This window comes from Aureimonas ureilytica, assembly GCF_001475935.1.
Lineage (GTDB): Bacteria > Pseudomonadota > Alphaproteobacteria > Rhizobiales > Rhizobiaceae > Aureimonas > Aureimonas ureilytica_A.
This window is the reverse complement of record NZ_LDQA01000070.1, coordinates 1-54,916: the sequence shown is the minus strand read 5'-3', so window position 1 is coordinate 54,916 and position 54,916 is coordinate 1. Positions and strand designations below refer to the sequence as shown.

Sequence of the window (54,916 nt, the reverse complement as noted above, 5' to 3'; positions counted from 1 at the left end):
CGCCAGTTGCGCATCGTGAAACGAAGAACGGTGCGGATCGCGTCGCCGCGATCGCGTTCGGAAGAAAGAGTCATGGCGTTCCGGCGCGCAAAGCGTCGCCGTCTCCTCGGGTGGCCGCGTCAGGGCGCGACGGAAATCGGGGAAAGCGTCAGGTCCGCAGGGGACACAACACGGATGGACAGCCTGTGGCGGGGATCAGACCCGGGACGAAGCTGAAGCCGGGCGAAGCGTCGAAGGATGGCGACGGGCCCCGGCGGGGGAAACGAACATATCACAGATCATGAACTCTCCCCTTTCCAGTGTTGAAAGCTTGGCAAGCGTAGCGAGACGAATCGTCACCGTCCAGTCGGATTCGTCGAAGCGCGCCCGGTGTGGCAGGCAGGACACAACCTGATGGCCTGCCGATGCAAGCTGGAAACGAAACCGGGTCTCGCTCAGCCTGCCTGATCTCGCCGATTTGATGCCGGAAGGGATCATCCGGCGATGCGTTCGAGCGTAAACAGCCGGAAAACAAGATTTGGGGGGTCCAGTTGGCGGCTCTTTCGGTTGTCGCCGCAACAAGCCTCCCGTATTGATTGAGGGACGAGCCGGTCCCATGTCCGGCAAAAGCATCAATGCGGGTTTCGCCATGTCTGAGCGTTTTGCCGAAGTTCTCGTGATCGGCTCCGGACCGGCCGGCTATACGGCCGCCATCTACGCCGCGCGTGCCATGATGAAGCCGCTGCTCGTCGCCGGCCTGCAGGAAGGCGGGCAGCTCACCATCACCTCCGATGTCGAGAACTATCCCGGCTTCCGCGATCCGATCGGCGGCCCGTTCCTGATGGAAGAGATGAAGGCTCAGGCGCTGAATGTCGGCGCGGAGATGGCGTCCGATCTCATCGTGGAAGCCGATCTTTCGGTTCGCCCCTTCCGCTTCAAGGGCGACAGCGGCACGATCTATACGGCCAATGCCGTGATCATCGCGACGGGTGCGCAGGCGCGCTGGCTGGGTCTCGACTCCGAGGCTGCTTTCCAGGGCTTCGGCGTTTCGGCCTGCGCCACCTGCGACGGCTTCTTCTATCGCGGCAAGGATGTCGTGGTGGTCGGCGGCGGCAACACGGCGGTGGAGGAAGCGCTCTATCTCTCCCATATCGCCCGTTCCGTGACGGTGGTTCATCGCCGCTCCGAGTTCCGGGCCGAGCGCATCATGCAGAACCGGCTCTTCGCCAAGGAGAACGTGCGGGTCATCTGGAACAGCGAGGTCGATGAGATCCTCGGACAGAGCCAGCCGATGAAGTCGGTCACCGGCGTTCGTCTGCGCAACCGCGAAACGGGCGAGTTCCAGGAGATCGCGACGCACGGCGTGTTCGTCGCGATCGGCCATGCGCCCGCCACCGAGGTCTTCGGTGGCCAGCTGCGCCAGAAGGATGGCGGCTATCTCTGGGTCGAGCCCGGCACCACGAAGACGTCGGTCGAGGGCGTCTTCGCGGCCGGCGACGTGGCGGACGACGTCTATCGTCAGGCGGTCACGGCGGCGGGTCTCGGCTGCATGGCTGCGCTCGAAGCCGAGCGCTGGCTTGCGGCTCAGGCTCTGGACGCTGACGCCGCGCGGCAAGCGGCCGAATAAGACCGGAACGGAACAGGGAGCGAGGGGCGGACCATGGCGCTCGACTGGGACAAGCTGCGCATTTTCCACGCAGCGGCCGAAGCCGGGTCCTTCACCCATGCGGCCAATGCGCTGAATCTCAGCCAGTCCGCGATTTCGCGGCAGGTGGCGGCGCTGGAGCAGGAGATCGGCTCCCCCCTCTTCCACCGCCATGCGCGCGGCCTCGTTCTGTCAGAGCCGGGGGAGCTTCTCTATCAAACGGCCAGCGACGTTCTCAAACGGCTCGAGAACGTTCGGATGCAGCTCACCGAAACGCGCGAGAAGCCGACCGGCAAGCTGCGCGTGACGACCACGGTCGGCCTCGGCTCCGGCTGGCTGACCCAGCGCGCGCAGGAATTTCTCGAACTTTATCCCGATGTCGAGCTTCAACTCGTGTTCGACAACGAGGAAATCGACCTGACCATGCGCAAGGCCGACGCCGCGATCCGCCTGCGTCAACCGCAGCAGCCGGACCTCATCCAGCGCCGCCTCTTCACCGTGCATCTGCATGTCTATGCCGCGCCCGCCTATCTCTCCCGATACGGCACGCCCGAGACAGTGGACGATCTCGACCGTCACCGCATCATCACCTTCGGCGAACCCGCGCCCAACTACCTGCGCAATCTCAACGCGCTGGAAACGGCCGGCCTGCCCGAAGGCCAGATTCGGCCGGCTATTCTCCAGATCAACAATCTGATGGCGATGAAATCGGCCATCGAGCGTGGCATCGGCCTTGCCCTGCTGCCGGACTATATGATCGACAAGGACACCAAGCTCGTGCAGGTTCTGCCCGATCTCGATCTCGCCTCCTTCGATACGTATTTCTGCTATCCCGAACAGCTTCGCGATGCCGCCAAGCTGAAGGTTTTTCGCGACTTCCTGATCGGCAAGGCCAGAACCTGGTCCTATTGAAGGCTGGATCGCTTGCGGCAGACCGCCGCACAGTGCTATGCAGCGCCGAAGACTGCTTGGAAACGCGGCGCTACGCGACGAGATTCGAACCAGATTGCATCGTCGCTAGGCAACTCCGTCCAGCAAGGCATGGCAAGCTGATCAGAAGCTGAGAAGTTTCATGCATTGCCTGCATAGCAGGCATGTGCCTTTGCGTCTGGTGATACCCACAAAATCGATTTAATTTGAGTCTCAGTCGGACGGAAGAGAGCTTACCTCCTCCCGAGCTTTCTTCTCCGGCCGTTTCCTCCCAGGGATGCTCCAGGCATTCCAACTTCAGGCCGGGCTTTCGAGCTCGGCTTTTCTTTTAGGTACAATGGCCCACAGGCTGCGCGAAACCGACGAGCCGACTTGTCATCGGTTTGTCTTGCTGGTCTCCTAAACCGCAGCATGGTCGCGCTTCCCTCCGTCTCGCCCACCGCCGCAAAGCCAGCGGGAGCCCTCTGCGTCTTTCTTGTTTTGGGTCTCACCTCGTTTGGCGGCCCGATCGCGCATCTCGGCTACTTCCGGCAGGCCTTCGTCGAGCGGCGCAAGTGGATGGACGAAGCGAGCTATGCCGATCTCGTGGCGCTCTGCCAGTTCCTGCCCGGCCCGGCCTCCAGTCAGGTGGGCTTCGCCATCGGGTTTCAGCGTGCGGGCCTGCGCGGTGCGCTTGCCGCCTGGGCTGGCTTCACCCTGCCCTCCGCCCTTCTCATGTACGTCGTCGCGCTCGGTGCCGGACGCTTCGACACTGGCGCCGGCAGCGATCTCGTTCGATCGCTGAAGATCCTCGCCGTCGCTGTCGTGGCGCAGGCGGTCTGGGGCATGAGCCGGACGCTGACACCCGATCGCAAACGCGCCGCCATCGCACTCGTGGCGCTGACGCTGGTCGCCCTCGGCCCGACCGCGCTGGCGCAGGGTTTGTCGATCGCGGTCGGTGCGCTTCTGGGTCTCTTTTTCTGCCGCGGGCCAAGGGAACCGGTGTCCTCTCCGCTCCATGACACCCCGCCGGCGCGCCGGCGTCTCGCCTTTGCGGCCCTCGCGCTTTTTGCGGCATTGGTCTTCATTCTGCCCCTCCTCGCCCCGCTCGTGCCCTCGCCTGCGCTGCATCTCTTCGATGGGTTCCTACGCTCGGGAGCCTTCGTCTTCGGCGGCGGCCATGTGGTGCTGCCGCTCCTCGAAGCTGAGACGGTTCGGCCGGGCTTCGTCGGGGCCGATGCCTTCCTCGCGGGCTATGGCGCGGCTCAGCTGGTGCCTGGCCCGCTTTTCACCTTCGCCACCTATCTCGGCGCGCTCTCCCCCGCGCCGGGCGGCCTCGTCGGCGCGGCTCTGGCAACGCTCGCAATCTTCATGCCGGGCCTGCTCCTGGTGCTGGCGGCCCTGCCCTTCTGGGACGAGTTGCGGCAGCGCCCATCCGCGCGCGCCGCCCTGCGCGGAGCCAACGCTGCCGTGGTCGGCGTGCTCGCCGCCGCGCTCTACGATCCCGTCTGGACCCATGCCGTGACGAGCCCGCGCGACATGCTGCTCGCCGTCACCGGCTTCCTGCTGCTGGTCCTCTGGTCGCGCCCGCCCTGGCAGGTCGCCCTCGCGCTCATCGCGGCGGGCTTCATCGTATGAGCACGAAAAAGGCGGCTGGTTGCCCAGCCGCCTCGATCGATCCGCGCTTGGCCCGGATCAGCGCTTGAGCGAACCGCAGAAGCGCTGGATGCGGGTGCAGGCTTCCTCCAGCAGGGCGTCCGAGGTCGCGTAGCTCAGGCGGAAGTTGGGGCCAAGGCCGAAGGCTGTGCCGTGGACGACCGCGACGCCTTCCTGCTCCAGCAGAGCCGTGACGAAATCCTCGTCCGTCTCGATGCGCTTGCCCGCTTCGGTGGTGGAGCCGATCAGGCTGCGCACCGAAGGGTAGACATAGAACGCGCCCTCGGGCGACGGGCATTCGATGCCGCTCGCTTGGTTGAGCATGGACACCACGAGATCGCGGCGGCGCTCGAACATGGCGCGGTTCTTCGGGATGAAGTCCTGCGTGCCGTTCAACGCCTCGACGGCGGCCCATTGCGCGATCGAGCAGGCGCCCGAGGTCTGCTGACCCTGGATCATGTCCATCGCCTTGATGAGCTTCAGCGGGCCGCCGGCATAGCCGATGCGCCAGCCGGTCATGGCATAGGCCTTGGACACGCCGTTGATCGTGATCGTGCGCTCATAGAGCGCCGGCTCGACCTGCGCGGGCGTGGCGAAGGTGAAGTCGCCATAGACGAGATGCTCGTACATGTCGTCCGTCATGACCCAGACATGCTCGTGGCGCATGAGCACATCGGTCAGCGCCTTGAGCTCGGCATGGGTATAGGCCGCGCCTGTCGGGTTGGACGGCGAGTTGAACAGGAACCACTTCGTCTTCGGCGTGATGGCGCGTTCCAGCGCCTCGGCCGTCAGCTTGAAATTGTCGTCCTGCCGCGTCTCGACGACGACGGGCGTGCCGCCGCACAGCGACACCATCTCAGGATAGCTGACCCAGTACGGAGCGGGGATGATGACCTCGTCGCCGGGGTTCAGCGTCGCCATGAAGGCGTTGAAGAGAACGTGCTTGCCACCCGTCGAGACGATCGTCTGCTCGGGCTTGTAGTCGAGCCCGTTCTCGCGCTTGAACTTGGCCGAGATCGCCTCGCGCAGCTGCGGAATGCCGGAGATAGGCGTGTACTTGGTCTCGCCGCGCGCGATCGCCTCGACGGCCGCCTGCTTGATATTGTCGGGCGTGTCGAAGTCCGGCTCGCCGGCGCCGAGGCCGATGACGTCCCGCCCCTGCGCTTTCAGCTCACGCGCCTTCTGCGACACGGCAATGGTGGCGGACGGCTTCACGCGGTCCAGGGAAGCGGCGAGAAAACCCATGATCAGGCTCCGGGAAACGACATCGAATCTTCACTCGACTTTCGCCCGCGGCCGGCCGAGCGCGAAAATCGGCGGACCCTAGTCCCGCACCCGCCTCGGCGCAAGGCGAAGACCCATCAAGATCGCTGATGCCAGGCGCACAAAAAGGAATTGGCCGTTCGAGCCGCGCTTGGCTCCAATACGGGGAGATCAATAAGGAGATCTCCGGGAATGCTGACCGTCTATGGCATGAGCGACAGCGGCAATTGCTACAAGCCGCGCCTTCTTCTCTCGCTACTGGGTCGCCCGTTCCGCCATGTCGAGGTCTCGACGCGCGATGGCTCCACCCGCACGGAAGCGTTCCTGAAGCGCAACCCGGCCGGCCAATGTCCGCTTCTGGAACTGGAGGATGGCCGGCTCCTCGCCGAATCCAACGCCATTCTGACGTATCTCGCTGATGGCACGGACTTCCTCCCCACCGACCCGTTCGAGCGCGCCGAAACGCTGCGCTGGATGTTCTTCGAGCAGAACGCGCATGAGGTCAGCATCGCCGTCCGCCGCTCGCTGACGGTCTACCCGGAGCGCAAGAGCGCCGCGACGCCTGAGCGCATGGCGCTCACCGTCGAGAATGGAATGCGCGCCCTCGCCGTGATGGAACGACATCTGACGGCCGCGCCCTGGTTCGGACCGGGCCGCCCCAGCGTCGCCGACATCGCGCTCTATCCCTACACCGCCACGGCCGCCGATGGCGGCTTCTCGCTCGACGGCTTCCCCGCCGTTCGCAGCTGGCTGGCCAGTGTGGAAGCTCTGCCGGGTTTCCAGCCGGTCGGTTGGGCTCCCTCGCCCTGACGAAAAACGGCCTGCCCGAGGGAGGATCGGACAGGCCGCCAAAGGCTCAACTCACGCGTTCGATATCAATCGTCGCCGGGGACGATCTTGTCGAGGTCCACGGTCGGCGCGTTCTGGAGAATGTCGCGCGTCAGCGTCGGCGCGGTCACGCGCGTCTTGCTCCCGTCCATGGTCATCTGCAGGGCCGACCAGTTCACCAGAACGTCCTTCTCGCCGATGCCGAGGAAGCCGCCGACTTCGATCACGACGGCCTGAACCGTTCCGTCGGAACCGAGCACGAAATCCTCGATCTCGCCGATCTTCTCGTTATTCGCGCCGTAGACGTCCTTGCCTTCGAGCTTGTCGGCCAGGAAGCGGGCCGGCGCGGCGCCGGTGACGAATTCCGGAAGGACGATGATCACTTCGCTATTGGCAGCTCCGGTGGCGGCGGGAGCAGCGGTCGTCGTGGCCGTCTGCGCGAAAGCGGCGGAGCCGAGAAGCGTGGCGAAACCGGCGGCGAGAACGAGGGACTTCATACGCGGATCATTCCTTTTACAAAAGGCTCCGAAGACAAGAAACGCGCTTCGGATCACGGAGACAGAATGTCGCGACAAGGGATCGGTTCCCGGCCACGATCGCATTTCATGGCCAGGAACCGAACCGCACACTTCCGGCCTCAGGAGGCAGGGAAGACCACGCCGCAGGCCATGCGCGAGCCGGCATTGCCGGTCGGCTGCGAGTGATGATCGTCCGGCGCGCCGTGCACCATGATGGCCGTGCCGTCCGCATCCTTCAGCGGCGCGTCGCCATCCTCGAAGCGAACCATGGGGTTGAATTGCTGGAAGCGCGCGACACCACCCTGCACATAGATATTGGCCATGTCGCCCGCATGGGGTCCGCCCTCGACCTCGAACCCGTGCTGCTTGTTCGTCGGGTTATGATGGCCGCCAGCCGAGTCGAAATTGCCTTCGCAGAGGCCCTTCGCGTGGAAATGCAGGCCATATTCCCCGTCCTGCATTCCCGTCAGGTCGCCATCGACGATCACGCCGTTCGGCGTTTGCGTGATACGGATCGTGCCATGCGGCTGGCCGTCCGCACCGCGCATGGTCACGCCGATCGGCTCGCTCGTCGCGGCAGGCGCCGGGGTCTGCGCGAAGGCCGGAAGAGCGGCCGACAGGGCTATGGCGGTGGCGGAAAGAAGGAGGGCTTTCATCGGGTGTCTCCGGTCGGGGCGGCAAGCCGAGCCGGCTCCGCCATGCTGGGCCAACGCCACCTTGCCGGAGCCGTTCCCAGCCGATCGGCGTCCTCGCGCGAGCGTGAAGGCCGCCGCTCAGCGTTTGGAGTTCCGCAAGGGCCAGGTTTGGGGCCACCGGCTCATATCGTCCTGCCCGTTGCATTCGGATTGCTCCCGAGCGTCCACCAGCCGCAACTGGAGCGCTTCCGGATCGAGCTCATATTCGGCAGAGATGCCGCAATCTCCGATGCCACGCCCCTTCAGGAAAGTGATCAGCCGGTTCCCGTCCCAGCCCGCGTTCCAGATCGTCATCGTGGCCACCGGACCATCGGCGGCCATGGACACCACGGGGAACACGTCCGCCGAGTCCCCCTCCTGAAGATAGAGGCGGGACGGCTCATTGTACGCGCCGGGGCTCCCGCAGGCCAGAACGTAGAGACGCGCCTGATCGCCCATCGGCACGGAGAAACCCAGAATCGATGGCGGAAAGCCGTTGAAGTCCGAGCACTGCCCCGGGCCTTCGCTCCAAAGCCTGCGCACGCTGGCCGGCAGCGCGGCCGCATCGGTGATATCGCTCGCCAACAGGCTGGGCTTGGTCGGCGCCTTATCGCCCTTGTCGATCAGAGCATTGGGGGTGCCGGTTCGTTGCTGATCCTCGTCCATCTTGCGCAGGGCCGCCACCAGCCCGGACAGCGAGAATGTCGTGCTCTGCGTCTTGCCTGCCGGCGTCAGGCTGATCTCGACAGTCGAGGCGCGCTTGAGATCGGCCAGAAGATCACCGAGATCGGCGCTGACGGCTTGGCCTTCCTTGTCGGCATGAAAGGCGCTCGCCGGCAGCTCCCGGCTCGCGCCATCGTCGAAGCGCAGCGTTACCTGGCCGGACAACGGAGCGGCCTCGCGCAACCCGATCGCAAGCTTCGGCACGTCCGCCGCGCCAGATCCCCGCCGAATCCCCAGGGTGATGAGCGGGGCGTTCCCTTTCGAAAAGGTGGAAGCGTCGCAGTCGAGTCCTGACGTGCAGGTCAACGACCAGTCGCGATAGATGCCGCCCGTGGCGGCCAGCGCTCCGGTTGCAGCAAGCCCAGTCAAGGCGATGGCCATTCGTGTCACGCGCAATTTCCGTCCTCCCATTCGCCCGCCCACAAGGCCCTGTCTGACCCGCAAGCCTTTGGCGATCTCGCAACCATTCTCGCCGACCGGCGAAGCCTGCTTCGACGGGGTTCGCCGGCTAAGGGCCTGTGCGAAAGATAGTCGATCCCGCGCGGACATCACAACGTATGCGCGCTGTTTCGCCAGCCGATCGTGGCGTATTTTGGCATGGACCACCCGGCAGGCGTTCGCATCGCGGGATCGCGCTTGCGCCGCCGGGTCGTCTCGCGCACACCTGCGGCAGGTTCAATCTCCAAGGCGCCAGCATGATCGAAGACGAAGAGCATCCGAGCGGCGAACTCACGGTGCGCATTCTGGCCATGCCGGCCGACCGCAATGCGGCCGGCGATATTTTCGGCGGCTGGGTGATGTCGCAGATGGATCTGGCCGCCGGCATTCGCGGGGCCGAGCGCGCGCAGGGGCGGGTCGCCACGGTTGCCGTCGAGACGCTGGCATTCCGCCGCCCTGTGAAGGTGGGGGACACGCTCTGCGTTTATTCTTCCATCGAGAAGGTCGGGCGCACGTCGATCCGCTTGAAGATCGAGGCTTGGGCGCGCCGCTACCTCACCTCCGAACGCGTGAAGGTGACGGAGGGCGTCTTCGTCATGGTGGCGCTGGATGAAGACGGCAGGCCGACGCCCGTTCCGGTTTCGGACGACTGAAGGCCTTCTACCCGCCGCGAAACGCGCCACGGTCGCGCTTCACTTCGGCAAAGGACCGGCATCGAACCGGAAACGGCGGTTTCTTCACGCTGCCCTATAGACGGTGACAGCGCGGTGCCGTCGATCGCTCAATGAGGGAATCAAGATCGATGCTCAGCAATCGCATCTCCGGAAGGCTACTCCTGATGATCGCCATTTCGTCTGTCGGCACGTTGGCAATCGAAGCCAGGGCGCAGGAAGCTGGCGAAAAGATTCCGGTGCCAGCCGAAACACAGACCAGCAAGAGTGATGCCCCAAAGGGTTCACTGAGAACGAGCAAGGCCCCTACGAAACAATGCGGCACATCCGGGACGGACGGGCGTGATGGTCAGGACGGAAAAGGGGTTAGCGGAGGAAAAGGTGGCAAGGGCGGCAAGGGCGGTTCTGGCTCCTGCCCTGATCGATAAGGAAGCCGGGGATCGTGCCCCTCACCTCCGATGAGCGTGAGATAGGCAGACGCGCCACTCGAACCTGTCCCGGCCGTGTTTCAGAGGCCCCGCTCGTTGTGAGGTTTGCGCCTTCTATCGAAACGCTGCCTCCGCCGGCCTCACGATCCTTCCGGTGTCAGACCCGGATCAAGCCATGGAGCCGGGCGATCATCTCGCCCGGCCCCTATCCTTCGACGTCTCAGTTCGCCGGCGGCGGCGGTGTCGCGCCGGCCGGAGCCGGACGATCGCCAGCTGGCGGCGGCGGAGGCGGTGCGTCGCCGTTCACGAGGCTGGGCGGCGGAGGCGGAACGCGGGTGCCGGCGTCCTCGACCTTCTTGGTGAAGGCGTCGAGGATGGGCTTTGCGGCCGCCATGCAGTCCGCCAGATCCTCGTCGCCACAGGTCACGCGAAGCGTCTGGCCTGGGCCCATATTGATTTCGAAGCCGGCGCGGGCGGGCATGGGCGGGCCATGACGGCCGTCCGGGCCGCCGCGTTCGCCGCGCGGACCCTTTTCACGATCGCGGTCCCGGTCGCGCTTCTCCCGATCCTTGTCCTTGCCCTTGTGGTCGCGATCCTTGTCGTCCCGATCCCGGTAGAGATCGCGCATGTCGCGATCGCGGTCGCCCGCCTCGTCATCGCCGTCATTGGTCCGCGCCCAACGATCGCCATGGCGCATGTCGCGTGAGCGGTCGATGTCGCTCCGGTCGCGATAGGGGGGCAGGTCGTCGTCCGGGCGCACGTCCCGTTCGTATCGTCCGCCGCGATCCTCGCGGTCGGGGCCGTCTTCCTGCGCGTGCGCCAGAGGCGACGCGGCCGCAAGAAGCACGGCGGCCAATGTCAAGGGTTTCAGCATGGCTGGTTCCTTATCTCCGTGCGGATCGGGTTCCGCGCGCCTTCAACGCGTGATGGGCCAAAGCGTTGCTGCGCTTCGAGATCAGCTGACTCCGATTGTCGTGAAGACCGCCCATTCAGCGCCGCCCGGTCGGCTGCTCCAGGCCGAAAATTTCGTCGCTCACGTCGTCGATTTTCCTGCGCACCAGCGCCTGTGCATCGTGCAGCCCGGCATTGTAGAAGTACCCGCCCATCTTCTCGGCGAAAAACCGCATCAGCATCTCCGCCGGAATGGCACCGATCGATTGGTCCAGTTCCTCGCGAAAATAGTCCTGAATGTCGGCGACGATCGCCCTGGTCTCGTCGCGATTGAACTGGATTGGCTTCATAGGGTCCTCCCAAGAGTTCAGCGACAGCTCATACACCGAGCCGTCCAATCCTGGACCGGGGCGCTGAAGCCATTTTGCCCAGCCTCGACGGACAGTCGCATATCAACCCGCATGGGCCGCCGTGCTTGCGGCTCGCACTCACTTGCAGATGGGCCGCAGCCGCGCCTTCACGTCGAGATGAAGATGGTCGGCATGGGCGCGGTTGTATCCCGGCCCCAGAACCGTGCCGAAATAGCGGCAGCTGCCCTGGCGGATCGCGGCTTGAAACGCCTTCTCGCGGAACGAGAACATGCCCTTACGGCTGACGCGCATGGTGGAGCCGTCGCTGAAGCGGAAGCCGCCGACATCGAGCGCATTGCCGCTGGCATGTTCCGAGATCGTGCGCGAACCTGCAATGCGCGAGCAGCGGTAGGACGACATGTTGATCAGTGCCGTGGGCTTCTTCCAGAGCTTCCAGCGCGCGGCAGGCTTCACGTCCTTGTCGAGCCAGCGGGCCACGCGCAACGCCGCCTCGCAATTCATCGTCGCGGCCGGCGTCATGGCGATGCCTTTGACCGCCTCGGTCACGCGCACCGGATTGGGAATGCCGCAGGACCGGCTCGTCTCGATCGGCGAAACGTCGGTGAAGCGCACGCCGAGCTTGCGCAGCTCGCGCCGGCACATGGCCTCGTCGCTGGCGAGCGGTCGGTATCCGGGGGGCGTTTCGCGCTCCAACGCACCGCGCGGCGGGCGCGCAATGGAGGGCGGCGGAACGCGCGCTGACAGCGAGGCGTAGGAGGGCAGCGGCGTTCGCGCGGGTGGCGGCTTGCGGGCGGGTGCCGGGCTTGCCTCTGGCTCGGCTTCGATCTCCGGCGGCTCGGCCTCGGTCAGCCCTTCCCACGGGTCGAACTCCGCCTCGGGCCGCGCGCCGTAGGAGCCGCCAATGCCCGGCATCGCATCGGGCAGCGACGCTTCTTCGATCATGCGGCGGATCGGATCGTCGCGGGTGCTCGCGGGGCTGACGAGGCTGGTGGAGGCATCGCGCACGGGATAGGTGCGGCCGTAATCGCCGGGGCCGCGCTCATGCTCGGGCACGGGCTCGGCGGCCGGCTCGGCCGGCTCGAGCGCGGCAGCCACAGGCGGCGGCGCGGGTTTGGCCGAGCGGGTCGTCCGTTTGCGCGGCGGCGGATCGCCGAAGGCGGGACTGGGAACATATCCGCCCTCGGCCGGCGCGGCACCGCCCCAGACGAGGCGGCCGCCCGTGCGCGCATCGCGCGCCGTCGGCATGTGTGAAGGCTCTGGCGCGGAGACCGGCGGCATGGGAAAACCGGAGTCGAGCGCCTCGGCCAGATCATCGGCGCTCGCCGTCGCATACACGGCAACGGCGAGCGTGACGATGCGCCAACCCGTCTTACGCAGAACCATCGGGGCGGCCTTTACATCCTCCGCGAAACTCGAGCGGACAGGAGCAGGATGAGATAATTTGGTAAGCGAATGATGAACGCGGAATCGCGAATGCGTGAGATTCCGAACCACCCTTTTGTCGCACCCCGTCTCAAACGCCCGCCGGAGCGTTTCGCGGAGATGGTTCGTTCCCCCTTTATTCTGCCGCAGCGCGAGGCCATATTCGCCCCATGCCCGATCCCAAGAAGCCCCGCCGCTCCCCCATTCTCGACTATGCCGACGCGTCGGAGCGCCTGCATCCGGGCTTCGGCGAAAGCCCGCAGCCGGAGCTGACCGGCACGCCGCTCTCCGGCCCCCTGTCCGGCTGGGCCGACGAGATCGCGCAGAACCTCGAGGAGGAGGCGCAGCGCAAGGCTGCGCAGAAGCCGGCGAAGGCGAAGAAGCCCTCCGCGCCCGTTGATGCCCCGAAGACCAAGCCGTCCAAGGCCGGCGCATCCAAGACCGCGCGCGGCACCTCCATGGGCGTCGCGGCGACGCCGGCTGAGCGAGCGCGCGCGGGGCTCAACCCCGTGGCGGGCCTCGATGTCAGCCTGGAGGACGCCGCCGCCCTGCCTGAAAGCGGCGTGACGGCCACCGTGCAGGCGCTGCAGGACCTCATCACCTCCGGCAACCCGCTGCACAAGAACGGCGAGCTGTGGATTCCCCACCGCCCCGCCCGCCCGCAGAAGTCGGAGGGCGGCCACGCCTTCCGCATCGCCTCCGACTACACCCCGGCGGGCGACCAGCCGACCGCGATCGCCGACCTCGTGTCGGGCGTGTCGGACGGCGACATGACGCAGGTGCTGCTCGGCGTCACCGGCTCGGGCAAGACCTTCACGGTGGCCAACGTCATCGAAAAGACGCAGCGCCCCGCGCTGATCCTCGCGCCCAACAAGACGCTGGCGGCCCAGCTCTATGGCGAGTTCAAGAACTTCTTCCCGGACAACGCGGTCGAGTATTTCGTTTCCTACTACGATTATTACCAGCCGGAAGCCTACGTCCCGCGCTCCGACACGTTCATCGAGAAGGAATCCTCGATCAACGAGCAGATCGACCGGATGCGCCACGCCGCCACCCGCGCGCTTCTGGAGCGTGACGACGTGATCATCGTCGCCTCCGTCTCCTGCATCTACGGTATCGGCTCGGTCGAGACCTACACGGCCATGACCTTCCAGATGTCGATCGGGGACCGGCTGGACCAGCGCCAGCTCCTCGCCGATCTCGTCGCCCAGCAATACAAGCGCCGCGACATGGATTTCACGCGCGGCTCCTTCCGCGTGCGGGGCGACACGATCGAAATCTTCCCGGCCCACCTGGAGGATCGCGCCTGGCGCATCTCGCTCTTCGGGGACGAGATCGAGGCGATCCACGAGTTCGACCCGCTGACGGGCTCCAAGACCGACGATCTCAAGTCGGTGAAGATCTACGCCAATTCGCACTATGTGACGCCGCGCCCGACGCTGCAGCAGGCCGTGAAGTCGATCAAGGAGGAGCTGCGCCTTCGCCTGATCGAGCTGAACAAGGCCGGCCGCCTTCTGGAGGCGCAGCGGCTGGAGCAGCGCGTCACCTTCGACATCGAGATGATCGAGGCGACCGGCGCCTGCAACGGCATCGAGAACTATTCGCGGTATCTCACCGGCCGCCAGCCCGGCCACCCGCCGCCGACCCTGTTCGAATACCTGCCCGACAACGCGCTCGTCTTCATCGACGAAAGCCATGTCACCATTCCGCAGATCGGCGCGATGTACCGGGGCGACTTCCGTCGCAAGGCGACGCTGGCCGAATACGGCTTCCGCCTGCCCTCCTGCATGGACAATCGCCCGCTCCGCTTCGAGGAGTGGAACGCCATGCGCCCGCCCACCGTCGCCGTCTCGGCCACGCCCGGCTCGTGGGAGCTGGAGCAGTCCGGCGGCGTCTTCGCCGAGCAGGTCATCCGCCCGACCGGCCTCACAGATCCCCCGATCGACATTCGCCCCGCCCGCTCACAGGTGGACGATCTCCTGGGCGAAATCCGCGAGGTCACCGCCAACGGCTACCGCGTGCTCTGCACCGTGCTCACCAAGCGCATGGCCGAGGACCTCACCGAATATCTGCACGAGCAGGGCATCCGCGTGCGCTACATGCACTCGGACATCGACACGCTGGAGCGCATCGAGATCATCCGCGATCTGCGCCTCGGCGCGTTCGACGTTCTGGTCGGCATCAACCTCCTGCGCGAGGGTCTCGACATTCCCGAATGCGGTCTCGTCGCCATTCTGGATGCGGACAAGGAAGGCTTCCTGCGTTCGGAAACCTCGCTGATCCAGACGATCGGCCGCGCCGCGCGCAATGTGGACGGCCGCGTCATCCTCTATGCCGACCGCACCACCGGCTCGATGGAGCGCGCCATCGCCGAGACCAACCGCCGCCGCGACAAGCAGGAGGCCTATAACCGCGAGCACGGCATCACGCCGGAATCGGTCAAGGCCAAGATCGCGGACATTCTGGACAGCTATTACGAAAAGGATTCCGTGCGCGTCGGCGCCGGCCCCACCGCCAAGGAAGGCGCGCTGGTCGGCAACAATCTCAAGAGCCATCTGGAGCATCTCGAAAAGGAGATGCGCCACGCCGCCGCCGATCTCGACTTCGAAAAAGCCGCGCGCCTGCGCGACGAGATCAAGCGCCTTCAGGCGACCGAACTCGCCGTCGCGGACGATCCCATGGCCCGCGAGGTGGACACGGCGCTTTATGGCGGCGGCGAGCCCTCACGCGGCAAGCGCCCCGCGCGCGGCAAGGGGGCCAACCACCAGAACCCGCGCTTCGGGCCGAACGGCGAGCCCCTCGCCGCGCGCATCAAGGGCGACCATGAGAGCGTGAAGGCCCTCCGCCCGAAGGATGCGGACGACACACGTGCCGACGAAAGCCATTCCTATTTCCAGCGCCCGACGCTGGACGACATGGGACCGGGCACCGACACGCCGACGCCCAACCGCACGCTCTTCCGCAAGAACTCGCTGGACGAGATGACGGTTGGCCGCACGGAAAAGCCCAAGCACGACGGCCCCCTCCCCGCGCGCCCGAGCGCCGGCGAGGACGCCAAGGCGATCCGTCGCGAGAAGATCGGCGTGGGGAGTTACGAGGATGCGGGGGACGAGAAGCGCAGAAAGCGCCGGCCGGGGAAGACGGGGCGGCCGGGGCGGTAGTTTTAAAATGGCAATTTTTCCATACGGCGTTGTCGGTTTTGACGGAAAAGAACATCAATGGGCGACGGCAATTTACCATGAATACCCACTAAGAATCGACCCCGGCAAAGAACTTTCGAAAATTTTTGGGCGGAAATATTTGACCAGCCCTCACACGTGCATTCTGTGTGGCGGTGTAGTTATGCCGAACGAGATAACAAACGAAGAACACACTATTCCTAAGTGGCTAATGCGTTTCACTAATTCACACAACAATCAACCTTTAGAATTGCTTGAAAAAGAATCTGACAATATTACAAGGATTAAAACGACATTTGTTTCCCATGCGTTTTGCAATAGCCAGTTCGGAGAAAAAATTGAAATTCCGGGCAGCAAAGCGCTGAAGAAAATCTTCTCGCGCGACAAAATTAGCAGCAAAGATATACTATACCTACTCAACTGGATGGATAAGATCAGAACAACATACTATTTGAGTGTTGCCAGTGTAAGCGGCTTAATGCGCCAGCTTCGTTTCGGCCTAAACAACTACCCTCACATCAGAGTAGAAGCCGCCGACCGCCTTGTTTACCTGTTTCGAGTTGACGCTTTTTTCGACGAGGATCTATACGTATTTCCCTTTGATGATCACAATTATATATCCACCCCCTCCTGCTTCGCGATAAGGATATTCAACTTAATTTTAATCTCAATATCCGACATAGATCTGATCGGAGATTCGCTGGGACTCAAAAACATACATCGCCTTACGAACGATGGTAAATTCCTCCTGGAACGCAAGTTTAAAAAAATTAGCAACCAATTTACAGATAAAAAATTAACTCTTAGCGAGCCCCTCATTATTGGGCAAGCGATACGAAAGTACTATCCTATTTCTAATATCGCAGCCAGCTCGCATGCCTTGCATGAAGATGGGACTGGAAGAATCTTTTTGTATAGGAATGGAAAGCGCATCACATTTAAAAACGGAGATTTGATGCAAGATGAAATTCCCACGCTGCCTCATTTCGGAATGAATGCTAGGATTTACTTGGAAACTAAGGAATGGCTTTCCATTTTAAAGCTACGTCAAATCGCTAGGTCCAGAGCCCTTCCAAAGCCTGCGAATGGGCTAGCTTTTATGCAGTATTTTAGCCAACTTGAAAATGAATGCCGCGAAATAAGGCGCCATCTCAAACTCAAAAGCCCAAAAAATAGTTGGGTTCTTTAGATATTTTATTCTGAAGCTCCGATTGTTTTCCGTTAATATAATATAATAAGAAAGTATATTGCCTTAACAGGACAGGCTACTCAAGACAATCCAATAGTCGATCTAAGCCATCTTAACTGCTCAAATCGCCAGCATCACCACCCATCCCAATACCGATCCCGGCGGCGCTCCTGCCGCTCCCACCGACGCCGATCCTCCCGCTCCCAGCGCCGCTCCGCCCGTTCGCGGCGCTCGTAGCGCGGCTGCGGGGCCTGATAGCGGTAGCCCTGCCGGCGCACCTCGTCCGAGCTTTGCAGGCCGCGCGCGCGGTTGAGCTGGATCTGCGCATTCACCTGATCCTGCAAGCGTTGCTCGGCCGCGTTGCGCGGCGGGCCGGAGGGCAGCATCAGCTCTTGCGCGAGGGCCGGGGCGCTCGCGAACCCGAGCATGGCGAGGGACAGGAGAATGCTCTTCTTCATCGGACCCATTCCTGAACGTGGCTTCGAAGCGCAAAACGCCCCGGTTTGCGAAGGGTTGCGGCAGAGGCGGGATCGGAGGGAAAGGCGGACAGCGCCGCCCTCCGCATCTCCCGCAGGTGTCACGCCCTCGGCCGGGCGTGAGCGGCCTGTTTAGCGGTAGTAGCCGTCGCGATTGGCGCGGCGGATCGCGTGGTTGGCGCGGTCCTGCATCCGCTTGATCTTGTGCGCCGAGCGCGGGTCGATCCGTCCATTGTTGTAATAGCGGGCGCGGCGCTCGACGCGCTCGATGCGGCGCTGCTGGCGCTCCAGGCGCGCGGCCTCGCGCGGGCTGATGCGGCCGTGGCGATAGCCGCGCTCGATGCGCTCCTGCTGGCGATACTGGCGAACGTCGGAATGATAGCTCTGCGCGCTAGCGGGCACGGCGGTCGCGACGAGCAATCCGGCGATCGCGACGATGAGGGACTTCTTCATAGGTTCGTTCCTCCAACTGAACTGACCCGATGAAAGCCCCTCCCGCCTGAATGGTTCCTGAACCGGATATTCAGCCGGAATGATGGTTAAGCCGAGCTCGCCAGATTGGGCGGTCGGCTGGCCCCGCCGGATGCGGGCAGGGCCGAGGGCGATATCAGCCCGAAAGGGGTCGCTCAGCGCGGCGGGGCGTTCAGGTCGCTCGTGGCCTTTTCGCGCCAGCTGTCGCCGGGGGTGATCGGCTTGTTGATTTCCGCGCAGCCCGCGAGAAGCACGAGGCCGAGGAGGGCGCAGAGGGGTTTGATGAGGGACAAATCGGAACTCCGTGAGAGGAACGCTTCCGCGAATGCAGGGCTCTTGCGGCGGGGGCAAGGCGAATCAATCCCCCATCTCTCCCCGTCCCCGGAAAGCGGGGCACTCTTGCCCTCACCTGCGGCTCACGAAGGAGCGCGAATGATCACCGGGATCGTTCGGGGGCTGTGGGGCGGTGTCCGCGGTGCGTTGCCTTCCGGAGGCGGCGCGGCTCGGACGGTTCTGGCATGCCGGGCGGCCTCTCACAACGAAGGGGTTCGCAATCAGCGGCGCCCTGTTCCGGTGACAGCCCTCCCTCGGGATGACCGGGGTGCGGGCCGAGGAGCAGCGCAAGCGCGGCCCGGAAAGCGGACGGGGCGTTGGCAGCGCCTCGTGGGCCGGACAACACCGCGCGGGACGCCGGAAGCGGACCACATACATACTACAACGGAGGTTCGCCTCCGGCGTCCCGCCCGCCCTTCACCATGAAGGGCCTTTTGCTCTCCCCCGGCCGTCACAGGCGCGGGCCGTTTCCGCGCGCGCCCTATATGGAGGCTGACACGACCAGTCAGCCAAAGAGGGGTTCGGCATGAGCGACGAGACGGCACTGAACGAGATCGCGAAGCGCAACGGCTTTTCGGAAGGCGCGGCGCGCGCCATGGCCGACGCCATCCGCTCAGGGGGAGGCTCGATGGCGCAGTTTTCCCATCCCGAGCTCGGCGGCATGGGCCAATGGTCGCGCGGCGGCATGTTGATGATCTCGGCCATGAACGACCATGACCTGAAGGCCCGTGTCGGCCGCCTGGCCGAAGAGATCGCGGCCGGTGGTGTGACGGGCGGCGGCGGCGGTGGCCGGCCGGAGAGCGCGGCGAATTCCAGCAGCCCCTGGGCGCAGACCGGCAGCCTCAACGACAACCGCGCGCCGGGCGACGAGAGCGACAGCGCGCCGCGCGCCGCCTCCAACGGCAATTCGGGCCAGTGGTGGCCGGGCGATCTCGGCTCCCCCTCCTCCTCGGGCGCGCAGAACGGCGTGCGCTACGCCGCCTTCCCGAGTTCGCGCCGCCTCGCCATCGAGGAAGGCGGTAAGGTCTCGCTCTATGATACGGGCGACCACCAGATTTCGGGCGTTTCGCAGAGCCAGAGCGGCGGCGGGGTGGGCAGCCTGCGCTTCACCAGCCAGAAGGGCGACGTGGACCTCCAAAGCCTCACGCGTGTGTGATCGAAAAAAGCGCGGGGGTGCGGGATGGAATCCCGTTCCCCTCCGTATACGCGGGTGATGACGACGAAATCTTCGCCCCCGGATGTCCTTGGCCAGCTCGGCGCCCTGCGCCGCTACGCGCTGACGCTCACGCGCAATCGTGACGACGCCGAGGATCTGGTTCACGACACGCTGGTGCGGGCTATCGAGCGCCAGCACCAGTTCCGCCCCGGCCTCGCGCTGCGGCCCTGGCTGCTCACGATCCTGCACAACGGGTTCGTGGACCGCCTACGCGCCCGCCGCGCCGAGTCCCGCCGCGACGCCGAGATCTCCTATGCGGGCTCGGCCGAGCTGGGTCCGTCGCAGGATCACGCCCTGCGCCTCTCCGAAGTGCGCCGCGCCTTCCTGACCCTGCCCGAAGAGCAGCGCGCCGCGCTCCATCTCGTCTCGATCGAGGGCCTCTCTTACGAGGACGCCGCCGCCTCGCTCGGCATTCCCGTCGGCACGCTGGTCTCGCGCGTCTCTCGCGCCCGCGCCCGCCTTCGCGAGATGGAGAACGGTGCGTCGGCCGAGAGCAACGTCGTTCCCTTCAAGTCTGCGGGAGGTTCCGATGGCCGTTGATCCCATCCTCGAGGCCGATCTCGTCGCCTATGTCGACGACCGCCTGCCCCCGCTGCGCCGCATCGAGGTCGAGGCCTGGCTCGCCACCCGCCCGGACGACGCGGCCCGCATCATGGCGGACCTGCGCCTGCGCGACGAGCTGCGCCTCGCCGTCACCGCGCCGGATGCGCCGGGCAGCCGCGAGCTGGCCGACCTTGCCCGCCGACTTCAGGGCGGCCTCGGCCGTCGGCGCAAGCTGGATGTGCTCCGCCGCGTCGCCGCCATCGGCGTCTTCGTCGCGCTCGGCTGGCTCGCCCATGAGGGCACCGGGCCGCTCGCCGTTCGCCAAAGCGTTGCGTCCTCCGCGCCGCCGAGCTTCGTGGAAGAAGCGCTGGCCGCCCATCGCACCAGCGTCCTGCGCTCGGACATGGTCTCGCAGGTCGAGACGCCGCGCTACGACCCGGCCGAAATCAGCGCCGCGACCGCCATCACCATGCCGGACGCGCCGCGCGGCTGGACGGTGCGCGACGTGCAGGTCTTCCCCTCGCCCTCCGGGCCCAGCGTCGAGATCGCGCTGGCCGATCGCTCCGGCGAGGCCCTGTCGCTCTACGGCATCCGCCCCGGCACGTTCGAGGTGACGAAGCCGCAGACCGCCGTATCCGGCCCGCTCGCCGCCGCCTTCTGGCAGCAGGGGCCCATCGCCTACGCGCTGGTCGGCCCCGCCGGCGAGCGTGACGAGTTGAGCGATGCCGCCGAGCGGCTCGCTCGCAGCCTCTACTGAGCCCGACGCCCCTCCCAGGCGGAACGGCTCGGACCTCTCACCCGCGTTTCATGGAGTTACACCGATGAACACACCGCATTACGGCTGGGGCACGCAGGCCGCGCCTGCCTCCGGCGCCCTGTTCGACGAGGGCCTGCGCCAGCATATGCTGCGCGTCTTCAACTATATGGGCCTCGGCCTCGTTGTCACGGGCCTCGTCGCCTTCGTCGTCGGCAACACGCCGGCCCTCTACGTGCCGATCTTCAACTCGCCCCTGAAATGGGTGGTGATGCTGGCCCCGCTGGGCTTCGTTCTGTTCTTCTCGTTCCGCATTCATGCCATGTCGGCGGGCGCCGCACAGATGACCTTCTGGGCCTTCTGCGCCGTGATGGGCCTGTCGCTGTCCTCCGTGTTCCTCGTGTTCACGGGCGCCAGCATCGCCAACACGTTCTTCATTGCCGCCGCCATGTTCGGCGCGACCAGCCTCTACGGCTACACGACGAAGCGTGACCTGACGAAGATGGGCTCGCTTCTGGTGATGGGCCTGATCGGCATCATCATCGCCTCGATCGCCAATATCTTCATCGGCTCCTCGGCGCTTCAGTTCGCCGTGTCGGTGATCGGCATCATCGTCTTCGTCGGCCTGACCGCTTGGGATACGCAGACGATCAAGGAGCAGTATGCCGAGAACTTCTCGGCGGAGTCGCAGCAGAAGATGGCCGTGTTCGGGGCGCTCTCGCTCTACCTGAACTTCGTCAACATCTTCCAGCTTCTTCTGAACTTCACGGGCGAGCGCGAGTAATCGCTACCCGTCGGGACCGAACAAGAGGCCGCCGCGATCCCTTCGCGGCGGCCTTTCTCGTTGTCACTTGCGATGGTCGAGCCGGGCCACCAGCCGGTCGCCGCCCCATTGCAGAAGGCAGACCATGACGATCAGGATCGCGACCACCGCGACCATGACGCTGGTCTCGAAGCGCTGATAGCCGTAGCGGATCGCGAGATCGCCCAAGCCCCCCGCGCCGATGGCGCCCGCCACGGCCGTCGCGCCAATGAGCGTCACCAGCGTTACGACGAAGCCCGACACTAGACCCGGCAGCGCTTCGGGGATCAGCACCTCGCGCACGATCGTCCAGCGCCCCGCCCCCATGGCACGCGCCGCTTCCACCAGGTTCGGATCGACCTCGCGCAAGGAGACCTCCGCGATCCGCGCGTAATAGGGAATGGCGGCGACCGAGAGCGGCACGATGGCGGCGAAGGTACCGATCGAGGTGCCGACGACAAGGCGCGTGAAGGGGATCAGCGCCACCAGGAGAATGATGAAGGGCACGGAGCGGAAGGCGTTCACGACGCCGCCCAGAATGCGATTCAGCCAGAGGTTCTGCAGGATCGCGCCCCGATCAGTCAGAACGAGAAGCAGACCGATCGGCAGACCGAACGCAAGCGAGGCGAGGCCCGAGGCTCCGGTCATCAGCAGCGTCTCCCATGTGGAGCGCCAGAGAAGATCATACAGCGCGGCGGACATACCCTAGGCACTCCGTCTTGAGGGTTCGGGCGGCGAGGAAATCCATGACGGCCTTGAGGTCGTCCGGTCCGCTTTGCTCGACGCCGATGAAGAGACGACCGACCGGACGGCCCTGGATTTCGTCCACATGACCGCCGACGATGCGGGCCGGCCGGCCAAAGGCCTGCGTGAAATCCGAGATCACCGGATCGTCCGCGCGTTCTCCGCCGAAGTCGAGGCGCAGGACGGCCTCGCCGGGCGGCTTCGAAGAGAGGGTAGAGAGGATGCGCTGTGGCAGTTCGGGCGTGATGGATTGGAGTAGCCCGCGCGTCACCGGCGAAGCCGGCTCAGCGAAGACCTGCCAGACAGGCCCCTCTTCCGCGACGACGCCCCCTTCCAGAACCACGACACGGTTCGCGATGCGGCGCACGACTTCCATCTCATGCGTGATCAGAACGATGGTGAGGCCGAGCCTCTGGTTGATGTCGCCGAGAAGCGCCAGAATCTGCTCGGTCGTTTCCGGGTCGAGCGCGGAGGTCGCCTCGTCGGACAGAAGCAGAGCCGGGTCGGCCGCGAGGGCGCGCGCGATGCCGACGCGCTGCTTCTGCCCACCCGACATTTGCGCTGGAAAGCGCTCGCCGCGCCCGCCGAGCCCTACGAGATCGAGCAGCTCGGCGACGCGCCGCGTGCGCTCGGCCCGCCCAACACCGGCGATCTTGAGCGGCAGGGCGATATTCTCGGCGGCCGTGCGATTGGCCAGAAGGTTGAAGTGCTGGAAGACCATGCCGACGCGGCGACGCAGCGGCTGAAGCTCACGCTCGCTGAGGCGCTCGATCGAACGCCCCTCGACCTCCACTCGGCCTTCATCCGGCTGTTCCAGGCCGTTGATGCAACGGATCAACGTCGATTTGCCGGCGCCCGAGCGGCCGATAATGCCGAGGATTTCGCCCTTTTGAACGGACAGGTCGATCCCTCGCAGAGCTTGATGGGAACCGAAACGTTTGGAAACATCCGCCAACCGAAGGATGGGGGTCGTCCTATCCGGGCTGGGCGAGGAGCCAAGAGGTGAGATTGTCATGGCGATGCGATCACAGGCCTTTTTAAAACGAGAAGCGGGCGGCGGTTGCCCGGCAGGGCAGCCACCGCCCGTTCAAAACGGGTGGATTCGTTCAGGACGGGCTTGAGATCACCAAGCCGGCAGGGTCGTTCCCTTGTACCATGTGGCCAGAGCCTGCTTCACCGCGTCGGTCTGATAGGCGCTGACGAGCGTCTTGACCCAAGGCGCGTCCTTGTCCTGCTCGCGGACGGCGATGAAGTTGCGGTAGGGATTGTTTTCCAGAGGCTCCTGCGCGATGCGCTCCTTCTGGGGATCGATACCGCTCTTCAGTGCCCAATCCGTGTTGACGACGCCCGCGTCGAGATCGTCGATCGAGCGCCCCACGATCCCGGCATCCAGCTCGCGAATCTGAATGGTCTTCGGGTTGCTTTCGACATCGATCGCGGTCGCAAGAATGCCCGCGCCCTCGCGTAGCTTGATCAACCCCTGAGCTTGGAGAAGGTTCAGCGCGCGGCCGGCGTTCGACGGATCGTTGGGAATGCCGATCGAAGCTCCTTCGGGCAGGTCGGCAACGCTCTTGTGCTTGCGGGAGTAGAGGCCGATCGGCTGAATCAGCGTGTAGCCGACCGGCACGATCTTGTAGCCGTGCTGCTGCACCTGCGCGTCGAGATAGGGCTGATGCTGGAAGGCATTGGCCTGGATCTCACCATTCGCCAGTGACTCATTCGGCTGCACATAATCCGAGAACACCACGCGTTCGACGTCGAGGCCGTTCTTTGCCGCTTCCGCAGCTACGACCTTCCAGACCTCTTCATCCTCGCCCGCCATGATGCCGACCTTCACGGTTTCCGCGGCCTTGGCCTCGGAGCCCAACATGGCGCCGCCACCGATCAGGACGGCAGACAAGGTCAAGAGGCTCAGGACGGAGCGACGAGTCGCGGCAAGGGGCGAAAAGGCGACAGGAAAACGCATCGGAACTTTCTTCATCGGCTTTGGAACACGATCTCCAGCGGGTTTGACACTGGACGTCGGACAATTGAAAGGATGCCCTGCGATCTTTCCAACAACCATCGCCTATTTTCTGTGCCCTTTGCGCAAAAAAAGACCTGCCGCTCTCCGAGCAGCTTCGCGGATCGGGACGAGTGCAGGCGACCGTTACTCGGGATCTTGGCCCGGAACGATCCCTCCCGATGCCGTCGAAGCTTCGACCGTCGCGGTTTTGCCATTCACGAGCGGGACGCTGGACGGCTTCCCGCGCGCATCGCCGAGCCCGAACAGGAACGGAATGCCGTTGTTCTCCACGAGCGGCACGACGCGGCCATCGGGCCTGACATAATGACCGACCACTTGTTCGCGCTCGCGCGGCGAAAGCTGGAGCGTTTCTTCCGATGCGGCCGCGCTATCCACCACTGCCACAACGCTGAGGATCGCCAGTCCGGCGAACCAGAACCGAGAATGTTTCATGATATATGCCTTTCCTGGGCTGGGGTCCGACGCCGCGCACGCTGGCGCGCGGCTGTAAGGCGTCAGCTTCGAGACATCAGCGTACCGGCGCGCCGGGTGACGCGAGCGGAATGCCCGAACTGTCGTTCGTATCCGGGATGGCTCCGGGGATGCGGGTCAGCGTATTGCCGGCGGTTCCCGATGCGTCCGGGGCCATGACGCCATAGGCGCCGACACCATTGGCAAGGCCGCCCGGTCCACGCGGCAAATCCCGCTCCGCGCTGCCGCCATCGAGGCCGACACCCGGTAGTCCGGGCGCTTCCCGCGCGACGCTGCGGCCGGCTTCGACCTGCACCACGCCTCCATTGCGGGGAATGGGCGCGGAATCCTGTGCAGCCGCAGGCAAGGCCATGGCAACGGTCCATAGACCCAGAGCTACGATCCCGATGGGACGATTCATGATCTGATCCTTCGAAAAACATATGCGAGGAAACGGTCGCCGTCGGCCTGCCGTTCCTGCGAGAGAGACGAAAGCCAAAAGAAAAGGCCGCCCCGAAAGACGGCCTCCCCCTTCGAGATTTGACGTGAGATCAGTTCGGGCTCTGACCCGGAACGAGGCCGTTTGATGGGGTGCTTTCCTGGGCCGCTGCGGCCGCATTCGGGTCCATGCCTTGGATCTGGATTTCGCTCGGGTCACGATCGACCGAGCCGGTTGACATCGTGTCCGAGCCCTGCGGCGCCATAGCTCCATCCGACATCGTGCCGGTGGACGGGGCGGCCGACGTGTTACCCGTCGTGGCGGCGCGGCCCATCTGATCCGGCGTTGTCTGCGAGGCCTGCGGCATGACCGGCGCTGCGGAGGTGGACGCGCCATCGGTGGACTGCGCAAGAGCGGGGAAGGCCGCGATCGCGGCAAACCCGGTGGCGACGAGAATGGTCTTCAACATGGGGAGCTTCCTTCTGATCTCTGTTCGGCTTGCGAACGTTCGAGCGAGGAAGGCCTCCCGCATCGATAAGTTCCCCATATCAAGAAGGGTGACTTCACACTTCCCGGAAAGCAACGTGAACGCTCTTTCGAGAAACGATTCATGCAAGATTCGCGCGTCTATTCCTCAAAGCGCTTCTTCGGCCTCTTATCTGTCTGGAGTAAAACTCGATGACATATCAGAAGTTTGCGCGGATTTTTTACCGAGCGGTTCAAATCTCCATTTGTCAGATGACGTATAGGACAAGTGGGCGTCGAAAAACTTTTGCTTGCAAAGTCTAGAAACTCGTTTCACAAAGTTCGTGTTCGGGCAAATTCGCGAACTCGGGTAATGGACGAATTGCGTATCGGAGGCGCATCCTCCGGGTGGTCCGCGAAAGCGGGTCGCGATGTATCGGTTCCTTTTCCTCGCATCAAGACTTGCCTGCAATACAGATCAGGGAAACCTGAAAAGCATAAGGAAAAAGGTTCCACATGTCACAGACCGGTACAGTCAAGTTCTTCAATACCGAAAAGGGTTTCGGTTTCATCAAGCCTGACAATGGCGGCGCCGATATCTTCGTCCATATCTCGGCTGTTCAGGCCTCCGGCCTTCCCGGCCTCGTGGAAAACCAGAAAGTGTCTTACGACACCGAGCCGGACAAGCGCGGCAAGGGCCCGAAGGCTGTGAACCTCGAGATGGCGGGCTGACACCCGAACAAGACGCCGCCTCGGCGAGCGTTCCACAGTTTCAGCGGCTCGTTTGACCTCGTCAAACGGGCCGCCTTTCGTTTGACGCCGAACCATTTTCCGCCCCGTGAACTCGAGATCGCTCTGCGGCTCCGGCGCGAAGGACGGTTCACCGTGGACGTCGATCGTGACAAGGATCACATCGCCGTCGCTCAACGGTTCACGGCGGCAGCGTCCAACACCATGCGGTGCCCCTGCCCGATCTGCGCCACCGGTCGACAGGCCGGCTCCTCCACCCCATACCGGCCATAGACGCCACCGCCCCGTTCCAGATCGGAACGGCTTTCCTGGCACGCGCCTTGCTGTATCCTTGTTAACGAATCGTTAACACGAGATCAGCACATGCGGCTCCAGCACATCCTGTTTTCCATGGCCATGGCCGTGTCGGCAGCGCCCTCGGCGATGGCGGGCCGAGCCGTGGGTTCGGTCGGCTCCGTTTCGGACGGCGTTGAACTGGCGCGCTATCCCAGACTTCACGATCCCCATGGCGGCTACGGCTCGTATAGCGGCCGCCGTCACCATGGCTCGGTGTCGCGTCTGGAGGATGGCGGGTGGCCGGGATCGGAGGGCGCGCCGTATGGAACCTCCGGAACCGGGGGCGGCAGCATTTCGGTGATCCAGATCAATCGCGCCTTGGACGAGAAGCAGATCGCGCCGAGCTTCCATACTCTGCCCGGCGCACATGCGCCGAAGATCATCGATGTGGAAACGGCTCGTCTCGACCGGCGACCCTACGGCCCGGACGGGCTGGACATCGTGTATTCCGGCACCACCAAGATCATTCGCATCAGCCCGGATTTCCGCCGCGCGTCACCTGAAAAGGACGATGTGCAACTCGGCCGCGCGCCGGGTTCGGTGGAGTTCGCCAAGCTCAGCCCGGCCGAACAGGCCGTCACCGTCTACCCGGACCCGGACGTGCCGGTGGACAAGCCCGAGCCCGCTCGTCCGCAGGCCCAGATGCCGGACGCCATGCGCGTGCCCGTGCCCACGCCCGCTCCGGAGGGTGGACGGGTAGCGCAACGTGCCGCGCCCACCGCCACGCCTGCTACGCCCGCCAAAGCCTCGTCCGGCTTCGAGCCCTGGACGGAGGACTGGCTGCGCGACTGCGTGTCTCGCTATCCGAACTTCGATGCCTCACTCGGCACCTATACGGACGAAACCGGTCGCCGCCGCTTCTGTACGGGCGACGCCGCAAACTGACGAGGCTCCGTTTCAAAACGGAACAACGCGGTCTCAAACCAGGAACGGATTGCTTCGGCGTTCGGTGCCGAGGCGGCTTCCCGGACCGTGTCCGCAGATGAAGCCGACATCGTCTCCGAGGGGCAGAACCTTTTCGCGGATCGAGCGCAGAAGCGTGGCGTGGTCTCCGCCCGGAAGATCGGTCCGCCCGATCGAGCCCGCGAACAGAACGTCGCCCGCATGAAGAAAGCGGGCGGCGCGGTTGAAGAAGACGACATGGCCCGGCGAATGGCCTGGCGTATGCAGGACTTCGAACTTGTGAGAGCCGATGGACAGCGTCTCGCCCTCGCCGAGCCAACGGTCGGGCACGGCGTTGCGCACGCCACCCGACAGGCCGAACATGCGGGCCTGATCTTCGAGCCGGGACAGAAGCGGCTGGTCGTCACGATGCGGGCCGATGATGTCGACGCCGGTTGCATCCTTCAGGTCCATCGCGCCGCCGGCATGGTCGATATGACCGTGAGTGATCCAAATCGCCTCCAGCGAGACCCCCAGACGATCCAGCGCCGCGAGAATATCAGGCACGTCGCCGCCAGGATCGACCACGACGCCGCGCTTCTCGTCGGCATCGAAGAGGATGCAGCAATTTTGCTGGAAGGGCGTGACAGGCACGATCTCGATCGACAGGCGGCTCATGGCAATCCTCCGGCACTCGCGGCCTCCTGGGCCTAACATGGAGCGGCAGGAAGGGACAAATGGATGACGGCCGTTTGGGCGACATGTTTCAAAACGGTACACTCCCTCGTTCCGTTGTCCTGCCATGCGAGGTCTCGGCGACAGGCTGTTCCAAGAGAATGGCAGGGTGTAACAATCGACCAACAAGACGTCATGGTTGCTGACTGAATCGATGGATGCCGCATTGCCCGAAACTCTCCGGCCAGAGAGCCCTCGCATCGTGGAAGAGCCCCTGCCGACGCGCGGCGAGCTGGACTTTCGCCTGATCGAGTTGTTCTTCTTCGCCTATCGCGAATTCACGGCCGATGCGGATTCCATTCTGGAGCGCTACGGGTTCGGACGGGCGCATCACCGCATCCTGCATTTCGTCAATCGCGCGCCGGGCATGACGGTGGCCGATCTTCTGGAGCTTCTGCAGATCACCAAGCAGTCGCTGTCGCGCGTGTTGCGCCAGTTGATCGACGAGGAATTCGTCGTCCAGGTGCAGGGAAGCGACGATCGAAGGCAGCGGCGGCTCTATCCGACGGAAAAAGGCCGTACTCTGACGCTGGAACTGTCGCGCGCGCAGGTTCGCCGGATCGACGCGGCGTTTCGCGAGGCGGCGGTGGACGATCCGGGCCGAGTGAACGATTTCCTTCTGGAAATGAGCAACGACCGGAAGGCGACGCGCGACTGGTTTACGCGACAGGGCATCGGAAGGGAGACATGAGGCCGTGACATTGTCCGAAAGCGTGGCGCGCCACGCGGCTCTCGATGACGACGCGCCGCATCTTCTCGTGGTGGATGACGACCGGCGCATCCGCAGTCTCCTGTCGCGGTTCCTCAGCGAGCGCGGCTTTCGCGTGTCGGTCGCAGCCGACGCCGCCGAGGCGCGGCGCATCCTGACCGGGCTCGACTTCGACCTGATGATCGTGGACGTGATGATGCCCGGCGAAAGCGGGCTGGACCTCACGCGTTCGCTCTCGGCTATCAGAGACATTCCGATCCTGATGCTGACGGCGCGCTCGGAAACGGACGACCGCATTCTGGGGCTGGAAGCGGGCGCGGAGGATTATCTGTCCAAGCCTTTCGACCCGCGCGAACTGCTGCTGCGCGTCAACAACATCCTCAAGCGCGGCAACACGCAGCCGATCCAAAAGGTGGAGCATGTGCGCTTCGGACCGTTCAGCTTCTCCCTGTCGCGCCGCGAGCTGAAGCGCGGCGCCGAGATCATCCGCCTGACGGAGCGTGAACAGGACATCATGGTTCAGTTCGCCCAGAAGGCAGGTGATACGATCCACCGTCAGGACCTGCTCGGCGGTGAGGCCGATGTCGGGGAGCGGACGGTGGACGTGCAGATCAACCGGCTGCGCCGCAAGATCGAGAGCGATCCCGCCAACCCGCTCTGGCTCCAGACCGTGCGCGGCATCGGATACCGGCTGAACGTCGATTGACCCCGGCAACAGGAGCTTCGGCGCGATGACGCTGTTCGAGCGCTGGCGCACGGAGCGGTGGCCCTCCCTGCCCGGCCTGAGCTTTTTGAAGAAGCCCCGCATCTGGCGCGGACCCTTTCGGCACGTGCCGCGCTTTGTCTCCCGCCGCACGCCCAAGGGCCTTTATGCGCGCTCGCTGATCATCATCATCGCGCCCATGGTGCTGCTGCAATCCGTCCTGGCCTTCGTCTTCATGGAGCGGCACTGGCAGACGGTGACGCAGCGCCTGTCCACCGCCGTGGTGCAGGACATCGCGGCGATCATTGATATTATCGATCAATACCCGCAAGACCCGGAATTTCTGACCATCAACCGGATCGCTCGGGAAAGGCTCGGGCTGAACGTTCTCGTCCTGCCGCCCGAGCCCCTGCCACCACCGGCGCCCAAGCCCTTCTTCAATATTCTCGACAGCATTCTGTCGGAGGAGCTGACGCGCCAGATCGGGCGTCCGTTCTGGATCGACTCCGTGGGCGAGTCGCGCATCCTCGAAATCCGCATTCAGCTGCCGCATCATCTCCTGCGCGTCTTCGCGCCGCGAAACTCGGCCTATGCGTCGAACACTCATATCTTCCTGGTCTGGATGGTCGGGACGTCGGCGGTGCTTCTGCTGATCGCCATTCTGTTCCTCCGCAACCAGATCCGGCCCATCCAGAAGCTGGCTCAGGCCGCCGAAGGGTTCGGGCGCGGGCTTCCGATGCCCGAGAATTTTCGCGTTCGGGGCGCGTCGGAAGTGCGTCGCGCCTCGGTCGCCTTCATCCAGATGCGAGACCGGATCGAGCGTCAGATCGAGCAGCGCACGCAGATGCTCAACGGCGTCAGCCACGATCTTCGCACCGTTCTCACCCGCTTCCGGCTTCAGCTCGCCTTGCTCGATGAAAACGAGGACCGTCAGGAACTCGAGCAGGACGTCGACGAGATGGGTCGAATGCTCGAAGGCTATCTCGCCTTCGCCAAGGGAGAAGCGGGCGAGGATGTCGGCGAACTCGATTTGGAGCGGCTTTTCGCCCGTTTCGAAAGCGAAGCGGCGCTGAAGGAGCGCTTGATCGAAACCGACATCCTGGGCGATCCGCTGATCACCGTTCGGCCGGACTCGTTCACTCGCCTCATCGGCAATCTCGTGGCCAATGCCATGCGGCATGGAACGCGGGTGCGCCTGACAGCCCGGCATGACGACCGCTGGCTGACGATCTCCGTCGAGGATGACGGGCCGGGCATTCCGGCCGATCGGCGCGAGGACGTGTTCAAACCCTTCGTTCGGCTGGACGAGGCGCGCAATATCGACGCGGGCGGCACGGGCCTTGGCCTCGCGATCGCCCGAGACATCGCTCGCAGCCACGGCGGCGACATCCTCTTGTCCGAATCCACACTGGGCGGACTTAAAGCCATGGTGCGCCTTCCCGTCTGACGGGATGGCGCGCTCGGATCAGAAAAGACGGCCGCCGTTCGGCACGGGATGGCTGAGGGCCGCGAGCACGACATGTCCGTCCGCATCGGGGAAACCCAGCGTCAGCACTTCGGAACGCATCGGCCCGATCTGACGGGGCGGGAAGTTGACGACCGCCATCACCTGACGCCCGACCAACTCGTCCGGGCTATGACGTACCGTGATCTGCGCCGAGGACTTCTTCTGCCCGATCTCGGGTCCGAAATCGATCAGGAGGCGGAAAGCAGGCTTGCGCGCCTCAGGAAACGGCTCGGCCGAGACGATCGTCCCGACGCGAATATCCACCTTCTCGAAGTCGTCGTAGGTGATGGATGCGGAGGGCGTGCTGGCGTCACTCATCCCTGCGCCAACTCTTCGGCGCGCGTTTTCGCGGCGGCGACGGCGCGCGTGAGAAGCGGGCCGAACCCATCGTCGGCCATCAGAACTTTCAAGGCCGCTTCCGTGGTGCCCTTGGGCGAGGTCACGTTGCGGCGAAGCTGGGCCGGCTCGTCCGTAGAGCGGATCATCAGCTCGCCTGCCCCGGCCACGGTATGGCGCGCGAGGCGCATCGCGAGCGCGGGTTCGAGACCGGCCGCAACGCCCGCTTCCGCCAAAGCTTCGGCCAGCAGGAAGACATAGGCCGGCCCGCTGCCGGACACGGCCGTCACCATGTCGATCTCGGCTTCGCCCGGCACCCATTCCACCGGGCCGCTGGCGGAGAGAAGTCGGTCGGCCAAAGCGCGCTTGCTCTCGTCCACGCGCGCATTGGCAAAGGCGCCCGTGATGCCCCGACCGATCAGCGCGGGCGTATTGGGCATGGCACGAACCACGGAATGCGCGCCGAGCAGGCCTTCGATGGAGGCTACGGTGCGACCAGCCGCCACCGAGATCAGCAGCGTGTCGGCGCCGACAGCCGCGCCAAGCTGAGAGGCTGCCTCGTCCAGCATCTGAGGTTTGACGGCGAGGACGATCACATCCTGCACCTCGTCCGGCGCGGCGGTTCGATGGTGGACACCCGCTTCGAAGAGTTCCGCCAAGGCGTCGTTCGGGCTCGGATCAACCACGGTGACGCTGGCGGGGTCGAGCCCCGCCGCGATCCAACCGCGCAGCATCGCGCCGCCCATATTGCCACCGCCCAGCAGCGTCAGCCGCCCCGCCGAAAAACCGCTCGTCTGACTCATTCAGGCATTACCCACTGTATCGAACACTGCGCAGGCCAAGGCCCCTTCCGCGTCGCGATCCGCCCAGAGCACGAACTGGAAGGCCTGATAATAGCGCTCGCACGCCTGCAAGGCGGCGGCGAGAAGCCGCTCGGCCTGCTGACCGGTCGGCTGCGCGCCACCCGGCAAAAGCATCGTGTGGCGGAACATGACCGCGCCTTCGGAGGGCCAGAGGTCGAAATGGCCGAGCAATTGCTGCTCGTTGATCCTGGCAAGAAGACGCAGCACCTCGCCCTCGCGGCGGGCCGGCACCTTCATAGAAAATGCACAACCAAGGTGTAGGACTTCCGCGTCCTCCATCCAGGAGAAGGACACGGCGTAGTCCGACCAGACGCCCGCGACGGAGACTTCGATCTCATTGTCGCAGGGGCGCTCGAAGGCCCATTCGCGCCGCGCCGCGACATGCTCGATCACGTCCACCGGATTGGTGTGACGTCTCGGTTCCCATTCCGCGAGTTGCATTTCATTCCCCACAAGCCGCACCCGATGCGGGATCGGCAGGCGCCGCACGCGACCCGCCCTCCGCAAGACGCGTTCCTCGCACGCCCCGCTTCCGCATTCCGGCCGATCCGCCGCCGCGGCGAATCAACCTTATGAATCAGTGTATAGAGCGGGATTCCGGATGCCAGACGGCAGCAGGCATTTTAATGGTTTTCAAACGCCTTTCCCCATCCCTCTCCAGGCGGTGCGGGCCGTAAGCGACTCCCCGAAAAGCACTTTCCGATTCGCAAGCGAGCGGAGACTTCGCTCAACAAATCTGTGCAAAGCCTGTGGATAAAATTCGAGAGGCTTTCCCCTTGGTTTCAACGAGGCGGAAACAGGGCTCGGGCGACCGGAGGGCACGTGGGAAATGCCCCATGCGGCAACAAAAAAGGCGACCCGGATCGCCTCCGAATCGCCTCGCTTAAACTCGAACAGACGGTCGCGCTTACATCGCGTCCGGCACGTCGGCGGGCTTCACGCCGCCGCCGAGCTTGGCTTCGAGATCGGCGATGCGCTTCTTCAGTGCCTCGTTCTCCATACGCGCCTTGGCCGCCATTTCGCGCACGACTTCGAACTCCTCGCGCTGCACGAGGTCCATCTGGTTGATGAAGCGCTCACCCTGGGTGCGGAACACCGTCTCCATCTCGCGCCGCACGCCCTGGGCCGCGCCCGCAGCGTCCGTCATCATGCGGGCGAACTCGTCCAACATGCGGTTCGGTCCTCGGTTGGTCATGGCTGGCTCCGATGGCTGCAACTCACCTTGAGGTAGGCGGTCGGGCCGCGCTTGGCAATGGAGCCGGCATGGGTTGACCGTGACGGCACACCGTCGCACATCCTCCCCGCGCGTGCCCTGTCATGCAGCCTTGAGGATACCGCCCTATGCTGAGCCAAGCCGCCTTTGGCGTCCTGACCTATCCCGCGATCGATCCCGTCTTTCTTCAGATCGGCCCGATCGCGCTGCGCTGGTATGGGCTCGCCTATGTCGCGGGCATCCTGTGCGGCTGGATGTACGGGCGATATCTCGTCTCGACGCCGCGCCTCTGGCCGAATGGCGTCTCGCCGATCACCAAGACGCAGATCGACGATTTCATCGTCTGGATCACGATCGGCATCGTCGCCGGCGGGCGTCTCGGCTCGATCTTCTTCTATGATTTCGCGCGCATCGCGGAAGACCCGCTCTCGGCCTTCCGCATCTGGGAAGGCGGCATGTCCTTCCATGGCGGGTTGATCGGCGTGACGATCGCCATGCTCCTCTTCTGCCGCACGCAGAAGGTGCCCTTTTTCTCTCTCGTCGATGTGGTTGCGGCCTCGGTGCCCTTCGGTCTCTTTTTCGGACGCATCGCCAATTTTATCAATGGCGAGCTGTGGGGCGCACCGACGGATGTGGCCTGGGCCATGGTGTTTCCTCACGCCGGGCCGGAACCGCGTCATCCCAGCCAGCTCTATGAGGCGGGGCTGGAGGGTATCGTGCTTTTCCTGGCACTGCGCTTCGTGACACACGGGCTGAAGGGCCTCGGCCGTCCGCGCCTGACGGCGGGCGTTTTCATCTTCTTGTATGGCTGCGCGCGCATTTTCGTGGAATTCTTCCGAATGCCCGACGTACAACTCGGCTATCTCCTGGGAACGAGCTGGGTGACAATGGGCATGATCCTGTCGATCCCCATGCTGCTGGTCGGAATCTGGGCCGTTCTCACCGCCAAGCCGCGCGCCTATGAGCCGCGCGGCGACGCCGAACCGAGCCGCGTTTGACGCCGCTCGATCGGCGCATTCGCGCGGAGATCGCGGCGAGCGGGCCGATGCGGCTCGACCGGTTCTGGAACATCGCGCTATTCGACCGCGAGCATGGCTATTACGCGACGCGCGACCCGTTCGGCGCAGGCGGTGATTTCGTGACCGCGCCCGAGGTCAGCCAGATGTTCGGCGAATTGATCGGCGCATGGCTCGTTGCCGCCTGGCGCGAACTCGGACGCCCCTCGCCCTTCGTGCTCTGCGAGGTGGGGCCGGGGCGCGGAACGCTGCTTCACGACATGCTGCGCAGCATCCGCCAGATCGACCCCGATATGCTGCGCGCGGCGCGAGTACGGATCGTGGAAACCAGCGATCATCTGGCCGCGCTGCAGATCGAGCGCGTGTCGCGCTTCGACCTGCCGATCGCGCGGCATCGCCGGATCGAAGAGTTGGATCGCCTGCCGCTGCTTCTCGTCGGCAACGAGCTTCTGGACGCGATCGCCATTCGTCAGCTCCGTTTTGCGGATGGCGCATGGCGCGAGCGAGAGATCGGTCTGAATGCGGATGGCGCTTTGGTCCTGTCCGGCGGCACGCCCCTGCGCGCCGTGCCCGCGCCACTGGCGGAACTCGGGCGGCCCGAAGAAGGCGCAGTGTTCGAGTTTTCGCCCGAACGCGACGGCTTTATCGGCACCCTCGCCGGGCATATCGCGAGCCAAAACGGCGCGGCGCTGCTGATCGATTACGGTCACCTCGCGACCGGCTTCGGCGACACGCTCCAGGCTTTGCGCCGCCACCGCTTCGCTTCCGCGTTGGAGGGGGTGGGTGAAGCCGACATCACCAGCCATGTGGATTTCGCGCGTGTGCTGGCGCTTGGATCTGCGCTTGGGGTTGCCCATGTGGGCGCGATGACGCAAGGGGCCTTTCTCCTGGCGCTCGGCCTTTTGGAGCGCGCGGGCGCGCTGGGGTCCACCATGGACGAGGCTGGGCAGCGCGATTTGACGGCGGCCGTGCATCGGCTGGCGGGCAACGGGCCGGGTGATATGGGCGATCTCTTCAAGGTCGCAGCATTCTCCAGCGCCCCTCTCACCCTCCCTCCGTTTCGCATTTGAGGAGAGTTTGATTGACTCCCACGTCCCCCTCGCCCACCATCAGCGACATGTCCGGTCGCACCGCCTCATCAGCCGCCCTGCGGCCCGACGACGTTCTCCAGGCGGACGCGCTCTCGCGTTCCCGAGTCCATCATGCCTTCTTCACGCGCTCGGGCGGCGTCTCCGAGGGCATCTATCGCGGTTTGAATGTCGGGGTCGGCTCGAACGACGATCCTGACGCCGTGCAGAGGAATCGCCAGACCGCCGCCGCGTTTCTGGGCTCGGCCGATGGCGTGATTGCGACGCCGTGGCAAATTCATTCGCCCGATGTGGCTGTCGTGACGGAACCGTTCGGCACCGAGCGGCCGAAGGCCGACGCCGTGGTAACGAATGTCGCCGGATTACCGATTGGGGTCGTGACGGCTGACTGTGGGCCTGTGCTCTTCGCGGATGCGGAAGCCGGCGTGATCGGGGCGGCCCATGCGGGCTGGCGCGGTGCTCTCGGCGGTGTTCTGGATCGCACGTTGGAGGCGATGGAGGGGCTCGGCGCACGGCGCGATCGGATCATCGCCGTGCTTGGACCGACCATCACGCAGCCGAACTACGAGGTCGACGCCTCGATGATGGCTCCCTTCCTGGAAGAAAATCCGGCCAGCGAGCGCTTCTTCGCGCCGGGCCGAACGGCCGACAAGCGCCAGTTCGATCTCCCCGGCTATATCGTCGCGCGGCTGACGCGCCTCGGCGCGCAGGCGTCCTTCGTTGGTGCCTGCACCTATGCCGACGAGAACCGCTTCTTCTCGTTTCGCCGCACCACTCATCGCGGCGAGCCGGACTATGGTCGCCAACTTTCGGCCATCACCCTCGCCTGACCCGCTCCCTCAGCCCTTGAGCGAGATCCATGCTGCATTTTTCGCCTGACGAATTCGCAAACCGCCGCGCCCGCCTCCAGGCCGAGATGGCGGAGCGCAAGCTCGACGCGCTGCTCTTGTTCGCACAGGACTCGATGTATTGGCTGACAGGCTATGACACCTTCGGCTTCTGCTTCTTTCAGTGCCTCGTCGTGAAGGCTGATGGCGAGATGCGCCTTCTCACGCGCTCCGCCGATCTGCGGCAGGCGCGTCAGACCTCCAATATCGAGACGATCGTGCTCTGGCGCGATCGCGGCGGCGCGAACCCGGCGATCGAGCTTCGCGATATCATGGACGATATGGGCCTGCTCGGCGCGCGGATCGGCGTCGAATGGGCAACCCATGGCCTGACCGCCGCGAATGGCCGCCTGGTCGAGGAGAAGCTCGCCTCCTTCGGCACGCTGACCGAGGCGTCGGACCTCGTGCCTGCCCTGCGCCTGATCAAGAGCGACGCCGAGATTGTTCTGATCCGCCACGCCGCGCGCATGGGCGACGACGCGTTCGAAGAGATGCTGCCGCTGGTGCGCGAGGGCGCGGACGAATCCGCCCTGCTCCATGCGCTGCAAGGCTCCATTCTCCGTGCCGGCGGCGACTATCCCGCCAATCCCTTCGTTCTCGGCTCGGGCGAGGATGCGCTTCTGTGCCGCTATCGGTCCGGGCGCCGGACGCTGAGCGCGCAGGACCAGTTGACCGTGGAATGGTCGGGCGTGCGCGCGCACTACCATGCTCCCGCGATGCGCACCGTGATCGTCGGCCGCCCGCTGATCCGGCATGAGGAATTGTGGGCGGCCGCGCGGGACGGCCTCAGCGCCGTGGAAGACGCGATGCGACCCGGCCAGAGTTTCGGCGATGTGTTCGACGCCCATGCCCGCGTCATGGAAGAGCATGATCTCGTGCGACACCGGCTATCGGCCTGCGGCTACTCTGTCGGCGCGCGCTTCGCGCCCTCCTGGATGGAGCCGCAGATGTTCGTCGCCGGCAATGCCGAGCCCATCCGGCCGGGCATGACGCTGTTCGCCCATATGATCATCATGGAGCCGGACAGCGGAACGGCCATGTCGCTCGGGCAAACCTATCTGACGACCGACGGCGCGCCCGAAACCCTGTCTCGCCTCCCGCTGGACCTCGCCTTCACGGCGTGAGCGTCAGAACCTTGGATTTCGAGGCGTTTGCCATAGGCTTTTCTTTTGCGTGCTCGAAGCTTGAATCTTTCCATGATCTTGCTAAGAGCGCCCTCATACAGGCGGCGTTCCTGCCGCCATCGACCGCGCCCTGCGGCTCGAAGCGACCCCTCATGAACGGGTGCGGGACACGATGAAATTATTTGTGGGCAACTCCAATCGCAGCCTCGCCGAGTCCATCGGCAAGTATCTGGAGCTGCCTCTCGGCCTCGCATCCGTCAAGCGCTTCGCCGACCAGGAAATCTTCGTCGAAATTCAGGAAAACGTGCGTGGCGAGGACTGTTTCGTCATTCAGTCCACGTCCTACCCCGCCAACGATCACCTGATGGAATTGCTCATCATGATCGACGCGCTGCGCCGGGCCTCGGCGCGTCGCATCACGGCGGTTCTGCCCTATTTCGGCTACGCACGGCAGGACCGAAAGGCGGGCGGGCGCACCCCGATCTCGGCCAAGCTCGTGGCCAATCTGATCACCGAAGCCGGTGCCGACCGCGTCATGACGATGGATCTCCATGCCGGGCAGATCCAGGGCTTCTTCGACATCCCGACCGACAATCTCTTCGCCGTGCCGCTGCTGGCGCGCGACATCAAGGAACATCTGGAGACGGACCATGTGATGGTCGTGTCGCCCGATGTCGGCGGCGTCGTGCGCGCTCGGGCGCTGGCCAAGCGCCTCGACGCGCCGCTCGCCATCGTGGACAAGCGCCGCGAGAAGCCCGGCGAGTCCGAGGTCATGAACATCATCGGTGACGTGAAGGGGCGTCACTGCATCCTGATCGACGACATCATCGATTCCGGCGGCACGCTCTGCAACGCGGCCGACGCCTTGATGGCGGCCGGCGCCAAGGGCGTCCGTGCCTATATCACGCATGGCGTTCTTTCGGGCGGCGCGGTGGCCCGTATCGCGGCGTCCAGCATCGAGGAACTCGTGATCACGGACTCGATCGAGCCCACCAAGGCGATCCGCGAAGCCCGCAACATCCGCGTCGTCACCATCGCAACCCTGCTCGGCGAGGCCATCTCGCGCACCACGACAGAACAGTCCGTCTCCTCGCTCTTCGACTGACGTCTCGCCGCCGCAGCGACACGGCTTCGGCATCGCGCGAAGGCCTGAGGGAGGGCTGAAAACCGTCAGCCCTCGATCGTTTCGATGAGGGCGGGCAGATCGGCCAGCCCCTCGATCCGCCGAAAGCGGGGCGCCTCCAGCGGCGCTTCGGCATGTTCATATTCCCAGGTCAGCTCATGGGGCACGTGAACGCCCCAGGCGCCCGCCGCGAGCGCCGGCAGAACATCCGAGCGCAGCGAATTGCCGACCATCATGGCGCGCGCCGGCCCATCCCCATGCCGGTCGAAGACCTTGGCATAAGTCGCCTCTGTTTTGTCGGACACGATCTCGATTGCTTGGAAAAGCTCGCCAAGCCCCGACGCTGCCAGCTTGCGCTCCTGGTCGAACAGGTCGCCCTTGGTGATCAGAACGAGCCGATACCGCCCGGCCAGACGCTCCAGCGTCTCCGCAGCCTCTGCCAGGGGCTCCACGGGGTGGCGCGCCATCTCGCGCCCGAAAGTCAGAATGTCACGAACGAGGCTCGCAGGGGCGTCGTTGTCGGTCAACTCCAGAGCGGTCTCGATCATCGAAAGGGTGAAACCCTTGATGCCGAAACCATAGAATTGGAGATTGCGCTTTTCGGTCTCGAGCAACCGGGCGCGAATGCTCGGCAGATCGCCGTGCTCGGCCAGCAGAGCGGCGAAGCGCTCCTCGGTCAGCCGGAAGAACGTCTCGTTCTGCCAGAGCGTATCATCCGCGTCGAAGCCGATCGTGGTGAGTTGGGTCATGGAAATCGAGACCGAACAGATTGAGACGAGAAGCGTAGCCGCGCGCTTCCTCCCTCGCAAGACGCCCCGTTCTTGCGAAACCGGCCGCCCCGCGCTATAGGCACGGCGTCCGCGCGGACACCCTTGGAGGCAGCGCGGACGAGAAGCGGCCTGCCACGGCCGCTTTTCGTCGTTTCGGTCCGCAATGGCGGATACCGCCTCGACAACCTCTGAACAAACCAAAGGAACTCATCATGAGCGAGAGCTACACGGTCAAGGCCGAGCTGCGCGAGAAGGTCGGCAAGGGGGCCGCCAGGTATCTGCGCCGGAACAACATGGTTCCTGCCGTCATCTATGGCGACAAGCAGGACGCCCTCCCCATCGCGGTCCCCTACAAGGAGACCTTCCTCAAGCTGCACGCTGGCGGCTTCCTGACGACGGTCATCACGATCGACGTCGGTGGCAAGCAGATCAAGGTGCTGCCGAAGGACTACCAGCTCGACGTCGTGAAGGACACGCTGACCCACGTCGACTACCTGCGCGTTTCCGACCGCACGCTGGTCACGGTCCGCATCCCCGTCCACTTCGAGAACGAAGACGCGGCGCCGGGCATCAAGGCCAAGAACGGCACGCTGAACGTCGTCCATCACGACATCGAAGTGCACTGCCCGGCCGAGGCGATCCCGGAAGGCTTCACGCTCGACGCGTCGAAGCTCGACATGGGTGACGCGCTCCATGCGTCGGATCTCAAGCTGCCGAAGGGCGTTTCGCTTTCCACCGACGAAGACTTCGTGATCGCCACGATCGTTCCTCCGATGAGCGAAGAAGCGGACGAAGCCGAAGCCGGCGAAGCGGAAGACACCGAAGAGAAGTAAGCCGTTTCGGCTTGCTATACGGCGCGGGCGGGACACTTCTCGCCCGCGCCGTCCGCTTGAACGCGCAAAGTCAAGGCGCGAGGGATCCCGCACTATGCTGTTGATGGTCGGATTGGGCAATCCTGGCCCGCAATACGAGGGAAACCGGCACAATATCGGTTTCATGGCGGTGGACGAGATCGCGCGTGCCTTCTCCTTCGGCCCTTGGACCAAGAAGTTTCACGGTGAGATCGCGGAAGGCATGATCGACGGCCGGAAGGTCCTCCTGCTCAAGCCCCTCACCTTCATGAATGACAGCGGACGCTCCGTGCAGGCCGCCGCCAGCTTCTACAAGATCGCCCCCGCCGACATCGTGGTGTTCCACGACGAGCTGGATCTGCCGCCCGGCAAGGTGCGTGTGAAGCTCGGTGGTGGCCATGGCGGTCATAACGGCCTTCGCTCGATCGACGCGCATCTCGGCAAGGACTATCGCCGCGCGCGTCTCGGCATCGGCCATCCCGGCTCGAAGGAGCGGGTCAATCCGCATGTGCTCGGCGACTTCGCCAAAGTCGACCGCGAATGGCTCGAGCCGCTTCTCTCCGACATCGCGCGCCACGCCGGCGCTCTCGCCAAGGGCGAGGATGCGGTTTTCATGAACAAGCTCGCCTTGGCGACGGGGGGGTCGCAGGAGCCCGCCGGCGCGAAGGGCGCTGCACCCGCCAAGCCCGCAGCCGCCGTCAAAGGCCAGAGCCATATCCGGCAGGCCCGCCAAGGCGGCAAGCCCAGCCTCCCCGCGAGCGGCCCGATGGCGGGCATGTTGAAGAAGCTCTTCGGCGGGGACTGACAGTTTCGTAACGCAAATGCCCGCCTTCGCGGCGCGGCGATGGGTGCGTCACGCGCCCCTATAGGAGTGAGCATGGGCTTTCGCTGCGGCATCGTGGGTCTTCCGAACGTCGGCAAATCGACCCTCTTCAACGCCTTGACCAAGACCGCCGCCGCGCAGGCGGCCAATTATCCGTTCTGCACGATCGAGCCGAACACGGGCGATGTCGGCGTGCCCGACAAGCGCATGAGCGCCATCGCCAAGATCGGCAAGTCCGCACAGATCATTCCGACCCGCATCACCTTCGTCGATATCGCCGGCCTCGTGCGCGGCGCATCGAAGGGCGAAGGGCTCGGCAATCAGTTCCTCGCCAATATCCGCGAGGTGGACGCCATCGTCCACGTACTGCGCTGCTTCGAAGACGACGACATCACGCATGTCGAGGGTCGCATCAATCCGGTGGCCGACGCGGAGACGGTCGAGACCGAGCTGATGCTGTCGGACCTCGAAAGCCTGGAGCGCCGCATCGTCGGCGTGCGCAAGAAGGCGCAGGGCAAGGACAAGGAAGCCATGGCGCAGGTGCCGATCATGGAGGCCGTGCTCGCGCGCCTTCAGAACGGCGAGCCGGCACGCGTTCTTCTGGCGAGCTTCGATGCCGAGGAAAGGCGCGAGTTGCGCAACCTCAACCTTCTGACCTCCAAGCCCGTTCTCTATGTCTGCAACGTGGCGGAAGCGGATGCGGCGACCGGCAACGAATATAGCCGCGCCGTCGATGAGATGGCGAAGAAGCAGGGCGCGCGCGCCGTGGTGATCTCGGCCGCGATCGAGGCGGAGATCGCCCAGCTCGGCGAAGACGAGGTCAGCGAATATCTGGAGGCCATGGGTCTGACAGAGCCCGGCCTCGACCGCCTGATTTCCGAAGGCTACGCGCTTCTCGACCTCATCACCTATTTCACGGTGGGGCCGAAGGAGACGCGCGCCTGGACGGTGAAGCGCGGCGCGAAGGCGCCAGCAGCGGCCGGCGTGATCCATACCGACTTCGAGAAGGGCTTCATTCGCGCCCAGACGATCGGCTACGACGACTTCGTGACGCTGGGCGGAGAAGTGGCCGCCAAGGAAGCCGGCAAAGCCCGCGACGAAGGCAAGGAATATGTCGTGCAGGACGGCGACATCATGATGTTCAAGTTCAACGTCTGATCGGGGCCGGTCTGCTCCCGTAGCGTTTCCGACCGAGGCAGCATCGCCTTGGCGTTCGACAACTCGGTGGCCCTAGGCTCGCTGTGACCTGTCCCAATTTTTAAGAAGGCCGCGCCGTTTGGTGCGGCCCTTTGTGTTCGGGGTCGACCGACCGGTGCTGGGTCGGGAGTGTAAACTGAACGTCAAAGAGACATGGCGACCGCCGCTCGCAACACATGATAAACAAGTGCCGAGCGGCAGGGAGGGAGATCCTGCTGCATCATGGATGGGGAGGCCGTCAAATTGCGCCATTACGAAGACTTCACGCCCGGCACGATATTTGCGCTCGGCCCCTACCCTGTGGAGCGCGAGGCGGTGCTCGCTTTCGCCGAAGCCTTCGATCCCCAACCCTTTCATCTCGACGAGGAAGTCGCCGCCCGTTCGCTTCTCGGCGGCCTGTCCGCGTCGGGCTGGCATAGTGCGGCGATGATGATGCGCATGATGTGCGACAGTTTCCTTCTGAACAGTACCTCGCAGGGCTCGCCGGGCATTTCAGAACTCAAATGGATCCGGCCCGTGCGCCCCGGATATATTCTGGTCGGCGAAGCGGAAGTTCTGGAGGCTCGCCGATCCTCCACCCGGCCCGATCTCGGCATCTGCCGGATGCGTAACACGCTGCGGGAGCAGAGCACGGGCGAGACGCTGCTGACCTGCGACTATGCCGTGATGCTGAAGGCCGCCAGGGCCGAAAGCGCCGGATGAGCACGTTCGAGGCCATGGATATCGGGCGTGTCGATGATCTCGGGCGCGCTCGGTTCGACGGTGCGGAGGTCGCAGCCTTCTCAGCCGAGTTCGATCCGCTGACTCGTCCTCCCACCGTATCGCCACTGCATATCTGCGCGGCCTTCATGCGCTTGAATGTCGAGTTCCATCGACGCCAAGCCGCAGTCGGCGAGGCGTCGGTGTTCGGCCCCTCCCCCGGCGTCTCGGACATGATCTGGCACCGTCCCGTTCAGGCAGGGGAAACGCTCACCTATCGCCAGACGATACTCGACAAGCGCTCGGCCCCCCGCAGGCCGGGCTGGGGCATCGTGACCACCCGGATCGAAGCTCATGACGAGGCAGGAAAACTCGTCTTCGGGATGCGGGCTCGCGTTTATCTTCGGACCGACTGACGATCACGCGCCGGACCACCGCTTGGCATTCAGCGGATTGATGGTCGATGTTCTCGGCGCTCGGTCCGACCAGGTCGAAACGATGCGGTTGGTGATCCGCACGCGGTTTCGGCCAGCTTGTTTAGCGGCATAGAGGGCCTCGTCCGAATATTGATGGAGGCTGTTCCAGTCCAATTCGTCGCGCGTGGAGAAGGCGATTCCAAAGCTGGCGGTCACGCGAATGGGCTTCAGCCCGTCGCCGATTGCCACATCCGTCGCCTCGATACGGGCGCGCAGGCGTTCGGTCAGCATCTGCGTTTCGAACAGTTCCCCGTGCCAGAGAAGCACCACGAACTCTTCTCCCCCATAGCGTCCGACCAAACCGTTCAGACCGACTTCCGTGTCCAGAACGCGCGAGATAGCCTGAAGCACGAGATCCCCGCTCTTGTGGCCGAACGTGTCGTTGACCGCTTTGAAATGGTCAATATCCAAGGTCACGAGGGCGAGTTTCGTGCTCTGTGCCAAATGAGATGGAGGCCCGCTCTGACGCGCCGCATCGAAGCCCCGGCGGTTCAAAAGTCCCGTCAGCTCGTCCGTCACCGATAGGAGCCGGAGGCGCTCGGACAAGGCGGCGCGCTGCGTATCGGCCACGATCCTCTCCCGCTCGCGTTCCCGTAGGGTTTGGAGCGCTTGAAACAGGCTCTGCACCTGGGGCACGGACCCCGTATAGGGTTTCGTCTCGACCTCCCGCCGCTCGCTCACCGCGAGGATCTGATCGCGAAAGTCGAGAAGCGGGCGCAGGATCTGCCGGAGCGCGCTCCAGACCAGAAGCGGCAGGCCGAGGAGGATCAGGAGCGTCATCGCAAAGCTCATGATCATGCGGACAAGCGCCTCTTGGTCGTGCGCCCTCGCCTTCTCGACCATCTTGGCGAGGTAGACGTCACGAAGTTCGGCGATCGAGTCGGCCGTGCCCTGATAGACTTCAAGAATTTGGGCGGCGGAGGGCGTGGCCTTCCAAACCCTGTAGGAGTTCAACTCGACCTGTCTCGTCAGATACGGCAGCCCGCGATTGAGATAGTCTCCCTGAATTCGGGCAATGAGCTGGCCGATATCGGCTTCATCGCGAGAAAATCCCAACTGGGGCTCACCTACGTCCCAGAGCGAGCGAATGCGCTGCGTAATGCGCTGCGCCTGCATCTGCGCATCGGTGGACAGGATCGCGCCGGTCGCAAGATAGGGCACCACTTCCGACGGGAGCCTCAGCGCCGATTCGTACATCGATGCAAGCAGCCAGACCACCCCGACCTTGCCGCCGAGGTTGGGATCGGCCTTCTCGACGCGCCGGCACACAGCGACGATCATCGGCGCGATCGTTTCGGAGATGGACGACATGCCCCGAACGATCGAGACCTGAAGTCCGACCGGCCGTGCTGTCAGCGGCATAGACAGGAGCGAGTCCACCCGCGCGCGCTCGGCTTTCAAACGCATCCGCAGAAAATTGAAGTTGAGCTGCTGGTCGAGCCCAGTCGCCTTCGCTCGGTGTTCGAAACGGAGCAGCGCAGCGTCTGAATGCGCCCTCGACGTCGCGATGAGATCTGTCGCAAGACCATCCGTATTACGCGTGTTCGACAACGCGGTTTCCAGAGGTCGCCGCTCTTCGGCGATCGCCACGGCCGCATCGAAGGCAAGGGAGAAGGTGGCCAGTTCCTCCAGACTCGCGTTCGCGCGTGCCCTTTGCTCGAAAGCCCCGGTCAGAGTCATGGCTCCGAGCGCGGTCGATGCCAGAACCAACGCCAGCATCCCCGCACGGAACAATTGGAGCGCATTGGGGCGGCGCATTAAAACCTCCGAACGAACGATCGTCAGTTTGCAGAAGATCGGTAAACGAAGGGTAGAGACGAGCACCTTCCGTTGCGGATGCCCAATAAAAAAGGGGGCAAAGACGCCCCCTTCTTCGAAATGCCTCTGCGGCACGATCAGTGCGGCGTTGCAGCCCAGATCCGCTTCTTGACGAGATACAACATCACCGCGAAACCGATCAGGAAGATCATGACCACGAAACCGGTCGCCTTGCGGGCTACGAGATGGGGCTCGGCGGCCCACATCAGGAAGGCCGCGACGTCGCGGGCATATTGATCGACCGTCTGCGGCGCGCCGTCGTCGAAAGTAACCTGCCCGTCCGTCAGCGGCTGCGCCATGGCGAGGGCGGGACCCGAGATGAAGTACGGGTTGTAATGCGTGCCGGGCGCGATGGTGGTGTGTTCCGGAGGCGTTTGCCCATAGCCGGTCAGAAGGCCATGGATGTAGTCCGGCCCCCCTTCGGCATATTGGGTGAAGATGTCGAAGACGAAATAGGGGAAGCCACGCTCGACAGCGCGCGCCTTGGCGATCAGCGACAGGTCGGGTGGATGGGCACCGCCCAGCGCCGCTGCCGCCGCTTCAGGGTTGGGGAAAGGCGCCGGCAAGCGGTCGGCGGGAATGCCCGGCCGCTGGAACATTTCGCCCTGCGCGTTCGGTGCCGGGTCCGTGACCTGATACTCGGCAGCCAGCGCGCGGACCTGCGCATCCGAATACCCCAAGGCCGTGAGGTTACGGAACGACACGAGGTTCATGGAGTGGCAGGCCGAACAGACCTCCTTGTAGATCTTGAGGCCACGCTGAAGCTGACCGAGATCCCAATGGCCGAACGGACCCGCGAAACTCCAGCTCATATGCGGAGGTTTCTTGAGGGGATAATGCGGCGTTGCATGTTCGGTACCCGCCGAACCTGCCTCGGCCGCCTCCGCACCGCGCCCGGATTCGGGAGCGGCACCCGGCGCCTTGCCGGCTTCGGCAGCGGGAGCAGGCTCCTGCGCCAGACTGACGATCGGCATGCTGGCGGTCAGCAGCAGAGCTGCGAGGAGCGCTGACAGACGTCTCTTCATGGTCGAACTCTCCCGCGCCATCAGCCTTTGGTTTCCGGTGTCGCCGTCGCGCCCGCAGGCACGGAACGTCCGCCGCCATGCTTGGCGAGAACGGCTTCGGTGATCGAGTTCGGCAGCTTGTGCGGCTTCTCGATCAGCCCGAGAACCGGGAGAACGATCAGGAAGTGCGAGAAATAGTAGATCGTGCCGATCAGCGCGAGCGTCGGATAGATGCCCTCTGCCGGACGCGACCCGAGCCAGCCCAGGACCACGGCGTTCACCGCGAAGATCCAGAAGAAGATCTTATAGATGGGCCGGTAGTTCGTCGACTTCACGCGGCTCGTGTCCAGCCAGGGCAGGAAGAGAAGGATGATGATCGAGGCGAACATCACCAGGACGCCGCCGAGCTTGGAGTCGATCGGGCCGATATTGAAGGTGATGGCGCGCAGCATCGCATAGAACGGCAGGAAGTACCATTCCGGCACGATATGGGCCGGCGTCTGCATCGGGTTGGCCGGAATGTAGTTGTCCGGATGGCCCAGATAGTTCGGCATATAGAAGACGAAGTAGCAGAACACTGCGAGGAACACGACCATCGCGAGACCGTCCTTGATGGTCGCATGAGGCGTGAAGGGCACTGTGTCCTTGGACGACTTGATTTCGACGCCGGTCGGGTTGGTCTGGCCGGTCACATGCAGCGCCCAGATATGCAGGATCACGAGGCCCGCGATCATGAAGGGCAGAAGGTAATGCAGCGCGAAGAATCGGTTCAGCGTCGCGTTATCGACCGCGAAGCCACCCAAAAGCAACGTCTGGATCGCGTGGCCGACGCCCGGAAAGGCCGTGAAGAAGCCGGTGATCACCGTGGCGCCCCAGAAGGACATCTGGCCCCAGGGGAGAACGTAGCCCATGAAGGCGGTCGCCATCATGAGAAGGAAGATGATGACGCCGAGAATCCAGAGGACTTCGCGCGGGGCCTTGTAGGAGCCGTAATAGAGACCACGGAAAATATGCAGATAAACGGCGATGAAGAAGAAGGACGCGCCATTGGCGTGCATATAGCGCAGGAGCCAGCCCCAGTTGACGTCGCGCATGATGCTCTCGACAGACTGGAATGCGATGGCGGAATTGGCGGCGTAATGCATGGCCAGCACGACGCCGGTCAGAATCTGAAGGCCGAGGAACAGCGCCAGAATGCCGCCGAACGTATAGGCGTAGTTCAGGTTGCGCGGCACCGGGAAGGCCACGAAGGAGTCATAGAGAAGCCGCGGCAGCGGGAGGCGCGCATCGAGCCAGCGCATCACGCCGCTCGACGGCACATAGGACGAATGACCGCTCATGATCGGTTCTCTCTCCCTTAGCCGATACGAATCTTGGTGGGTGTCGTGAACTGGTAGAGCGGAATCGCCATATTCTCCGGGGCCGGGCCCTTACGAATGCGGCCCGCCGTGTCGTAATGCGACCCGTGGCAGGGGCAGAACCAGCCGTCGAAATCGCCCGACTGCCCGTTCGGCACGCAGCCGAGATGCGTGCAGACACCGATCATCACCAGCCACTTCTCCTGACCGATCGCCGCGCGGTTGGGATCGGTCGCCGGTGCGTCGGATGGAATATTGGCGTTGCGCGCGATCGGATCCTTCAGATCGGCGAGCGGAACGCCCTTGGCCTCATCGATCTCCTTCGCCGTGCGCTGGCGAATGAAGATCGGCTTGCCACGCCATTTGGCGGTGATCGACTGCCCTTCGGCCACCTGCGTCACGTCCACATCCACCTGCGCCAAGGCCAGCGCGGCGGCATCGGGATTCATCTGATCGATAAACGGCCAGACCGCCGCCACCGCTCCCACGGCGCCCGCTGCCCCTGTGGCAATGAAGAGAAAATCCCGTCGAGTGGGTTCGCTGCTGCTATGGTCGACGCTCACGGGCCCCTCCCCCTCCTTGAAGACCCGAGGGTTTGAACCCTGGAGCCGAGTTTCAGAGCCGGAAAGCCCCCCATAAGCCATTCCGGCAAACTCGGGTCCGCAGACCCGTTTTGCGCCAAATTTTTATGCGTCGGTTTGGAACTTGTCCAGACTGTGTCGGCAACACAAGCCACTCTGTCGCGACCCGGGAAAGCTTTTATTCCGCCGCTTCCTCGCCGAGGAACCCGCCGGACTGCCGGCGCCAGAGCGACGCATACAATCCGCCCCTGCGGATCAGCTCGGAATGCGTGCCTTCTTCCACGATTCGTCCGGCATCGATCACCACGAGGCGGTCGAGACTGGCGATGGTGGACAGGCGATGGGCGATGGCGATCACCGTCTTCCCCTCCATCATCGCTGCGAGATTGTCCTGAATGGCGGCCTCGACCTCCGAGTCCAGCGCCGAGGTCGCCTCGTCTAGAACGAGGATCGGCGCGTCCTTTAGAAACACGCGGGCGATCGCAATACGCTGGCGCTGGCCACCGGACAGCTTGACGCCGCGCTCGCCGACATAGGCGTCCATTCCGCTGCGCCCGTTGGGATCGCGCACAGTCTGGATGAAGTCCAGCGCGTCGGCGCGCCGGGCCGCCGCTTCGATCTCGGTCTCATTGGCGTCCGGGCGGCCATAAGCGATGTTGTCGCGAATCGAGCGATGGAACAGCGAGGTGTCCTGCGTGACGACGCCGATCGCCCCGCGCAGCGACGCCTGCGCAACATCGGATATCGTCTGGCCGTCCACGAGAATGCGCCCGCCTTCCACGTCGTAGAGCCGCAGCAGGAGGTTGACGAGTGTGGTCTTGCCCGCCCCCGAGCGCCCCACGAGCCCGACCTTCTCGCCGGGGCGGATCGAAAGGTTGAACCCTTGGATGACGCCGCCGCCCTTGCCGTAATGAAAGGTGACATCGCGAAACTCCACCGCCCCGCCCGAAGGGCGAAGGTCCGGCGCGTCGGGCTGGTCGGTCAATCTCGGCTGGAGCGACACCGTGGCGACGGCATCCTGAATCGTGCCGTAATTGCGCACGAGGCCGTTGATGTTGAACATCATCCAGCCGCTCATCTGATTGAGCCGAAGCACGAGGCCGAGGGCGGTCGCGACATCGCCGATGGAGGCACCGCCGACCGTCCAGGAATGAACGACGATGGCGCCGATGGCCGTCATCATCGCGCCGTTCAGAATGGCGACCGCCGTGCGCACGGCCGTCACCGCCCGCGTCATGGCGCGAACGGCTTCCACGAAGCGGCGGAACCCGTCGAGCACGAAAGCGTCCTGCCGGCGCGACGTGTCGAAGAGTTTTACGGCCAGGATGTTGGTGAAACTATCGACGATGCGGCCGGACATGACCGAGCGCGCATCGGCGGTTTCGCGTCCCGCCTTGCGCAGGCGCGGCAGAAGGTGGAACACGATCCAGCCATAGCCGAGCGACCAGACGGCCAGAACCGCGCCCATCCAGACATCCATCGCGCCCAGAATCGCGACCGCGAGAATGGCGAAGGTGATGAAGCTCCAAAACGTCTGGAGCGTGGTCACGATGAAATCGCCCGTGGCCTCGCCGACCTGTTGGACCTTCTGCGAGATGCGCCCGGCGAAATCGTTCTGGAAGAACGTGTAGGACTGGTCCATCAGCCGGCGATAGGCCTGCCAGCGAATGCGATTGTAGAGCGAGGGCGTGACGATCTGCTGTTCCAGCACGGCCGCCGCGAAGAGAATCACCGTACGCAGAACCAACGTCAGAAAGGCCAACCCCGCGAGCAGCGCCCAATGGTCGGCCAGAAGCGTCGCCGGCGAGGACGAGCCGAGCGCGTCCACCACCCAGCCAACGGCCGCATAGAGCAAGGCATCGACACCGCCCGTCAGCCCGCCCGTAATAAGCAGCGCGATGAAGGGGCCTTTGGCCTCGCGGGCAAAATGCCAGATAAAAGCGTTGGTGTTCGCGGGAAGCGGCCGCAGCGTGCCGACGCGCCGCGCGCGCTCGCTTTCCCCGCCTTCGTCGTCATAGGGGTCGATCACGCGCTCGAAGCGCTCCAGCAAGCGCTCCATCATTCGGCGGCTCGCTTGGCGCCGATACGGCCGGGCTGGGCGTCCGTATCGTCATCGCCGGCGTCGAGGAATCCGCCGACCTGCCGGCGCCAGAGCGACGCATAAAGGCCGCCACGCTCCAGAAGCTCGGTATGGGAGCCTTCCTCCACGATCTGTCCCTTGTCGAGCACGACGAGACGATCGAGCGCGGCGATGGTGGACAGGCGGTGGGCGACGGCGATCACCGTCTTTCCCTCCATCAGGCGATAGAGATTTTCCGCGATCGCCGCTTCCACTTCGGAATCCAGCGCGGAGGTCGCCTCGTCCAGAAGCAGGATCGGCGCGTCCTTCAGCATGACGCGGGCAATCGCGATGCGCTGGCGCTGGCCGCCCGACAGCTTGACGCCGCGCTCTCCGACTTCCGCGTCGAGGCCCCGCCGGCCTTCGCTGTCGGCCAGCGCCGCGATGAATTGCGACGCTTCGGCGCGATCGATGGCGCGGGTCAGATCATCCGCCGAGGCGTCCGGTCGGCCGTAAAGGATATTCTCGCCGATCGTGCGATGGAGAAGCGAGGTGTCCTGCGTGACGACGCCGATCTGCGAGCGCAGCGAGTTCTGCGTCACCTGTGAGATATCCTGCCCGTCAATCAGGATGCGCCCGCTCTCTACGTCGTAAAAGCGCAGGAGCAGGTTCAGAAGCGTGGATTTGCCCGCGCCCGAACGGCCGACCAGACCGATCTTCTCGCCGGGGCGGATGGTCAGCGAGAAGTCGCGCAGCACCGGTCCGGCCGCGCGGTGCGACACGGCCGAACCATAGGAGAAGCCGACAGCCTCGAAGCGGACCTCGCCCTTCGAGACGATCAGCGGCTGAGCCTTAGGCGCGTCGATCAGCGCGATCGGCTGGGTGAAGGTCGCGATGCCGTCGCGGATCGTGCCGATATTCTCGAAGAGTTCCGAGACCTCCCACATGATCCATTGGCTCATGCCGTTGAGACGCAGGACGAGGCCTATACCGACCGCGATCGCGCCGACCGTCAGGAGATTGTCGATCCAGAGCGCGATGCCGACCGCGCCGACCGAGAAAAGAAGCAGCGAGTTTAGGAAATAGAGCGTCGAGAAGAAAAGGTTGATAAGGCGCGCCTGCCCATGAACCGTGTGAAGGAACTCCTCCATCGAGCGCCGGGCGTGGACCGCCTCGCGCTCCGTATGGGCGAAGAGCTTCACCGTGCCGATATTGGAATAGGCGTCCACGACGCGGCCCGTCATCGCCGCGCGCGCGCCGGCCTGTTCCGAGGCCACGCGCATCAGGCGCGGGATGAAGTAGCGCAGCAGCAGGACATAGAAGAAGAGCCAAGCGACAAAGGGGAGCACGAGCCGCCAGTCCGCCGCCGCGATCATGAAGAGGATGCCGCTGAAATAGACCGTGACGTAGAGCATCACGCCGATCGACTTCATCACCGTTTCGCGCACGGCGAGCGCGGTCTGCATCAGCTTGGTGGAAATGCGGCCGGCGAATTCATCCTGAAAGAAGCCGAGCGACTGGTTGAGCAGCCAGTTGTGGACGCTCCAGCGAAAGCGCATCGGGAAGTTCGCGAAGATCGCCTGAAACGATATGAGCGATGAGGCGAAGGTCAAAAGCGGCAGCGCCAGAAGAACGACCGCGCCAATCAGCGCCAGCCGCCATCCCTCGCTCTGAACAAAGGTCTCGCGCGGCGTGGAGGACAGCCAGTCCACGATCTGGCCGAGAAAGCCGAAGAGCGAGACTTCGATGGCCGAAACCAGCGCCGTTCCGATGGCATAAAGCAGCAGCAGCGGCCACACCGGCCGGGCGTAGTGCCAGATGAAGCCGAATAGGCTCGAGGGCGGACTGGCCCGCTCCGAGGGAAAGGCGTCCACGAGGCGTTCGAAATAGGAAAACATGAGACCGATCCGATGCTGCCATACGCTCGCCCTCCCCTCGCAAAAGGGACGGGACAGGACGAAGAGGCTCATATAGGCAGGCTCGTCGCGCTTTCATGACAAAAGCGAAGTCGGGCTGCGATGCCACGACGGACCACAGGACGACGGAGCCAGAATGCCCCTATCCCTTGCTCTTTATCAGCCCGACATCGCCGGCAACACGGGAACCTTGCTGCGCCTCGGCGCCTGCCTCGGGATCGATGTGGAGGTGATCGAGCCGGCCGGCTTCGATCTATCGGATCGCAACCTCAAGCGCGCGGGCATGGATTATCTCGAGATGGCGCGGCTGGTGCGGCATGTGGATTTCGAGGCTTTCGAGCAGATGCGGCGCCAGGCCGGGCGACGGATGGTGCTGATGACCACGCGTGGCGCAACGGATTATCGCGACGTCGCCTTCGGTCCGGACGATGTGCTGCTTTTCGGGCGAGAAAGCGCGGGCGTGCCGGATCGCGTGCATGATCTCGCTGACATCCGTGCCGTGATTCCGATGCAGCCCGGCGCCCGCTCTTTGAATCTCGCTGTCAGCGCTGCCATGGTGGTCGGCGAAGCGATGCGGCAGCTTCGCGTCTCGTGAGCGTCAGTCCGCGGTCGGCAGGCGCCGCATGGTGAATTCCACCCGGTCCCCCGGCAGGAGACGCCAGCTTTCGACCTGCGTCCAATAAGCGGCCTTGGGAAACCGATCAAACCATTCGCGCGCCTTACAGCGCGCTTCGTCGCGCGGCAGCGTGTAGGTCTCGCGCAGGAACGGATCGACCGCCGAGCCGCCACGCGGGGAGCGCTCGCGGCGCAACTGACGCCGGAGCCCGTCGAGCGGTGGCTTGGGATAGGTCTGCAAGGTCAAGGCCGGTCTCGATCCCAGTATATCCTTGCCTACCATATGGTGACGGCGAGCGAATTGGCGAGTCCGTTGCTGCCTTTGTGCGACAGCCCCTGTGTAAAACTCGAACGCTCTTCATGACAGGGCTTGTCCCGGCTTTTCCGCGCGGAAACTTGCTGCTAGGCCGAAACGAGATTCGCGGGGGCTGAGCCCGCTGAGGCATAGGAAAGACCAGCAGGATGGATCGTCCCGAACTGCCCCAAGGCCTTCCCGCAGGGATCGACGAAAAGAAGGACATGGCGAAAGTCTGGTTCGAGGCGCTTCGCGATCGAATCTGCCAGAGCTTCGAACAGCTCGAAGACGAGTTCGGCGAGGAAACCGGCCTTTCGGCCGGACGCTTCGAGCGCACGCCCTGGAGCCGGGACAATGATGGCGGCGGCGGTGTCATGTCGATGATGCATGGCCGCGTGTTCGAAAAGGTCGGCGTCCACACCTCGACCGTCTTCGGCGAATTGTCGGAAGATTTCTCCAAGCAGATCCCCGGCGCTTCGGGCGATCGCAGCTTCTGGGCCTCCGGCATTTCGCTGATCGCCCATATGCGCAATCCCAATGTGCCGGCCGTTCACATGAACACGCGCATGGTCGTCACCACGAGCCAGTGGTTCGGTGGCGGAGCGGACCTGACGCCGACGCTCGACCGGCGGCGCACGGCCGAAGACCCGGACACGCAGGCTTTCCATAAGGCGCTGAAATTCGTCTGCGACCGGCATTCGGATGTCGCCGATCACACCCGCTTCAAGGAATGGTGCGACGAGTATTTCTTTCTGCCCCATCGCAATGAAGCGCGCGGCGTCGGCGGCATTTTCTACGATTGGCTGCATTCGCCCGACGAAAAGGGCGGTTGGGATGCGGATTTCGCCTTCACCAAGGATGTGGGCAAGGCCTTCCTCGTTATCTATCCGCATCTCATTCGGCAGAACGTCGTCAAGCCTTATACCGAGGCCGACCGCGACGAGCAGCTGGTGCGGCGCGGGCGCTATGTCGAGTACAACCTGCTTTACGACCGCGGGACGCTGTTCGGCCTGCGCACGGGTGGCAATGTGCACTCGATTCTCTCCTCGCTCCCACCGTTGGTGAAATGGCCCTAATCCCCTGTTTCGTGGGATTTGCTTGGCATGACAACAAATGTTCATGCCTGAACTTGTCTGATGATTGGACTTTACAGGGGGCACACTTGGAGCCCTACAACAAAAAATTCTGAAAAAGCCCCGCGCTTTGGTGAGACTGACCCTTCACAAGTCTTTTCTAAATGTTAACATACCTCATCCCACATAACCGTGGGTAGTGCGTACGGCTTTGGAGAGAGCGTGTGCGTCACCCGACTCCAGAAACCGTATTGACGATCATCACGCGCGACCCTTCCGCCGGTCCCGCCTGATCATTCGCGATTAGGGAGGCTATCCATGTTCGAACTCAATTGTTCCGGTGTCATTCCAGGCTGCAGCCGCGTCATCCGGGCGGATTCGCAGGCTGAAGTCATTCGCCGCGCCGTCGAACAAGCCAAACAGCTTGGCGTGCCGCAGATCACTCCGCGCATGATGGACGCGTTCCGCGACGGCACGCACGAAACCGCGCACTGACCATCCTGTCCGACGTCATGGGGCGGGCCGCATGCGGCCCGCTTTTTCGTGTCTTATACCAATCTGACGCTGCCGACGCACTACACTGTCTGGGTCTCGGTGGGCGACGTT

The 54,916-nt window shown here is 64.2% G+C and carries 59 protein-coding genes (1 of these 59 cut by a window edge); 29 read left to right on the top strand and 30 right to left on the bottom strand.

Annotated elements, in window-relative coordinates; translation table 11 throughout:
• Positions 1 to 74, bottom strand: partial view of an ABC transporter ATP-binding protein gene (locus tag NS365_RS21250; RefSeq protein WP_058602294.1) — the beginning only. It extends 1,732 nt beyond the left edge of the window; 74 of the gene's 1,806 nt are visible here — the first part of the coding sequence; it begins with the start codon at positions 72 to 74; its stop codon lies off the left edge, out of view.
• Positions 75 to 628: 554 nt separating this feature from the next.
• Here NS365_RS21250 and trxB point away from each other — a divergent pair.
• The 3 genes from trxB (at position 629) to chrA (ending at position 4,171) form a co-directional block, all read left to right on the top strand.
• Positions 629 to 1,606, top strand: coding sequence for a thioredoxin-disulfide reductase (gene trxB, locus NS365_RS21245; RefSeq protein ID WP_058602310.1), 978 nt, complete (start codon positions 629 to 631; stop codon positions 1,604 to 1,606).
• 33 nt (positions 1,607 to 1,639) lie between these two features.
• Complete coding sequence (locus NS365_RS21240; RefSeq protein ID WP_058602293.1) at positions 1,640 to 2,536, top strand: LysR family transcriptional regulator; 897 nt, start codon at positions 1,640 to 1,642, stop codon at positions 2,534 to 2,536.
• Between the two features lie 429 nt (positions 2,537 to 2,965).
• The gene (chrA, locus tag NS365_RS21235; RefSeq protein WP_058602292.1) at positions 2,966 to 4,171 is read left to right on the top strand and encodes a chromate efflux transporter; all 1,206 of its coding nucleotides are present in this window, start codon (positions 2,966 to 2,968) and stop codon (positions 4,169 to 4,171) included.
• 57 nt (positions 4,172 to 4,228) lie between these two features.
• Here the strand turns inward: chrA and NS365_RS21230 are convergent, their stop codons facing one another.
• A complete protein-coding gene (locus tag NS365_RS21230) occupies positions 4,229 to 5,434 on the bottom strand; it encodes a pyridoxal phosphate-dependent aminotransferase (protein WP_058602291.1) in 1,206 nt (401 codons plus the stop codon).
• A gap of 210 nt (positions 5,435 to 5,644) precedes the next feature.
• Here NS365_RS21230 and NS365_RS21225 point away from each other — a divergent pair, with 210 nt between their 5' ends.
• A complete protein-coding gene (locus tag NS365_RS21225) occupies positions 5,645 to 6,262 on the top strand; it encodes a glutathione S-transferase family protein (protein ID WP_058602290.1) in 618 nt (205 codons plus the stop codon).
• Between the two features lie 65 nt (positions 6,263 to 6,327).
• Here the strand turns inward: NS365_RS21225 and NS365_RS21220 are convergent, their stop codons facing one another.
• The 3 genes from NS365_RS21220 to NS365_RS21210 all read right to left on the bottom strand — a co-directional run bounded on the left by NS365_RS21220 (position 6,328) and on the right by NS365_RS21210 (position 8,801).
• Positions 6,328 to 6,777, bottom strand: a complete 450-nt coding sequence (locus NS365_RS21220; protein WP_058602289.1) for a PRC-barrel domain-containing protein — start codon at positions 6,775 to 6,777, stop codon at positions 6,328 to 6,330.
• A 140-nt stretch (positions 6,778 to 6,917) separates the two neighbouring features.
• Positions 6,918 to 7,454 carry a superoxide dismutase family protein gene (locus tag NS365_RS21215; protein ID WP_058602288.1) on the bottom strand — a complete coding sequence of 179 codons (537 nt, stop codon included), beginning with the start codon at positions 7,452 to 7,454 and terminating at the stop codon, positions 6,918 to 6,920.
• Positions 7,455 to 7,571: 117 nt separating this feature from the next.
• Positions 7,572 to 8,801 (bottom strand): DUF1176 domain-containing protein, encoded by a 1,230-nt coding sequence (locus tag NS365_RS21210; RefSeq protein ID WP_153003886.1) that lies wholly within the window; start codon positions 8,799 to 8,801, stop codon positions 7,572 to 7,574.
• Positions 8,802 to 8,890: 89 nt separating this feature from the next.
• On the opposite strand from NS365_RS21210, the gene NS365_RS21205 reads away from it, so the two are divergent.
• The gene (locus NS365_RS21205) at positions 8,891 to 9,286 is read left to right on the top strand and encodes an acyl-CoA thioesterase (RefSeq protein ID WP_058602286.1); all 396 of its coding nucleotides are present in this window, start codon (positions 8,891 to 8,893) and stop codon (positions 9,284 to 9,286) included.
• Positions 9,287 to 9,952: 666 nt separating this feature from the next.
• On the opposite strand, the gene NS365_RS21200 is transcribed toward NS365_RS21205, so the two are convergent.
• The 3 genes from NS365_RS21200 to NS365_RS21190 form a co-directional block, all read right to left on the bottom strand.
• A complete protein-coding gene (locus NS365_RS21200) occupies positions 9,953 to 10,606 on the bottom strand; it encodes a hypothetical protein (RefSeq protein ID WP_058602285.1) in 654 nt (217 codons plus the stop codon).
• Between the two features lie 115 nt (positions 10,607 to 10,721).
• Positions 10,722 to 11,021 (bottom strand): DUF2164 domain-containing protein, encoded by a 300-nt coding sequence (locus NS365_RS21195; protein ID WP_343286851.1) that lies wholly within the window; start codon positions 11,019 to 11,021, stop codon positions 10,722 to 10,724.
• Between the two features lie 90 nt (positions 11,022 to 11,111).
• Entirely contained in the window at positions 11,112 to 12,377 is a 1,266-nt protein-coding gene (locus NS365_RS21190) for an extensin family protein (RefSeq protein ID WP_244498522.1), read from the bottom strand.
• A gap of 209 nt (positions 12,378 to 12,586) precedes the next feature.
• Between NS365_RS21190 and uvrB the strand changes: the two genes are divergently transcribed.
• Entirely contained in the window at positions 12,587 to 15,577 is a 2,991-nt protein-coding gene (uvrB, locus tag NS365_RS21185; protein WP_082684765.1) for an excinuclease ABC subunit UvrB, read from the top strand.
• 7 nt (positions 15,578 to 15,584) lie between these two features.
• Positions 15,585 to 16,784: a hypothetical protein gene (locus tag NS365_RS24260; protein ID WP_153003885.1), complete on the top strand. Its 1,200-nt coding sequence runs from the start codon at positions 15,585 to 15,587 to the stop codon at positions 16,782 to 16,784.
• A gap of 134 nt (positions 16,785 to 16,918) precedes the next feature.
• On the opposite strand, the gene NS365_RS21180 is transcribed toward NS365_RS24260, so the two are convergent.
• The 3 genes from NS365_RS21180 to NS365_RS24620 all read right to left on the bottom strand — a co-directional run bounded on the left by NS365_RS21180 (position 16,919) and on the right by NS365_RS24620 (position 18,024).
• Positions 16,919 to 17,242, bottom strand: coding sequence for a hypothetical protein (locus NS365_RS21180; RefSeq protein ID WP_153003884.1), 324 nt, complete (start codon positions 17,240 to 17,242; stop codon positions 16,919 to 16,921).
• A gap of 150 nt (positions 17,243 to 17,392) precedes the next feature.
• Positions 17,393 to 17,713 (bottom strand): hypothetical protein, encoded by a 321-nt coding sequence (locus NS365_RS21175; RefSeq protein WP_058602282.1) that lies wholly within the window; start codon positions 17,711 to 17,713, stop codon positions 17,393 to 17,395.
• A gap of 173 nt (positions 17,714 to 17,886) precedes the next feature.
• Positions 17,887 to 18,024 carry a hypothetical protein gene (locus NS365_RS24620; protein ID WP_193753499.1) on the bottom strand — a complete coding sequence of 46 codons (138 nt, stop codon included), beginning with the start codon at positions 18,022 to 18,024 and terminating at the stop codon, positions 17,887 to 17,889.
• A 566-nt stretch (positions 18,025 to 18,590) separates the two neighbouring features.
• On the opposite strand from NS365_RS24620, the gene NS365_RS21170 reads away from it, so the two are divergent.
• The 4 genes from NS365_RS21170 (at position 18,591) to NS365_RS21155 (ending at position 21,361) form a co-directional block, all read left to right on the top strand.
• Entirely contained in the window at positions 18,591 to 19,220 is a 630-nt protein-coding gene (locus NS365_RS21170; RefSeq protein ID WP_058602281.1) for a hypothetical protein, read from the top strand.
• Between the two features lie 57 nt (positions 19,221 to 19,277).
• Positions 19,278 to 19,820 carry a sigma-70 family RNA polymerase sigma factor gene (locus tag NS365_RS21165; RefSeq protein ID WP_058602280.1) on the top strand — a complete coding sequence of 181 codons (543 nt, stop codon included), beginning with the start codon at positions 19,278 to 19,280 and terminating at the stop codon, positions 19,818 to 19,820.
• Positions 19,810 to 20,580, top strand: a complete 771-nt coding sequence (locus tag NS365_RS21160; RefSeq protein WP_058602279.1) for an anti-sigma factor family protein — start codon at positions 19,810 to 19,812, stop codon at positions 20,578 to 20,580. The genes NS365_RS21165 and NS365_RS21160 overlap by 11 nt, the downstream gene beginning before the upstream one ends.
• A 64-nt stretch (positions 20,581 to 20,644) precedes the next feature.
• Positions 20,645 to 21,361 carry a Bax inhibitor-1/YccA family protein gene (locus NS365_RS21155; RefSeq protein WP_058602278.1) on the top strand — a complete coding sequence of 239 codons (717 nt, stop codon included), beginning with the start codon at positions 20,645 to 20,647 and terminating at the stop codon, positions 21,359 to 21,361.
• Positions 21,362 to 21,424: 63 nt separating this feature from the next.
• Here the strand turns inward: NS365_RS21155 and NS365_RS21150 are convergent, their stop codons facing one another.
• The 6 genes from NS365_RS21150 to NS365_RS21125 form a co-directional block, all read right to left on the bottom strand.
• Entirely contained in the window at positions 21,425 to 22,081 is a 657-nt protein-coding gene (locus tag NS365_RS21150; protein ID WP_058602277.1) for a methionine ABC transporter permease, read from the bottom strand.
• Complete coding sequence (locus tag NS365_RS21145) at positions 22,062 to 23,138, bottom strand: methionine ABC transporter ATP-binding protein (RefSeq protein WP_058602276.1); 1,077 nt, start codon at positions 23,136 to 23,138, stop codon at positions 22,062 to 22,064. The genes NS365_RS21150 and NS365_RS21145 overlap by 20 nt, the downstream gene beginning before the upstream one ends.
• Before the next feature lie 108 nt (positions 23,139 to 23,246).
• Positions 23,247 to 24,089: a MetQ/NlpA family ABC transporter substrate-binding protein gene (locus NS365_RS21140; RefSeq protein ID WP_058602307.1), complete on the bottom strand. Its 843-nt coding sequence runs from the start codon at positions 24,087 to 24,089 to the stop codon at positions 23,247 to 23,249.
• 183 nt (positions 24,090 to 24,272) lie between these two features.
• Positions 24,273 to 24,581, bottom strand: a complete 309-nt coding sequence (locus tag NS365_RS21135; protein WP_058602275.1) for a hypothetical protein — start codon at positions 24,579 to 24,581, stop codon at positions 24,273 to 24,275.
• A gap of 76 nt (positions 24,582 to 24,657) precedes the next feature.
• Positions 24,658 to 25,020, bottom strand: coding sequence for a hypothetical protein (locus NS365_RS21130; RefSeq protein WP_058602274.1), 363 nt, complete (start codon positions 25,018 to 25,020; stop codon positions 24,658 to 24,660).
• 130 nt (positions 25,021 to 25,150) lie between these two features.
• Positions 25,151 to 25,507 carry a hypothetical protein gene (locus NS365_RS21125; RefSeq protein WP_058602273.1) on the bottom strand — a complete coding sequence of 119 codons (357 nt, stop codon included), beginning with the start codon at positions 25,505 to 25,507 and terminating at the stop codon, positions 25,151 to 25,153.
• Between the two features lie 512 nt (positions 25,508 to 26,019).
• On the opposite strand from NS365_RS21125, the gene NS365_RS21120 reads away from it, so the two are divergent.
• The gene (locus NS365_RS21120) at positions 26,020 to 26,235 is read left to right on the top strand and encodes a cold-shock protein (RefSeq protein WP_058602272.1); all 216 of its coding nucleotides are present in this window, start codon (positions 26,020 to 26,022) and stop codon (positions 26,233 to 26,235) included.
• 381 nt (positions 26,236 to 26,616) lie between these two features.
• On the top strand, positions 26,617 to 27,474 hold the full coding sequence (locus tag NS365_RS21115; protein WP_058602271.1) for a hypothetical protein: 858 nt from the start codon (positions 26,617 to 26,619) through the stop codon (positions 27,472 to 27,474).
• Positions 27,475 to 27,507: 33 nt separating this feature from the next.
• On the opposite strand, the gene NS365_RS21110 is transcribed toward NS365_RS21115, so the two are convergent.
• Positions 27,508 to 28,149: an MBL fold metallo-hydrolase gene (locus NS365_RS21110; RefSeq protein WP_058602270.1), complete on the bottom strand. Its 642-nt coding sequence runs from the start codon at positions 28,147 to 28,149 to the stop codon at positions 27,508 to 27,510.
• 211 nt (positions 28,150 to 28,360) lie between these two features.
• Between NS365_RS21110 and NS365_RS21105 the strand changes: the two genes are divergently transcribed.
• Genes NS365_RS21105 through NS365_RS21095 form a run of 3 tightly spaced genes read left to right on the top strand, consistent with a single transcriptional unit; the run spans position 28,361 to position 31,065 of the window.
• On the top strand, positions 28,361 to 28,897 hold the full coding sequence (locus tag NS365_RS21105; protein ID WP_058602269.1) for a MarR family winged helix-turn-helix transcriptional regulator: 537 nt from the start codon (positions 28,361 to 28,363) through the stop codon (positions 28,895 to 28,897).
• 10 nt (positions 28,898 to 28,907) lie between these two features.
• Positions 28,908 to 29,621, top strand: coding sequence for a response regulator (locus NS365_RS21100; protein WP_082640311.1), 714 nt, complete (start codon positions 28,908 to 28,910; stop codon positions 29,619 to 29,621).
• A gap of 25 nt (positions 29,622 to 29,646) precedes the next feature.
• A complete protein-coding gene (locus NS365_RS21095; RefSeq protein ID WP_244493435.1) occupies positions 29,647 to 31,065 on the top strand; it encodes an ATP-binding protein in 1,419 nt (472 codons plus the stop codon).
• A gap of 18 nt (positions 31,066 to 31,083) precedes the next feature.
• Here NS365_RS21095 and NS365_RS21090 read toward each other — a convergent pair whose 3' ends face one another.
• The 4 genes from NS365_RS21090 to NS365_RS21075 form a co-directional block, all read right to left on the bottom strand.
• A complete protein-coding gene (locus tag NS365_RS21090; protein ID WP_058602267.1) occupies positions 31,084 to 31,443 on the bottom strand; it encodes a tRNA-binding protein in 360 nt (119 codons plus the stop codon).
• Entirely contained in the window at positions 31,440 to 32,264 is an 825-nt protein-coding gene (proC, locus tag NS365_RS21085) for a pyrroline-5-carboxylate reductase (protein ID WP_058602266.1), read from the bottom strand. The genes NS365_RS21090 and proC overlap by 4 nt, the downstream gene beginning before the upstream one ends.
• Positions 32,265 to 32,765, bottom strand: a complete 501-nt coding sequence (locus tag NS365_RS21080) for a YbjN domain-containing protein (protein ID WP_058602305.1) — start codon at positions 32,763 to 32,765, stop codon at positions 32,265 to 32,267.
• 466 nt (positions 32,766 to 33,231) lie between these two features.
• The gene (locus NS365_RS21075; protein WP_058602265.1) at positions 33,232 to 33,519 is read right to left on the bottom strand and encodes an accessory factor UbiK family protein; all 288 of its coding nucleotides are present in this window, start codon (positions 33,517 to 33,519) and stop codon (positions 33,232 to 33,234) included.
• A 146-nt stretch (positions 33,520 to 33,665) separates the two neighbouring features.
• On the opposite strand from NS365_RS21075, the gene lgt reads away from it, so the two are divergent.
• The 5 genes from lgt to NS365_RS21050 all read left to right on the top strand — a co-directional run bounded on the left by lgt (position 33,666) and on the right by NS365_RS21050 (position 38,757).
• Positions 33,666 to 34,535, top strand: a complete 870-nt coding sequence (gene lgt, locus NS365_RS21070) for a prolipoprotein diacylglyceryl transferase (protein ID WP_058602264.1) — start codon at positions 33,666 to 33,668, stop codon at positions 34,533 to 34,535.
• The gene (locus NS365_RS21065) at positions 34,532 to 35,623 is read left to right on the top strand and encodes a class I SAM-dependent methyltransferase (RefSeq protein WP_058602263.1); all 1,092 of its coding nucleotides are present in this window, start codon (positions 34,532 to 34,534) and stop codon (positions 35,621 to 35,623) included. The genes lgt and NS365_RS21065 overlap by 4 nt, the downstream gene beginning before the upstream one ends.
• Positions 35,624 to 35,670: 47 nt before the next feature.
• The gene (gene pgeF, locus NS365_RS21060) at positions 35,671 to 36,471 is read left to right on the top strand and encodes a peptidoglycan editing factor PgeF (RefSeq protein WP_058602304.1); all 801 of its coding nucleotides are present in this window, start codon (positions 35,671 to 35,673) and stop codon (positions 36,469 to 36,471) included.
• A 29-nt stretch (positions 36,472 to 36,500) separates the two neighbouring features.
• Entirely contained in the window at positions 36,501 to 37,652 is a 1,152-nt protein-coding gene (locus NS365_RS21055) for a M24 family metallopeptidase (RefSeq protein ID WP_058602262.1), read from the top strand.
• Positions 37,653 to 37,824: 172 nt separating this feature from the next.
• Entirely contained in the window at positions 37,825 to 38,757 is a 933-nt protein-coding gene (locus NS365_RS21050; protein WP_058602261.1) for a ribose-phosphate pyrophosphokinase, read from the top strand.
• A 65-nt stretch (positions 38,758 to 38,822) separates the two neighbouring features.
• Here NS365_RS21050 and NS365_RS21045 read toward each other — a convergent pair whose 3' ends face one another.
• Positions 38,823 to 39,524: an HAD family hydrolase gene (locus NS365_RS21045; protein WP_058602260.1), complete on the bottom strand. Its 702-nt coding sequence runs from the start codon at positions 39,522 to 39,524 to the stop codon at positions 38,823 to 38,825.
• Between the two features lie 233 nt (positions 39,525 to 39,757).
• Between NS365_RS21045 and NS365_RS21040 the strand changes: the two genes are divergently transcribed.
• From NS365_RS21040 to NS365_RS21020, 5 genes are all read left to right on the top strand, one after another.
• On the top strand, positions 39,758 to 40,378 hold the full coding sequence (locus NS365_RS21040) for a 50S ribosomal protein L25/general stress protein Ctc (protein WP_058602259.1): 621 nt from the start codon (positions 39,758 to 39,760) through the stop codon (positions 40,376 to 40,378).
• Between the two features lie 94 nt (positions 40,379 to 40,472).
• The gene (pth, locus tag NS365_RS21035) at positions 40,473 to 41,201 is read left to right on the top strand and encodes an aminoacyl-tRNA hydrolase (protein WP_058602258.1); all 729 of its coding nucleotides are present in this window, start codon (positions 40,473 to 40,475) and stop codon (positions 41,199 to 41,201) included.
• Between the two features lie 72 nt (positions 41,202 to 41,273).
• On the top strand, positions 41,274 to 42,377 hold the full coding sequence (gene ychF, locus NS365_RS21030) for a redox-regulated ATPase YchF (RefSeq protein WP_058602257.1): 1,104 nt from the start codon (positions 41,274 to 41,276) through the stop codon (positions 42,375 to 42,377).
• A gap of 261 nt (positions 42,378 to 42,638) precedes the next feature.
• Entirely contained in the window at positions 42,639 to 43,118 is a 480-nt protein-coding gene (locus NS365_RS21025; RefSeq protein ID WP_058602256.1) for a MaoC family dehydratase, read from the top strand.
• Complete coding sequence (locus NS365_RS21020; protein WP_058602255.1) at positions 43,115 to 43,531, top strand: hypothetical protein; 417 nt, start codon at positions 43,115 to 43,117, stop codon at positions 43,529 to 43,531. The genes NS365_RS21025 and NS365_RS21020 overlap by 4 nt, the downstream gene beginning before the upstream one ends.
• Positions 43,532 to 43,534: 3 nt before the next feature.
• On the opposite strand, the gene NS365_RS21015 is transcribed toward NS365_RS21020, so the two are convergent.
• The 6 genes from NS365_RS21015 to NS365_RS20990 all read right to left on the bottom strand — a co-directional run bounded on the left by NS365_RS21015 (position 43,535) and on the right by NS365_RS20990 (position 52,309).
• Entirely contained in the window at positions 43,535 to 45,349 is a 1,815-nt protein-coding gene (locus NS365_RS21015) for a GGDEF domain-containing protein (protein WP_058602254.1), read from the bottom strand.
• A 137-nt stretch (positions 45,350 to 45,486) separates the two neighbouring features.
• The gene (locus tag NS365_RS21010) at positions 45,487 to 46,434 is read right to left on the bottom strand and encodes a cytochrome c1 (RefSeq protein WP_058602303.1); all 948 of its coding nucleotides are present in this window, start codon (positions 46,432 to 46,434) and stop codon (positions 45,487 to 45,489) included.
• A gap of 20 nt (positions 46,435 to 46,454) precedes the next feature.
• Positions 46,455 to 47,753, bottom strand: a complete 1,299-nt coding sequence (locus NS365_RS21005; RefSeq protein ID WP_058602253.1) for a cytochrome b — start codon at positions 47,751 to 47,753, stop codon at positions 46,455 to 46,457.
• A gap of 17 nt (positions 47,754 to 47,770) precedes the next feature.
• The gene (gene petA, locus NS365_RS21000; protein WP_058602252.1) at positions 47,771 to 48,334 is read right to left on the bottom strand and encodes a ubiquinol-cytochrome c reductase iron-sulfur subunit; all 564 of its coding nucleotides are present in this window, start codon (positions 48,332 to 48,334) and stop codon (positions 47,771 to 47,773) included.
• A gap of 196 nt (positions 48,335 to 48,530) precedes the next feature.
• Positions 48,531 to 50,414 carry an ABC transporter ATP-binding protein gene (locus NS365_RS20995; RefSeq protein ID WP_058602251.1) on the bottom strand — a complete coding sequence of 628 codons (1,884 nt, stop codon included), beginning with the start codon at positions 50,412 to 50,414 and terminating at the stop codon, positions 48,531 to 48,533.
• Positions 50,411 to 52,309: an ABC transporter ATP-binding protein gene (locus NS365_RS20990; RefSeq protein ID WP_058602250.1), complete on the bottom strand. Its 1,899-nt coding sequence runs from the start codon at positions 52,307 to 52,309 to the stop codon at positions 50,411 to 50,413. Before NS365_RS20990 ends, NS365_RS20995 begins: the two co-directional genes overlap by 4 nt.
• 154 nt (positions 52,310 to 52,463) lie before the next feature.
• Between NS365_RS20990 and NS365_RS20985 the strand changes: the two genes are divergently transcribed.
• Positions 52,464 to 52,922, top strand: a complete 459-nt coding sequence (locus NS365_RS20985; RefSeq protein ID WP_058602249.1) for a tRNA (cytidine(34)-2'-O)-methyltransferase — start codon at positions 52,464 to 52,466, stop codon at positions 52,920 to 52,922.
• Positions 52,923 to 52,925: 3 nt separating this feature from the next.
• On the opposite strand, the gene NS365_RS20980 is transcribed toward NS365_RS20985, so the two are convergent.
• Positions 52,926 to 53,183 (bottom strand): hypothetical protein, encoded by a 258-nt coding sequence (locus NS365_RS20980; protein ID WP_058602302.1) that lies wholly within the window; start codon positions 53,181 to 53,183, stop codon positions 52,926 to 52,928.
• A gap of 221 nt (positions 53,184 to 53,404) precedes the next feature.
• On the opposite strand from NS365_RS20980, the gene hemF reads away from it, so the two are divergent.
• Both hemF and NS365_RS23845 read left to right on the top strand, forming a co-directional pair.
• Positions 53,405 to 54,313: an oxygen-dependent coproporphyrinogen oxidase gene (gene hemF, locus NS365_RS20975; RefSeq protein WP_058602248.1), complete on the top strand. Its 909-nt coding sequence runs from the start codon at positions 53,405 to 53,407 to the stop codon at positions 54,311 to 54,313.
• 315 nt (positions 54,314 to 54,628) lie between these two features.
• Entirely contained in the window at positions 54,629 to 54,805 is a 177-nt protein-coding gene (locus NS365_RS23845; RefSeq protein ID WP_082640309.1) for a DUF1059 domain-containing protein, read from the top strand.
• Positions 54,806 to 54,916 lie beyond the last annotated feature (111 nt).

Coding starts and splice junctions, on each gene's coding strand:
- proC (WP_058602266.1), bottom strand. CDS start 32,264: ATGAGTCAGACGAGCGGTTTTTCGGCGGGGCGGCTGACGCTGCTGGGC.
- ychF (WP_058602257.1), top strand. CDS start 41,274: ATGGGCTTTCGCTGCGGCATCGTGGGTCTTCCGAACGTCGGCAAATCG.
- NS365_RS21055 (WP_058602262.1), top strand. CDS start 36,501: ATGCTGCATTTTTCGCCTGACGAATTCGCAAACCGCCGCGCCCGCCTC.
- NS365_RS20990 (WP_058602250.1), bottom strand. CDS start 52,309: ATGTTTTCCTATTTCGAACGCCTCGTGGACGCCTTTCCCTCGGAGCGG.
- trxB (WP_058602310.1), top strand. CDS start 629: ATGTCTGAGCGTTTTGCCGAAGTTCTCGTGATCGGCTCCGGACCGGCC.
- NS365_RS21120 (WP_058602272.1), top strand. CDS start 26,020: ATGTCACAGACCGGTACAGTCAAGTTCTTCAATACCGAAAAGGGTTTC.
- NS365_RS21080 (WP_058602305.1), bottom strand. CDS start 32,765: ATGCAACTCGCGGAATGGGAACCGAGACGTCACACCAATCCGGTGGAC.
- NS365_RS21215 (WP_058602288.1), bottom strand. CDS start 7,454: ATGAAAGCCCTCCTTCTTTCCGCCACCGCCATAGCCCTGTCGGCCGCT.
- pgeF (WP_058602304.1), top strand. CDS start 35,671: ATGTCCGGTCGCACCGCCTCATCAGCCGCCCTGCGGCCCGACGACGTT.
- NS365_RS20985 (WP_058602249.1), top strand. CDS start 52,464: ATGCCCCTATCCCTTGCTCTTTATCAGCCCGACATCGCCGGCAACACG.
- NS365_RS21145 (WP_058602276.1), bottom strand. CDS start 23,138: ATGACAATCTCACCTCTTGGCTCCTCGCCCAGCCCGGATAGGACGACC.
- NS365_RS21015 (WP_058602254.1), bottom strand. CDS start 45,349: ATGCGCCGCCCCAATGCGCTCCAATTGTTCCGTGCGGGGATGCTGGCG.
- uvrB (WP_082684765.1), top strand. CDS start 12,587: ATGCCCGATCCCAAGAAGCCCCGCCGCTCCCCCATTCTCGACTATGCC.
- NS365_RS21180 (WP_153003884.1), bottom strand. CDS start 17,242: ATGAAGAAGAGCATTCTCCTGTCCCTCGCCATGCTCGGGTTCGCGAGC.
- NS365_RS21200 (WP_058602285.1), bottom strand. CDS start 10,606: ATGCTGAAACCCTTGACATTGGCCGCCGTGCTTCTTGCGGCCGCGTCG.
- NS365_RS21150 (WP_058602277.1), bottom strand. CDS start 22,081: ATGTCCGCCGCGCTGTATGATCTTCTCTGGCGCTCCACATGGGAGACG.
- hemF (WP_058602248.1), top strand. CDS start 53,405: ATGGATCGTCCCGAACTGCCCCAAGGCCTTCCCGCAGGGATCGACGAA.
- NS365_RS21240 (WP_058602293.1), top strand. CDS start 1,640: ATGGCGCTCGACTGGGACAAGCTGCGCATTTTCCACGCAGCGGCCGAA.
- NS365_RS21130 (WP_058602274.1), bottom strand. CDS start 25,020: ATGAATCGTCCCATCGGGATCGTAGCTCTGGGTCTATGGACCGTTGCC.
- NS365_RS21050 (WP_058602261.1), top strand. CDS start 37,825: ATGAAATTATTTGTGGGCAACTCCAATCGCAGCCTCGCCGAGTCCATC.
- NS365_RS21230 (WP_058602291.1), bottom strand. CDS start 5,434: ATGGGTTTTCTCGCCGCTTCCCTGGACCGCGTGAAGCCGTCCGCCACC.
- NS365_RS21010 (WP_058602303.1), bottom strand. CDS start 46,434: ATGAAGAGACGTCTGTCAGCGCTCCTCGCAGCTCTGCTGCTGACCGCC.
- NS365_RS21105 (WP_058602269.1), top strand. CDS start 28,361: ATGGATGCCGCATTGCCCGAAACTCTCCGGCCAGAGAGCCCTCGCATC.
- lgt (WP_058602264.1), top strand. CDS start 33,666: ATGCTGAGCCAAGCCGCCTTTGGCGTCCTGACCTATCCCGCGATCGAT.
- NS365_RS21175 (WP_058602282.1), bottom strand. CDS start 17,713: ATGAAGAAGTCCCTCATCGTCGCGATCGCCGGATTGCTCGTCGCGACC.
- NS365_RS21135 (WP_058602275.1), bottom strand. CDS start 24,581: ATGAAACATTCTCGGTTCTGGTTCGCCGGACTGGCGATCCTCAGCGTT.
- NS365_RS21020 (WP_058602255.1), top strand. CDS start 43,115: ATGAGCACGTTCGAGGCCATGGATATCGGGCGTGTCGATGATCTCGGG.
- NS365_RS23845 (WP_082640309.1), top strand. CDS start 54,629: ATGTTCGAACTCAATTGTTCCGGTGTCATTCCAGGCTGCAGCCGCGTC.
- NS365_RS21125 (WP_058602273.1), bottom strand. CDS start 25,507: ATGTTGAAGACCATTCTCGTCGCCACCGGGTTTGCCGCGATCGCGGCC.
- NS365_RS21115 (WP_058602271.1), top strand. CDS start 26,617: ATGCGGCTCCAGCACATCCTGTTTTCCATGGCCATGGCCGTGTCGGCA.
- NS365_RS21075 (WP_058602265.1), bottom strand. CDS start 33,519: ATGACCAACCGAGGACCGAACCGCATGTTGGACGAGTTCGCCCGCATG.
- NS365_RS21025 (WP_058602256.1), top strand. CDS start 42,639: ATGGATGGGGAGGCCGTCAAATTGCGCCATTACGAAGACTTCACGCCC.
- NS365_RS21040 (WP_058602259.1), top strand. CDS start 39,758: ATGAGCGAGAGCTACACGGTCAAGGCCGAGCTGCGCGAGAAGGTCGGC.
- NS365_RS21045 (WP_058602260.1), bottom strand. CDS start 39,524: ATGACCCAACTCACCACGATCGGCTTCGACGCGGATGATACGCTCTGG.
- NS365_RS21140 (WP_058602307.1), bottom strand. CDS start 24,089: ATGCGTTTTCCTGTCGCCTTTTCGCCCCTTGCCGCGACTCGTCGCTCC.
- NS365_RS21170 (WP_058602281.1), top strand. CDS start 18,591: ATGAGCGACGAGACGGCACTGAACGAGATCGCGAAGCGCAACGGCTTT.
- NS365_RS21205 (WP_058602286.1), top strand. CDS start 8,891: ATGATCGAAGACGAAGAGCATCCGAGCGGCGAACTCACGGTGCGCATT.
- NS365_RS21165 (WP_058602280.1), top strand. CDS start 19,278: ATGACGACGAAATCTTCGCCCCCGGATGTCCTTGGCCAGCTCGGCGCC.
- NS365_RS21220 (WP_058602289.1), bottom strand. CDS start 6,777: ATGAAGTCCCTCGTTCTCGCCGCCGGTTTCGCCACGCTTCTCGGCTCC.
- NS365_RS24260 (WP_153003885.1), top strand. CDS start 15,585: ATGGCAATTTTTCCATACGGCGTTGTCGGTTTTGACGGAAAAGAACAT.
- NS365_RS21110 (WP_058602270.1), bottom strand. CDS start 28,149: ATGAGCCGCCTGTCGATCGAGATCGTGCCTGTCACGCCCTTCCAGCAA.
- pth (WP_058602258.1), top strand. CDS start 40,473: ATGCTGTTGATGGTCGGATTGGGCAATCCTGGCCCGCAATACGAGGGA.
- NS365_RS21155 (WP_058602278.1), top strand. CDS start 20,645: ATGAACACACCGCATTACGGCTGGGGCACGCAGGCCGCGCCTGCCTCC.
- NS365_RS20995 (WP_058602251.1), bottom strand. CDS start 50,414: ATGATGGAGCGCTTGCTGGAGCGCTTCGAGCGCGTGATCGACCCCTAT.
- chrA (WP_058602292.1), top strand. CDS start 2,966: ATGGTCGCGCTTCCCTCCGTCTCGCCCACCGCCGCAAAGCCAGCGGGA.
- NS365_RS21005 (WP_058602253.1), bottom strand. CDS start 47,753: ATGAGCGGTCATTCGTCCTATGTGCCGTCGAGCGGCGTGATGCGCTGG.
- NS365_RS21090 (WP_058602267.1), bottom strand. CDS start 31,443: ATGAGTGACGCCAGCACGCCCTCCGCATCCATCACCTACGACGACTTC.
- NS365_RS21095 (WP_244493435.1), top strand. CDS start 29,647: ATGACGCTGTTCGAGCGCTGGCGCACGGAGCGGTGGCCCTCCCTGCCC.
- NS365_RS21190 (WP_244498522.1), bottom strand. CDS start 12,377: ATGGTTCTGCGTAAGACGGGTTGGCGCATCGTCACGCTCGCCGTTGCC.
- NS365_RS21225 (WP_058602290.1), top strand. CDS start 5,645: ATGCTGACCGTCTATGGCATGAGCGACAGCGGCAATTGCTACAAGCCG.
- NS365_RS21160 (WP_058602279.1), top strand. CDS start 19,810: ATGGCCGTTGATCCCATCCTCGAGGCCGATCTCGTCGCCTATGTCGAC.